General features: G+C 47.2%; 48 protein-coding genes and 4 tRNA genes. 11 read left to right on the forward strand and 41 right to left on the reverse strand.

Features of this window, described 5'->3' with window-relative positions:
- Nucleotides 1-704 precede the first annotated feature (704 nt).
- Genes cysQ through cysG form a run of 6 tightly spaced genes read right to left on the reverse strand, consistent with a single transcriptional unit; the run spans nucleotide 705 to nucleotide 7,627 of the window.
- Entirely contained in the window at nucleotides 705-1,448 is a 744-nt protein-coding gene (gene cysQ, locus C9I89_RS20965; protein ID WP_107285277.1) for a 3'(2'),5'-bisphosphate nucleotidase CysQ, read from the reverse strand.
- Nucleotides 1,449-1,463: 15 nt separating this feature from the next.
- Entirely contained in the window at nucleotides 1,464-2,084 is a 621-nt protein-coding gene (cysC, locus tag C9I89_RS20970; RefSeq protein WP_107285278.1) for an adenylyl-sulfate kinase, read from the reverse strand.
- Nucleotides 2,085-2,124: 40 nt separating this feature from the next.
- Nucleotides 2,125-3,852, reverse strand: coding sequence for an SLC13 family permease (locus C9I89_RS20975; RefSeq protein WP_107285322.1), 1,728 nt, complete (start codon nucleotides 3,850-3,852; stop codon nucleotides 2,125-2,127).
- A 5-nt stretch (nucleotides 3,853-3,857) separates the two neighbouring features.
- The gene (cysN, locus tag C9I89_RS20980) at nucleotides 3,858-5,285 is read right to left on the reverse strand and encodes a sulfate adenylyltransferase subunit CysN (protein WP_107285279.1); all 1,428 of its coding nucleotides are present in this window, start codon (nucleotides 5,283-5,285) and stop codon (nucleotides 3,858-3,860) included.
- 10 nt (nucleotides 5,286-5,295) lie between these two features.
- On the reverse strand, nucleotides 5,296-6,204 hold the full coding sequence (gene cysD / locus C9I89_RS20985) for a sulfate adenylyltransferase subunit CysD (protein ID WP_107285280.1): 909 nt from the start codon (nucleotides 6,202-6,204) through the stop codon (nucleotides 5,296-5,298).
- Between the two features lie 13 nt (nucleotides 6,205-6,217).
- Entirely contained in the window at nucleotides 6,218-7,627 is a 1,410-nt protein-coding gene (cysG, locus tag C9I89_RS20990; RefSeq protein ID WP_107285281.1) for a siroheme synthase CysG, read from the reverse strand.
- Between the two features lie 410 nt (nucleotides 7,628-8,037).
- Here cysG and C9I89_RS20995 point away from each other — a divergent pair, with 410 nt between their 5' ends.
- The 3 genes from C9I89_RS20995 to C9I89_RS21005 all read left to right on the forward strand — a co-directional run bounded on the left by C9I89_RS20995 (nucleotide 8,038) and on the right by C9I89_RS21005 (nucleotide 11,232).
- The gene (locus C9I89_RS20995) at nucleotides 8,038-10,002 is read left to right on the forward strand and encodes a bifunctional 2',3'-cyclic-nucleotide 2'-phosphodiesterase/3'-nucleotidase (RefSeq protein WP_107285282.1); all 1,965 of its coding nucleotides are present in this window, start codon (nucleotides 8,038-8,040) and stop codon (nucleotides 10,000-10,002) included.
- 100 nt (nucleotides 10,003-10,102) lie between these two features.
- Complete coding sequence (locus C9I89_RS21000; protein WP_107285283.1) at nucleotides 10,103-10,669, forward strand: Crp/Fnr family transcriptional regulator; 567 nt, start codon at nucleotides 10,103-10,105, stop codon at nucleotides 10,667-10,669.
- Nucleotides 10,670-10,773: 104 nt separating this feature from the next.
- Nucleotides 10,774-11,232, forward strand: coding sequence for a GNAT family N-acetyltransferase (locus tag C9I89_RS21005; protein WP_107285284.1), 459 nt, complete (start codon nucleotides 10,774-10,776; stop codon nucleotides 11,230-11,232).
- Between the two features lie 151 nt (nucleotides 11,233-11,383).
- Here the strand turns inward: C9I89_RS21005 and C9I89_RS21010 are convergent, their stop codons facing one another.
- A complete protein-coding gene (locus C9I89_RS21010; RefSeq protein WP_107285285.1) occupies nucleotides 11,384-12,040 on the reverse strand; it encodes a LysM-like peptidoglycan-binding domain-containing protein in 657 nt (218 codons plus the stop codon).
- Nucleotides 12,041-12,164: 124 nt separating this feature from the next.
- Here C9I89_RS21010 and bamJ point away from each other — a divergent pair, with 124 nt between their 5' ends.
- Both bamJ and C9I89_RS21020 read left to right on the forward strand, forming a co-directional pair.
- Complete coding sequence (gene bamJ / locus C9I89_RS21015) at nucleotides 12,165-12,785, forward strand: BamJ family beta-barrel-assembly machinery protein (RefSeq protein ID WP_107285286.1); 621 nt, start codon at nucleotides 12,165-12,167, stop codon at nucleotides 12,783-12,785.
- A 164-nt stretch (nucleotides 12,786-12,949) separates the two neighbouring features.
- Nucleotides 12,950-13,447 (forward strand): DUF2780 domain-containing protein, encoded by a 498-nt coding sequence (locus C9I89_RS21020; protein WP_107285287.1) that lies wholly within the window; start codon nucleotides 12,950-12,952, stop codon nucleotides 13,445-13,447.
- Nucleotides 13,448-13,621: 174 nt separating this feature from the next.
- Here C9I89_RS21020 and C9I89_RS21025 read toward each other — a convergent pair whose 3' ends face one another.
- The 7 genes from C9I89_RS21025 to dusA form a co-directional block, all read right to left on the reverse strand.
- The gene (locus C9I89_RS21025) at nucleotides 13,622-14,383 is read right to left on the reverse strand and encodes a phosphoadenylyl-sulfate reductase (protein ID WP_107285288.1); all 762 of its coding nucleotides are present in this window, start codon (nucleotides 14,381-14,383) and stop codon (nucleotides 13,622-13,624) included.
- Nucleotides 14,376-16,067, reverse strand: coding sequence for an assimilatory sulfite reductase (NADPH) hemoprotein subunit (gene cysI, locus C9I89_RS21030; RefSeq protein ID WP_107285289.1), 1,692 nt, complete (start codon nucleotides 16,065-16,067; stop codon nucleotides 14,376-14,378). Before cysI ends, C9I89_RS21025 begins: the two co-directional genes overlap by 8 nt.
- The gene (locus C9I89_RS21035; RefSeq protein WP_107285290.1) at nucleotides 16,067-17,878 is read right to left on the reverse strand and encodes an assimilatory sulfite reductase (NADPH) flavoprotein subunit; all 1,812 of its coding nucleotides are present in this window, start codon (nucleotides 17,876-17,878) and stop codon (nucleotides 16,067-16,069) included. The genes cysI and C9I89_RS21035 overlap by 1 nt, the downstream gene beginning before the upstream one ends.
- A 168-nt stretch (nucleotides 17,879-18,046) precedes the next feature.
- Nucleotides 18,047-18,280, reverse strand: a complete 234-nt coding sequence (locus C9I89_RS21040; protein ID WP_107285291.1) for a thymidylate kinase — start codon at nucleotides 18,278-18,280, stop codon at nucleotides 18,047-18,049.
- 117 nt (nucleotides 18,281-18,397) lie between these two features.
- Complete coding sequence (locus C9I89_RS21045) at nucleotides 18,398-19,027, reverse strand: TIGR04219 family outer membrane beta-barrel protein (RefSeq protein ID WP_107285292.1); 630 nt, start codon at nucleotides 19,025-19,027, stop codon at nucleotides 18,398-18,400.
- Between the two features lie 146 nt (nucleotides 19,028-19,173).
- Nucleotides 19,174-19,416: an envelope stress response protein PspG gene (gene pspG / locus C9I89_RS21050; protein WP_107285293.1), complete on the reverse strand. Its 243-nt coding sequence runs from the start codon at nucleotides 19,414-19,416 to the stop codon at nucleotides 19,174-19,176.
- Nucleotides 19,417-19,615: 199 nt separating this feature from the next.
- Nucleotides 19,616-20,656 carry a tRNA dihydrouridine(20/20a) synthase DusA gene (gene dusA, locus C9I89_RS21055; protein WP_107285294.1) on the reverse strand — a complete coding sequence of 347 codons (1,041 nt, stop codon included), beginning with the start codon at nucleotides 20,654-20,656 and terminating at the stop codon, nucleotides 19,616-19,618.
- Between the two features lie 871 nt (nucleotides 20,657-21,527).
- Between dusA and zur the strand changes: the two genes are divergently transcribed.
- From zur to C9I89_RS21070, 3 genes are all read left to right on the forward strand, one after another.
- Entirely contained in the window at nucleotides 21,528-21,974 is a 447-nt protein-coding gene (zur, locus tag C9I89_RS21060; RefSeq protein ID WP_107285295.1) for a zinc uptake transcriptional repressor Zur, read from the forward strand.
- A gap of 38 nt (nucleotides 21,975-22,012) precedes the next feature.
- Complete coding sequence (locus C9I89_RS21065; RefSeq protein ID WP_107285296.1) at nucleotides 22,013-22,474, forward strand: chemotaxis protein CheX; 462 nt, start codon at nucleotides 22,013-22,015, stop codon at nucleotides 22,472-22,474.
- A 310-nt stretch (nucleotides 22,475-22,784) separates the two neighbouring features.
- Nucleotides 22,785-22,994 carry a cold-shock protein gene (locus C9I89_RS21070; protein WP_107285297.1) on the forward strand — a complete coding sequence of 70 codons (210 nt, stop codon included), beginning with the start codon at nucleotides 22,785-22,787 and terminating at the stop codon, nucleotides 22,992-22,994.
- A 78-nt stretch (nucleotides 22,995-23,072) separates the two neighbouring features.
- On the opposite strand, the gene pgi is transcribed toward C9I89_RS21070, so the two are convergent.
- Nucleotides 23,073-24,725: a glucose-6-phosphate isomerase gene (gene pgi / locus C9I89_RS21075; protein ID WP_107285298.1), complete on the reverse strand. Its 1,653-nt coding sequence runs from the start codon at nucleotides 24,723-24,725 to the stop codon at nucleotides 23,073-23,075.
- 283 nt (nucleotides 24,726-25,008) lie between these two features.
- Between pgi and C9I89_RS21080 the strand changes: the two genes are divergently transcribed.
- Complete coding sequence (locus tag C9I89_RS21080; RefSeq protein WP_107285299.1) at nucleotides 25,009-25,428, forward strand: secondary thiamine-phosphate synthase enzyme YjbQ; 420 nt, start codon at nucleotides 25,009-25,011, stop codon at nucleotides 25,426-25,428.
- Between the two features lie 57 nt (nucleotides 25,429-25,485).
- On the opposite strand, the gene C9I89_RS21085 is transcribed toward C9I89_RS21080, so the two are convergent.
- From C9I89_RS21085 to C9I89_RS21095, 3 genes are read right to left on the reverse strand one after another with little or no spacing between them, the layout of a single operon-like run.
- Nucleotides 25,486-26,736 carry a BamA/TamA family outer membrane protein gene (locus C9I89_RS21085; RefSeq protein ID WP_107285300.1) on the reverse strand — a complete coding sequence of 417 codons (1,251 nt, stop codon included), beginning with the start codon at nucleotides 26,734-26,736 and terminating at the stop codon, nucleotides 25,486-25,488.
- A 28-nt stretch (nucleotides 26,737-26,764) separates the two neighbouring features.
- Nucleotides 26,765-27,844 (reverse strand): alanine racemase, encoded by a 1,080-nt coding sequence (alr, locus tag C9I89_RS21090; protein ID WP_107285301.1) that lies wholly within the window; start codon nucleotides 27,842-27,844, stop codon nucleotides 26,765-26,767.
- Nucleotides 27,845-27,871: 27 nt separating this feature from the next.
- Nucleotides 27,872-29,269 (reverse strand): replicative DNA helicase, encoded by a 1,398-nt coding sequence (locus tag C9I89_RS21095; RefSeq protein WP_107285302.1) that lies wholly within the window; start codon nucleotides 29,267-29,269, stop codon nucleotides 27,872-27,874.
- A 241-nt stretch (nucleotides 29,270-29,510) separates the two neighbouring features.
- On the opposite strand from C9I89_RS21095, the gene C9I89_RS21100 reads away from it, so the two are divergent.
- Nucleotides 29,511-30,266 carry a DUF481 domain-containing protein gene (locus C9I89_RS21100; RefSeq protein WP_107285303.1) on the forward strand — a complete coding sequence of 252 codons (756 nt, stop codon included), beginning with the start codon at nucleotides 29,511-29,513 and terminating at the stop codon, nucleotides 30,264-30,266.
- A 74-nt stretch (nucleotides 30,267-30,340) separates the two neighbouring features.
- Here the strand turns inward: C9I89_RS21100 and rplI are convergent, their stop codons facing one another.
- The 19 genes from rplI to C9I89_RS21195 form a co-directional block, all read right to left on the reverse strand.
- Complete coding sequence (gene rplI, locus C9I89_RS21105; RefSeq protein WP_107285304.1) at nucleotides 30,341-30,793, reverse strand: 50S ribosomal protein L9; 453 nt, start codon at nucleotides 30,791-30,793, stop codon at nucleotides 30,341-30,343.
- A 38-nt stretch (nucleotides 30,794-30,831) separates the two neighbouring features.
- Entirely contained in the window at nucleotides 30,832-31,059 is a 228-nt protein-coding gene (rpsR, locus tag C9I89_RS21110; protein ID WP_006233798.1) for a 30S ribosomal protein S18, read from the reverse strand.
- A 3-nt stretch (nucleotides 31,060-31,062) separates the two neighbouring features.
- The gene (gene priB, locus C9I89_RS21115) at nucleotides 31,063-31,377 is read right to left on the reverse strand and encodes a primosomal replication protein N (RefSeq protein WP_107285305.1); all 315 of its coding nucleotides are present in this window, start codon (nucleotides 31,375-31,377) and stop codon (nucleotides 31,063-31,065) included.
- Nucleotides 31,378-31,386: 9 nt separating this feature from the next.
- Entirely contained in the window at nucleotides 31,387-31,806 is a 420-nt protein-coding gene (gene rpsF / locus C9I89_RS21120; RefSeq protein WP_107285306.1) for a 30S ribosomal protein S6, read from the reverse strand.
- Nucleotides 31,807-32,138: 332 nt separating this feature from the next.
- Nucleotides 32,139-32,879: a 23S rRNA (guanosine(2251)-2'-O)-methyltransferase RlmB gene (rlmB, locus tag C9I89_RS21125; protein WP_107285307.1), complete on the reverse strand. Its 741-nt coding sequence runs from the start codon at nucleotides 32,877-32,879 to the stop codon at nucleotides 32,139-32,141.
- Nucleotides 32,879-35,431, reverse strand: a complete 2,553-nt coding sequence (gene rnr / locus C9I89_RS21130; protein ID WP_107285323.1) for a ribonuclease R — start codon at nucleotides 35,429-35,431, stop codon at nucleotides 32,879-32,881. Before rnr ends, rlmB begins: the two co-directional genes overlap by 1 nt.
- A 134-nt stretch (nucleotides 35,432-35,565) precedes the next feature.
- Nucleotides 35,566-36,000: a nitric oxide-sensing transcriptional repressor NsrR gene (gene nsrR / locus C9I89_RS21135; protein WP_107285308.1), complete on the reverse strand. Its 435-nt coding sequence runs from the start codon at nucleotides 35,998-36,000 to the stop codon at nucleotides 35,566-35,568.
- A gap of 403 nt (nucleotides 36,001-36,403) precedes the next feature.
- Nucleotides 36,404-37,030: a flagellar protein MotX gene (gene motX, locus C9I89_RS21140; protein WP_107285309.1), complete on the reverse strand. Its 627-nt coding sequence runs from the start codon at nucleotides 37,028-37,030 to the stop codon at nucleotides 36,404-36,406.
- 283 nt (nucleotides 37,031-37,313) lie between these two features.
- Nucleotides 37,314-38,612, reverse strand: coding sequence for an adenylosuccinate synthase (locus tag C9I89_RS21145; protein WP_107285310.1), 1,299 nt, complete (start codon nucleotides 38,610-38,612; stop codon nucleotides 37,314-37,316).
- A gap of 122 nt (nucleotides 38,613-38,734) precedes the next feature.
- Nucleotides 38,735-38,929, reverse strand: coding sequence for a DUF2065 domain-containing protein (locus C9I89_RS21150; RefSeq protein ID WP_107285311.1), 195 nt, complete (start codon nucleotides 38,927-38,929; stop codon nucleotides 38,735-38,737).
- Between the two features lie 97 nt (nucleotides 38,930-39,026).
- Nucleotides 39,027-40,013: a protease modulator HflC gene (hflC, locus tag C9I89_RS21155; RefSeq protein ID WP_107285312.1), complete on the reverse strand. Its 987-nt coding sequence runs from the start codon at nucleotides 40,011-40,013 to the stop codon at nucleotides 39,027-39,029.
- Between the two features lie 2 nt (nucleotides 40,014-40,015).
- Nucleotides 40,016-41,173 (reverse strand): FtsH protease activity modulator HflK, encoded by a 1,158-nt coding sequence (hflK, locus tag C9I89_RS21160; protein ID WP_107285313.1) that lies wholly within the window; start codon nucleotides 41,171-41,173, stop codon nucleotides 40,016-40,018.
- 54 nt (nucleotides 41,174-41,227) lie between these two features.
- Nucleotides 41,228-42,517 carry a ribosome rescue GTPase HflX gene (gene hflX / locus C9I89_RS21165; protein WP_107285314.1) on the reverse strand — a complete coding sequence of 430 codons (1,290 nt, stop codon included), beginning with the start codon at nucleotides 42,515-42,517 and terminating at the stop codon, nucleotides 41,228-41,230.
- Nucleotides 42,518-42,542: 25 nt separating this feature from the next.
- On the reverse strand, nucleotides 42,543-42,812 hold the full coding sequence (hfq, locus tag C9I89_RS21170; RefSeq protein ID WP_107285315.1) for an RNA chaperone Hfq: 270 nt from the start codon (nucleotides 42,810-42,812) through the stop codon (nucleotides 42,543-42,545).
- Between the two features lie 87 nt (nucleotides 42,813-42,899).
- Nucleotides 42,900-43,835, reverse strand: coding sequence for a tRNA (adenosine(37)-N6)-dimethylallyltransferase MiaA (gene miaA, locus C9I89_RS21175; RefSeq protein WP_107285316.1), 936 nt, complete (start codon nucleotides 43,833-43,835; stop codon nucleotides 42,900-42,902).
- Entirely contained in the window at nucleotides 43,828-46,044 is a 2,217-nt protein-coding gene (mutL, locus tag C9I89_RS21180; protein WP_107285317.1) for a DNA mismatch repair endonuclease MutL, read from the reverse strand. Before mutL ends, miaA begins: the two co-directional genes overlap by 8 nt.
- A gap of 2 nt (nucleotides 46,045-46,046) precedes the next feature.
- Complete coding sequence (locus C9I89_RS21185) at nucleotides 46,047-47,804, reverse strand: N-acetylmuramoyl-L-alanine amidase (RefSeq protein WP_107285318.1); 1,758 nt, start codon at nucleotides 47,802-47,804, stop codon at nucleotides 46,047-46,049.
- 5 nt (nucleotides 47,805-47,809) lie between these two features.
- Nucleotides 47,810-48,274: a tRNA (adenosine(37)-N6)-threonylcarbamoyltransferase complex ATPase subunit type 1 TsaE gene (gene tsaE / locus C9I89_RS21190; protein ID WP_107285319.1), complete on the reverse strand. Its 465-nt coding sequence runs from the start codon at nucleotides 48,272-48,274 to the stop codon at nucleotides 47,810-47,812.
- Between the two features lie 8 nt (nucleotides 48,275-48,282).
- The gene (locus C9I89_RS21195; protein WP_107285320.1) at nucleotides 48,283-49,770 is read right to left on the reverse strand and encodes an NAD(P)H-hydrate dehydratase; all 1,488 of its coding nucleotides are present in this window, start codon (nucleotides 49,768-49,770) and stop codon (nucleotides 48,283-48,285) included.
- 179 nt (nucleotides 49,771-49,949) lie between these two features.
- On the opposite strand from C9I89_RS21195, the gene queG reads away from it, so the two are divergent.
- Entirely contained in the window at nucleotides 49,950-51,083 is a 1,134-nt protein-coding gene (gene queG / locus C9I89_RS21200; protein WP_107285321.1) for a tRNA epoxyqueuosine(34) reductase QueG, read from the forward strand.
- Between the two features lie 845 nt (nucleotides 51,084-51,928).
- Here the strand turns inward: queG and C9I89_RS21205 are convergent.
- The 4 genes from C9I89_RS21205 to C9I89_RS21220 all read right to left on the reverse strand — a co-directional run bounded on the left by C9I89_RS21205 (nucleotide 51,929) and on the right by C9I89_RS21220 (nucleotide 52,377).
- Nucleotides 51,929-52,005 (reverse strand) — tRNA-Met (locus C9I89_RS21205).
- Between the two features lie 62 nt (nucleotides 52,006-52,067).
- A tRNA-Gly gene (locus C9I89_RS21210) sits at nucleotides 52,068-52,143 on the reverse strand.
- A gap of 59 nt (nucleotides 52,144-52,202) precedes the next feature.
- Nucleotides 52,203-52,278: transfer RNA gene (locus tag C9I89_RS21215), tRNA-Gly, on the reverse strand.
- Between the two features lie 22 nt (nucleotides 52,279-52,300).
- Nucleotides 52,301-52,377, reverse strand: a tRNA-Met gene (locus C9I89_RS21220).
- Nucleotides 52,378-52,382 lie beyond the last annotated feature (5 nt).

Here is a 52,382-nt window from a genome sequence, read left to right on the forward strand (position 1 = left end):
ATTGACTGTGCCAATATCATTCCTCTGCAGGAACCATATCGTCCGGTCACTCAGTTCATTGATAAATCTTTCGACGAATCATTTCACGAGTGCCCACACAGATTGCATGGTCAAATTGTTAAAGAACGTTGACTAACACATCGTGTCGGTCAGGCAGCGAATCTTACGCGCCTTTAATTTTAAGTCAAGAAGTTTTTTAATTCAGTCAAAAACCCATCTCAACGCAACTCAGCAACCTTAAAGTTAAAACTTTAACGCTTTCACCTTTAGTACTGAGCAGGACGGTCATTCTAGACGAAAACAGTAGCGTGTCAAACACCCATTTTAGCTATTTTTGTTAACCTATCCATTTACCCACAAGTTACGCACAACTTACAAATAGCTTACTAAGCTGCCCAATCCCTGCTGGTGTGGCGGCATTATAGGGAGCCAGTCTAGCATGGCAACTCTTTTTTGTTATTTATATCCTACTTGATGATATTTACAGCCAAACAGTCCAAAACCAACAAAAAACCATCAAAGTTAGAGTCAGGTCTTCTGGAGCTAAGGACAATTGTCATTAATACCCAATTTAACTACGTGGATTATGGTGCCCAAGCTCAGAACAGCACTTAAGCTTAGTCTATTATCGGCAGGTTGTTTCTTAATAAAGAGACATGCAATAAAAAGTAGTAGTCAGAAAGTTTCTGACTACCTAAAGAAGATCAATCAATGGCAACAATAAAAAAAGGATTCAGTAAATCTTCACGCTGATAATGCAGCGGCTCCCCCGTTAATTGAGTAACAGTCGCTCCCGCACTTTCAGCCACGCATTGGCCCGCAGCGGTATCCCACATCATTGTTGGACCTAAACGAGGGTAGTATTGAGCTCGACCTTCAGCAACAAGACAGAATTTCAATGATGAACCGACTTCTGTCATTTTGTGTTCACCCAGTTGTTCTAGAAAGCTCGCCATATCTGGACTTGGGTGAGAACGGCTACCCACGACCGTTGGTACTGTTGCTGGCCGTACTTTAGTCTGATCTCGACCCGCTTTAGTTTGGAGCCATGCTTTTTCTCCATCAGCCAACCAGCTTTTGTCTAGCGCTGGAGCATGAACAACCGCCAGAACCGGTTTACCTTCTTTTATTAAGGCAATATTAACGGTGAACTCACCATTCTGACGCAAGAACTCTTTTGTGCCATCTAATGGATCCACCAGCCAGAATGACGACCAGTGTTGCCTTTCCGGCCAAGGAGTATGAGCTGACTCTTCTGATAAGATAGGGATATCAGGGGTTAGCGACATGAGTCGCTCTACTATAATAGTATTGGCCGCAATATCAGCTTCAGTCACCGGACTGCTATCCGCTTTTTCTTCAACCTGAACATTTGCATGGTAACGATCCATGATCGCTTTTCCGGCATCTAAAGCAATCCCATAGATAGATTCGAGCAGTGCACTCACCAGCGGCTCCTTTTATTAGCGGATAATTTGACGTTCTTTCAATGAACACAAGGACAATTCAACCAACTCTGTTACCGACTTATCACCCGCCTGCAAATGAATTTCCGGATGTTCTGGTGCCTGATATTCAGAATCAATCCCCGTGAACTGCTTAATTTCACCTGCTCGGGCTTTTTTATACAACCCTTTAGGATCACGCTTCTCACATTCACCTAATGGAGTATCAACAAAGACTTCAAGAAACTCTCCTTCTGGGAGTAATTCACGCACTAACTGACGTTCTTCTCTATGAGGTGAAATGAAAGCTGTCAGTACAATCAATCCCGCATCAGCCATTAATTTAGCGACTTCGCCAATCCGGCGGATATTTTCACGGCGATCTTCTGATGAGAATCCGAGATCACGGCACAAACCATGACGTACATTATCACCGTCTAATAGATAGGTATGATAACCTAGCTCAGCTAAACGGTTCTCTAACGCTCCGGCTACCGTCGACTTACCGGCACCGCTTAAACCGGTAAACCACATCACACAGGGTTTCTGTTTTTTCTGATCAGAACGATATGCTTTATCAATATTATGGCTGTGCCACACCACATTTTCATTGTCTTGAGATTGAATAATGGCGGTCATAACAAACTCCGTTCCATGACGCTGTATTTAATAATTGGATTTAAAAAGGAAATAATAGTGGGATTAACGTGAGAACAACCACGGAGTACACCACTGAAATCGGGAAACCGATACGCAGATAATCTTTCAGTTTGTAATTCCCGACACTGTAAACCAGCAAATTCGTCTGATAGCCATAAGGAGAAATAAAGCTCGCACTAGCACCAAATAAAACGGCCATAATAAAAGGCATAGGATCTGCACCGTACCCCATCGCCAGGCTGTAGCTGATAGGAAATGACAACGCCGCGGCGGCATTGTTCGTAACCAGCTCAGTTAATACCAAGGTCAACAGGTAGACGGCAATTAAAGCACCATACATCCCCCAGCCATTAAATGACGTCATCAACAGGTTACCCATGCGTTCAGATAACCCGCTGGAAATCATTAACTGTGCCAGTGATAACGCAGATCCGACAATAACGACTATATCTAGCGGGAATTGACGCCTTAGCTCAGTAAAAGAGATAACACCGGTTGCTAATAAAAGTAAGATGTAAGCTGTCAGGCCTTTAATGATTGGAAGTACATCCGATAAAGCAGCAAGGATCGCTGCCATAAATCCTGCCAGCACAGCCAGGCTTTTCGTACTATCAAGACGTGCACTGGAATCTAAACCATTAACCAGAACGAACTCACGATTCAGCTTCTGCCTTTTCTCATGAAAGCTCTTGCCCGGCACAATAATTAACGTATCGCCAGCATGTAATTCAATATTTCCCAAACCACCAGCAAGACGCTCATGACCACGCCGAATAGCCACTACGACCGCATCAAACTGCTCCCGAAACTTAACATTTTTTAACGTCTTACCCCGGATACCCGCAGAATGACTGACAATCACTTCCATCATGGTTTGGCCATTGAGGTGATGCTGACCAAATAATTGCAGTCCATTGATTTCTTGCAATGTTGTCACGCTTTCCACATCACCGCAAAACAACAAGGTATCACCAGCCTGAAGCTTGGTATTCGGACATACCGGTGCAATCGTCTTCCCGTCTCGCAGTAATTCAGCGAGAAACAGGCGACGTAGTGCCCGTAAGCCATTTTCTGTGACGGTTTTACCCACTAATGGAGTTCCTCCCTCAACTCTGGCTTCCAGAAAATAGGGTAATTCGTCCTGGCCGCTGTCATCGTAGCTGGGTAAAAAATGGCTTAACGGGATTAAGATAGTCAAACCAATCAGTAACACTGCCAGGCCAATGCCTGTGGGGGCAAAGAAGCCTAGGCTTGGTAAGCCGACATCTTCTACAAAGCTATTTATAATGAGGTTGGTTGATGTACCAATCAGGGTCAGAGTGCCACCTAAAATAGCGGCATAAGAAAGCGGGATCAGCAACTTAGACGGAGCATGACGCTGGTTGCGTTTAACCGCGCCAATTAATGACACAACAACGGCGGTATTATTGGTAAACGACGAAAGAAAAGCCGTTGATAAACCTAATTTTGCCACCACTGATGAGTGCCCGCCCTCAGAAATCTGCCGCCCGACCCAGCTGATCAGGCGCGTTTTTTCAAGAGCAATGGAAGCAAGGATCAGTAATACCAGTGTTAACAGTGACGAATTAGTAAAATTACCTGCCAGCGCCGGCAAATCAATCATTCCTGTCTGGAATCCAACAAACGCCGCCCCCGCAAACAAATAAGCCGGTTTAATCCGTGTAGTTAGTAGACAGGTTACTATCACCATTAACATGGCGAGCACCATCCCTTGCTCCCAGCCCATGCCCATCACCCCAGTAATTTACTGATATCGCTCGCGTCCCAATGAGGGAAGTGCTTACGAATTAAGGCATTAAGTTCTAGCTCGAATGCACTAAAATCAGCTTGTTGAGCCGTTGACTCTGCTAATGCTTCTCGTACCATGCCAGCACCAACCGTCACATTCGTTAAACGGTCAATAATGATAAACCCGCCGGTATCCATGCAGTTCTTATAAGCATCGACAGCAATAGCTTCATTAAGGACAACTTCACACAAGCCGATACCATTCAACGGTAAAGCCTCAACTGCAAAGGTCTCAAGATTATTAATATCCACCTGGTGGCGAATAGTCTGTACCGAGCCGACCGTTTTTTTGCCAGCCACTTTTATATCGTACTGGCGTCCGGCTTCTAATGGCGCTTCAGCCATCCAGACAATATCGGCTAACAGATGATTACTCAGCGGCACATCGTCATTAATCGCGACAATGGTATCGCCACGGCTGATATCAATTTCATCGTTCAGCGTAAGCGTCACCACCTGACCGGGATGTGCTTCAGGCAGATCGCCATCAAAGGTAACGATACGGTTGATAGTGGACGTTTTACCTGACGGTAGCGCTTTGATCTCATCACCTACTTTCACCACGCCAGAGGCAACAGTGCCGGCGAAACCACGGAAATCTAAATGAGGACGATTGACATATTGCACCGGGAAACGAAAATCACCGGATTCGCGTTCCTGACCGAAATCCACGTTTTCTAATAGCGCCAGCAGTGAATCCCCCTCGTACCAAGGGGTTTTATCACTCAGGTTTACCACATTGTCGCCATCGAGTGCCGAAAGCGGCACTAACTGAATATCAAGGTCGGCATTAAGCTTATCGGCAAATGCCAGGTATTCCTCGCGGATCTGCTCATAGCGAACTTGATCAAAATCAACCAGATCCATTTTGTTAATCGCAACAATAAAATGGCGGATCCCCAGCAAACTGGCGATATACGAATGGCGGCGAGTCTGATCCAATACCCCTTTACGCGCATCAATTAAGATCACTGCAACATCACAAGTCGATGCACCCGTGGCCATGTTACGGGTGTACTGCTCATGCCCTGGCGTGTCGGCAATAATGAATTTACGTTTTTTGGTCGAAAAATAACGGTAAGCAACATCAATGGTGATGCCCTGCTCCCGCTCCGCCTGTAGGCCATCGACCAGCAAAGCCAGATCCGGCTTATCGCCCGTTGTACCTACTTTCTGGCTGTCCGTATGAATTGCCGCTAACTGATCTTCATAAATTTGATGAGAATCATGCAGCAGACGACCAATCAGGGTACTTTTACCGTCATCAACTGAACCACAGGTTAAAAATCTAAGTAGAGATTTGTTATGGTGCTGATCAAGATACGCTTCAATGCCTAACTCAGCCACTTGCTGTTCTATCGTACTGTTCATTTGTCTTTCCTTAGAAATAACCCTGACGCTTTTTCAATTCCATCGACCCTGACTGATCATGGTCAATCGCCCGTCCTTGACGCTCACTCGATGTCGCCACCAGCATTTCTTCAATAATGCCCGGTAAGGTATTCGCTTCCGACTCGATAGCGCCGGTTAGCGGATAACATCCCAGCGTTCTGAAACGAACACTTCTATGCTCTATTTTCTCTCCAGGCTGCAGTGTCATGCGATCATCATCAGCCATAATTAACATGCCATCACGATCGACCACCGGACGCACAGCCGACAGATAAAGCGGCACAATTTCAATGCCTTCTAAATAGATGTATTGCCAGATATCCAGCTCGGTCCAGTTCGATAGCGGGAAAACACGAATGCTTTCACCTTTATTGATCTGGCCGTTATAGGTTTTCCATAGCTCCGGACGCTGGTTTTTCGGATCCCAGGTATGATTCTTATCGCGGAATGAATACACCCGCTCTTTGGCACGGGATTTTTCTTCATCACGACGGGCACCACCAAATGCCGCATCAAAACCATATTTGTCCAGAGCTTGCTTCAACCCCTGGGTTTTCATGATATCGGTATGCTTCGAAGAGCCGTGCTCAAAAGGACTGATCCCCATTGCCAACCCTTCCGGGTTTTTGTGAACAAGCAAGTCAAAGCCATACTTCTTGGCGGCGCGATCGCGAAATTCAATCATTTCGCGAAATTTCCAGTCAGTATCAACATGCAGCAAAGGAAATGGGATCTTCCCCGGATAGAATGCCTTTCGCGCTAAGTGCAGCATGACCGATGAGTCTTTCCCGATGGAATACATCATCACAGGGTTATCAAACTCAGCAGCCACTTCACGGATAATATGAATACTTTCCGCTTCAAGTTGCTTGAGGTGAGTTAATCGTTTTGGATTCATTACTCTCTCCATGCTATGCCAACCTTACTACTGCTGATTGCTGTAGTTGCTGTTCCTGCTTTCCGAACCAATGTAATTTTTCGGATAAATTAACTACTTCACCCACAACAATAAGTGCAGGTGATGCAGCATTCTGTGCCAGCTGCTCAAGTTCATTCAGCTGACCTTTGAGGACTTTCTGCGTTTTCTGCGTCCCCCTTTCGATAATCGCAACAGGCGTATCGCCTCCTCGGCCATGTTTCAGTAGCTGTTGCTGGATATGGCCGGATTTCATCAGCCCCATATAAATGACCAAGGTCTGTTTTCCACGAGCTAACGTCGACCAGTCAAGCTGATCGCTATCAGGTTTAAGGTGTCCGGTTATGAACATCGCGCTCTGGGCATGATCACGATGAGTCAGCGGAATACCTGCATATGCTGTCGCTCCGGCGGCAGCAGTAATGCCCGGCACCACCTGGAATGGAATTCCAGCGTCAAACAGCACTTCAAGCTCTTCGCCACCGCGACCAAAAACAAAAGGATCACCGCCTTTCAGCCGCACAACACGTTTGCCTTGCTGGGCATACTGAACAATCAATTGATTGGTTTCTTCTTGCGGCACACTGTGAAAGCCGGCTTTTTTCCCGACACAGACCTGTTCGGCATCACGACGCACTAAGTCCATCACTTCGTCAGAAACTAAGTAGTCGTAAAGCACGACATCCGCCTGCTGCATCAGTTGCAGTGCGCGCAGCGTTAGCAAGCTTGCATCACCGGGGCCGGCACCAATCAGTGCCACCTGACCCTGAGGAGAATCCGACTGCGAAAGATCAATTAGTTCCTGCTCGGCTTCTTGTTCTTGTCCCGCAGCTACTAACTCGGAGAAACGCCCATCAAAGGCTTTTTCCCAGAACTGTCTGCGGGCAGAGAAAGAGGTAACGGTCTTGGCGAGTTGGTTACGAAAACGTCCGGCAATGGTTGCCATCTTGCCGAGGTGCTGCGGCAGTATGGCTTCAAGTTTTTCGCGAATTAAACGCGCAAGCACGGGGGCTTTGCCTGACGACGAGATCGCCACAATAATGGGTGACCGATCAACAATGGACGGGACAATGAAACTGCAGCGCTGTGTATTGTCCACTACGTTTACTAATACTTGGCGCTGATTTGCCGATTGATAGACCAATGCATTGACCGATTTACGTTCAGTCGCCGCAATAGCCAGAAAAATGCCATCAAGGTGTGACGGTTCAAATTCATCGGCGACATGGGTAATTTTGTGTTGCTGAACAGCTTGCTGGAACTGGTGATTCAATACTGGCGCAATTACGCGAACATCGGCTCCCGCTTTCAATAACATTCGGGTTTTACGCCATGCCACATCATTACCCCCAACAACGAGGCAGGGACGACGCTTCAAATCCGCAAAAATTGGCAAGTAATCCATTTCCAGTGCTCTTAATTGATCGACTTAACTGCACTATAGATGGGACGAGATATTACTTGAAATTCTAAAATATCATCTTTTATTCCAAAAAGTTTGGATGTTTGAAAAGTCAGTCAATTGTGAAGGAGGAAACTTAATGGATAGAGAAAATAAGCCTGAATAGCGACTATCACAACAGAATGCGACAGGGGAATAAAAAGGAGTTAGGCTCATCAAGGGGAACAAATACTCTGTTCGTTATAATACCGACAACCTCATTGTGTAAATACCGCTCAATAACAAATCAAATACAGCTTATAAGTCGAAATACGCGATTTAAAGCACAATAAATTAAGAAGTTACCGCCACTCGCTGCATATTTTTGATACCTTTAGCACACTTTCCTGTGTCTATTTCCCCTGGAGAAAATCATGAAATTATCTGCCAAGCCACTGTCTATTGCAGTACTTGGTGGCCTGCTAACACTTGCAGGTCCCGCCACGGCTGAAACCATCAAACTACGCATTTTAGAAACCACTGATATCCATACCAATGTGATGGATTATGACTACTACAAAAACAAGCCAACGCAAAAAACAGGTCTTGTCCGTACCGCAACGTTAGTAAAACAAGCCCGAGCGGAAGTTACTAACAACGTATTAGTTGATAACGGTGATCTGCTCCAGGGTAGTCCGATGGGCGATTACATGGCAGATAAAGGGATCAAGCCAGGTGAGGTTCATCCTGTTTATAAGGCGATGAACTTATTAAACTACGAAGTCGGTAACCTGGGAAACCACGAGTTCAACTATGGTCTGGATTTCTTAAAAGAATCCCTTAATGACGCTGCATTTCCTTACATCAATGCGAACGTGATTGACCTGAAAACAGGCAAAAACATGTTCACGCCTTACATCATCAAACCTCACACCTTTAAAGACACTGATGGGGTGGAACATGAAGTAAAAATCGGTTATATCGGTTTTGTTCCTCCACAAATCCTGATTTGGGATAAGAAAAACCTGGAAGGCAAAGTAGAAGCCAGAGATATCAAACAAACGGCTGAGAAATTTGTTCCGCAAATGAAAGCTGAAGGGGCTGATGTTATCATCGCTATTCCGCATTCCGGGGTGTCGGCAGACCCATACAAAGCCATGGCCGAAAACTCCGTGTATTACCTCACAGAAGTTGAAGGTATTGATGCCATTGCCTTTGGCCACTCCCACGCCGTATTCCCGAGTAAAAGCTTCGCAAAACTACCCAATGCCGACATTGAAAAAGGCACGATTAATGGTGTCGCTGCCGTCATGCCCGGCCGCTGGGGCGATCATCTGGGTGTAATGGATCTGGTACTGGATAAGCAAGGTGACACTTGGACTGTAACCAATGCTCAAACTGAAGCTCGTCCTATCTATGATAAATTTGAGAAAAAGCCTTTAGTTGAAGCGGATGAAGCGCTGGTTAAAGCGGTAAGCGATGAGCACGCTGCAACCCGTACATTCGTTAACCAGCCAATTGGTAAAGCCAGCGATGTTATGTACAGCTTCCTGGCACTGGTTCAAGACGATCCAACGGTTCAGATTGTTAACCTTGCACAAAAAGATTATGTCGAACGCTTTATTCAGGGTGATCCGGATCTGGACGGCACCCCGGTACTTTCTGCTGCTGCACCGTTTAAAGCCGGCGGTCGAGGTAACGATCCAAGCAACTTTACGGAAGTAGAAGCAGGCCAGCTGACTTTCCGTAATGCCGCTGATCTCTATCTTTACCCGAATACCTTAGTGGCAATGAAAGTTACCGGCAAAGAAGTGAAAGAATGGCTGGAATGTTCTGCCGCCCAATTTAATCAAATCGACCTGACCAGCACAGCCCAACAAGGCCTTATTAACTGGGAAGGTTTCCGTACCTACAACTTCGATGTCATGGAGGGGGTTGAGTACGGTATCGATGTCTCCCAACCCGCACGTTATGACGGCAACTGTAAGCTCATTAATGGTCAGGCAGAACGGATCACAAGCTTAACCTTTAACGGTAAGCCAGTTGATCCTAAGCAACCCTTTATCATTGCAACCAACAACTACCGAGCTTATAGCGGTAAGTTTGCCGGTACTGGTGAGCAGTTCGTCGCTTTTGCTTCACCTGATGAAAACCGCACGGTCGTTGCTGATTACATTAGCCGTATCAGTAAAGAGAAAGGCCAGGTTGTACCCAATGCTGATAACAACTGGCACTTCACTCCACTGAAGAGTGATCAGAAGCTGAACATCACTTTTGAAACCTCGCCAAGTGAAAAAGCGGCTAAGTTCATCAAAGAGAAAAGCCTGTATCCAATGGTACAAACCGGTACCGATAAAGTTGGCTTTGCTGTTTATCAACTCGATCTGCAAGCAAAATAACGTTTATTAAGCCTGATAATGAAACGGATAAAATACCGCAGCCTAGACTGCGGTATTTTTTGCTATGATGCCAGTAAGGCTAATTAACCTCATATCCAAGATGAAAGATGTACTGAATCATTTTCTGCAGCAATTAGGAGCCACCAGCGATGCCGCCCAGAGGATCGTGGATCAAGCCAAATTACTCGAACTGCCGACTCGTCACATACTACTCAATCAAGGCGAACGCCCCAGCGACTGTTATTTTTTATTAGAGGGTGTTTGTCATGCCTGCTATCTCACTGAGGATGGACGTCAGTACAGCAAGGAATTCTATTGGGATCAGGATGTACTGCTTGGCTTTGAAAGTCTGATAACCGCTCAGCCTTCCCCCTATCTATTGGAAACACTTTCTGCCTGCCAGCTCCTGGCACTCCCTATTGAGTTGCTGCAGCAATGGCGCGAGCAGGGCGATCCTCTCTATATCAAATTACTGGAACGTCAGCTGGTACACAAAGAACAAAAAGAACGTTTCATGTTAATGCATTCACCCGAAGAACGTTTTCAGCTATTTAGCGAAAGCTTTCCCAATTTACTCAACCGCGTGGCTGATTACCAAGTGGCTTCTTATCTTGGCATTACCCCCATAAGCTTAAGCAGGATCAAAAAACGACTCGGTGAAGAATAAGATCAGCCCGTCTTAACAATGGTTAAGGCATCCTTCTCTTCGAGCCGTTATGTTAGGCCTAATTATAGGAATTGGTTTACATCAAACCCAAGGAGCGATACATCATGCAGTGGCTATGCCTTCCTTTCAGTCAGTTATCAACAGACCAGCTCTACGACCTCATAAAATTGCGTGTCGATATTTTTGTGGTCGAGCAAAACTGCCCGTATCACGAATTGGATAACCATGATCGAAAAGACGGGGTTCATCACCTCTTAGGTTATAAAGACGATAAGCTGACGGCCTATTTACGCCTGTTACCTGCCGGTACGACTTACGATAATGTGAGTCTTGGCCGCGTGGCGATCGCGCCATCGTCCAGAAGCCTTGGTCTTGGCCACAGCCTGTTACAACAAGCTTTACAGCAAGCTGAGTTGTTCTGGCCAGGAAAAACGATTGATATTGGCGCGCAAGAACACTTACAGGATTATTACAGGCAATATGGCTTTACAGCGATCTCAGAGACCTACCTCGAAGATGACATTCCTCATGTTGATATGCGCTTAACCAAAAGCGTACAGTGAAAAAGCTTACACCACAGCTCATCAGCGTTATGTTATACCAATCGGGATAATCGTCCCGATTGGTACCGCTCAGCGAAAACAGCATATCGAAAAGCAATAAGGCCGCATCATGCGGCCCTATACAAGCTTTGACTTCAGGCATGAACGCCCGTTACTGGCCACGCGCAAAGCTGCCATCTGAGCGGCGGAAGAACATCACCGGATCACCAGCACTGCTCTCGATCTGCAGCGCATCCAGCTGACCATTCGCAGTTTGCTTATAACGTAACCACTGGCCGGATTTTATCTGGCTCAACGGTTTCCCTTTTCCTTCAATCGCCGCAACTGCATACAGATCTGACAATGGCAGCGCTTTCTCACGGAAAATCTGTGCTAGCGTTTCCCCCTTCTGCACCTGGTACTTATACCATTGTTCAGCCGCAACCGCTTTGACCTCCGTCGTCGCTGCCGGCTCTGCAAACTCTGTTACGGGCTGACTCGGACGCTTCGGAGACACCGGCTCAGCACGCTTCTCTACCGGTTCCGGCGTATTATCAAGATTCAGCTCAATATCACGGCGTACCGTCTGTTCCGGTATAGAGCTATCCGTTTTATCGCTGGCAGGAAGTAACACTAAAACCAGCATCAAAGGGAGCAGTACCGCCAGAGCACGACGATGTAATTTCGGCAGGCGTTGCCACTTGACTTTCAATGGCGCCAATTTTTCCAACCATACTTCCTTACTGACAGTCAAGCGGATTTTATTAAAGGAAAAACCCGGCAGTTTAAATCCATTATTTTTATTTGAACGGCGTTTGGCCTGTCCCATATACAACACTCCAGAGCTTTTTAAGTCACGCAATCAAGGAATACTATTTACAAAAGTTTACCCCTTGGGGTCGAAACTGTTATCCTGCCTGCTTTAATTCACTCTACATTAAGAGATGACAAAAATGTCTGACGTTAAACTAGATACAGTTGAAACTAAAGCAAGCTACGGTATTGGTCTACAAATGGGCCAACAACTAGCTCAAAGCGGTCTTGAAGGCCTAAACGTTGCTGCTATTGCTAAAGGTATCGCAACTTCTCTAACTGGTGATATGCCAGAAATCGAAGTTGATGACATCAACAATGCACTTCGTGAACTTCACACAACTGCTGAAACTGCTCGTCAAGAGCAGGCTAAAGTTGCGGCTGCTGACGGTGAAGCTTTCCTAAAAGATAACGCACTACGTTCAGAAGTTACAGTAACTGAATCAGGTCTTCAGTACGAAGTACTTGTTGAAGGTAACGGCGAAATCCCTACATCTGACAAGCAAGTACGTGTTCACTACCACGGTGAGCTAACTGACGGTACGGTATTCGACAGCTCTGTATCTCGCGGTCAGCCAGCTGAATTCCCAGTAACTGGCGTAATCGCTGGTTGGGTTGAAGCTCTGCAGATGATGCCTGTTGGTTCTAAGTGGAAACTGTACATCCCTCAGGATCTTGCTTATGGTGAGCGTGGGGCAGGTGCTGCTATCCCTCCATTTGCAGCACTAGTCTTCGAAGTAGAACTTCTAGACATCCTGTAAGTTACCTTTAGGTTACGTAAGAAGGCGAAACGGTGCAATCGCGCTGTTTTGCCTTCCTGAAATAACGCACACACACCGCGCAGTTAATCACATTTCTTCAATTTTATTTGCTACTTACACCACATTCTCCACTACGCTTAATAAACGCATAAAAGGAGAATGACATGGATAAAGTTCAACTACCCCGCCGTTTTTTCAGCCTGTTCACCCTTATCTGTATCCTTGCAGCCAGCCCTTCGAGTTTCGCCTTCAGTTTTTCAGACCTTTTTGGTGGCGATGATGAGCAAGCGGCAACGACAACCTCAACTACAGCCAATCCGCTCACTGATTTACTCAGTGGCCAGCTAGGCGTCTCCCCGGAACAAGCTGCTGGCGGAGCAGGGGCTTTACTATCTATGGCAACCAGCCAGCTCTCGGGCGATCAAGCCAGCGAGTTAACCCAAATGATCCCGGGCGTTGATGCGTTAACGAATGCAATCCCACCCGGACTCAGCGGCATGCTTAGCACCATGAATGGACTCAATCAGGTCTTCGCCGCGCTGGGAATGGATGCCAGCATGGTCAGCCAGTTTATTCCGGTTGTGATGCAATATTTAGGCGATCAGGGAGCCAGTGCCGGATTAATGGAAACATTAGGCCAGGTGTGGGGCTCGACAAGTTAAGCCAATCTAATCGGCAACCTCTATTTTGCGGCAAAAGAATACAGGGTAGCCCGTGCTGCCCTGTCAGCGTAAGGTGAATTAATGAAAATAATGAAAAAGCCTTATCTTCATCACCCTTACAGGCCAGATAAGGCTTTCATCTTTTTACACAACATTGGAAACGTTATTTAAGTATTAGATACCGGAGCCATCAGATTCGGCATCATCTTCATGCAAGCCACATTCTCGTTTAAGACCAAAGAAACGGGTTTCTTCTTCCTTCATTCCAGGTTCCCACTTACGTGTGGTATGGGTATCGCCAACGGATAAATAACCTTCTTCCCGTAATGGGTGATAAGGCAATTCATGCTGGGTCAGGTAGTCGTGAATATCCTTATCACTCCAGTCAATCAGAGGCAAAAATTTGAACACACCATTTTGAATCGCCAGTACCGGCAGCGATGCCCGCGAACTCGACTGCTCGCGACGCAAACCCGAGAACCAGGCACTCACATTCAGCTCATCCAGCGCCCGCCGCATCGGTTCGACTTTATTAAGCCGGTTATATTGCTTAATACCGTCGACGCCCTGCTCCCATAACTGACCATAGCGGGCTTCCTGCCATGCCGCACTGGTCTCAGCACGGTAGACATGCAGATTCAGCGACAACCGATCTGTCAGCTGATCGATGAACTGATAGGTTTCCTTAAACAGATAACCGGTATCCGTCAGGATCACCGGAACATCGGGCGCTTCCTGAGTCACCAGGTGCAGCATCACAGCAGATTGAATACCAAAACTTGATGCAAGAGCAAATTCGCCATCAAGGTTTTCCAGTGCCCAGCGCACCCGATCCGGTGCAGAAAGCACCTCTAGCTCAGCATTAATCTCGGCTAATTGAAGGATCTGCTCAACCTTCGTTTTTTGCAGCAAATCCGCTAATGCATATTTAGGCATGAAAATCCCTCTTTGAGACGAGCACAGGTTCAATAATACCGGCTCGGATGGTGAAATCACCAAAGTCTTCACCGTCTTCACGCTCAGTGGCCCAGCGGCCGACCAGCTGATCGATCTCATCCATAATTTGTGGCACCGTGATATTTTCCCGGTACATTTTCGGTACCCGGGTACCATTGCGGTTACCGCCTAAATGGACGTTATAGCGACCCGACGCTTTACCGACTAGTCCGATTTCGGCCAACATTGCGCGTCCGCAACCATTAGGGCACCCCGTTACCCGCAGAATGATATTCTCATCTTTCGCTAAACCGTGTTTTTCCAGTACCGCCTCTACATCCGTCACAAACTGAGGCAGAAAACGTTCCGCTTCGGCCATTGCTAGAGGACAGGTCGGGAAAGAGACACAGGCCATCGAATTTTTACGCTGCTCGCTGACACCATCGTCGATCAAGCCATGATCGCGCGCGATCTGCTCGATCCGATCTTTGTCCTCTGCCGGTACCCCCGCCACAATCAGGTTCTGATTGGCGGTCATACGGAAATCGCCTTGATGGACTTTGGCAATTTCCGCTACACCAGTTTTGAGCGGTTTACCCGGATGATCCAGCAAACGACCATTTTCAATAAACAACGCTAAGTGGTGCTTGCCATCAATGCCTGCAACCCAACCGATACGATCGCCCCTTTCGGTAAATTCGTAGGGTCGGCTTGCTTCAAATTGCACTCCGGCACGGTTTTCGACTTCCGCCTTAAAGACATCAACACCGACACGATCCAGGGTATATTTCGTTTTCGCGTTCTTGCGATTAGAGCGGTTACCCCAGTCACGCTGGGTAGTAACCACCGCAGTCACCACATCCAGGGTTTTGTCTAACGGGATAAAACCAAAATCATCAGCCTTGCGCGGATAGGTCGATGTATCACCATGGGTCATCGCCAAGCCACCGCCTACCAGCACATTAAAACCAACTAATTTTCCGTTGTCAGCAATGGCGACAAAGTTGAGATCATTGGCATGAACATCGATATCGTTCTGCGGCGGAATAACCACCGTGGTCTTAAATTTTCGTGGCAGATAAGTACTGCCCAGAATGGGCTCTTCATCGCCACCTTCAATCTTTTCACCATCAAGCCAAATTTCAGCATAGGCGCGGGTTTTCGGCAGCAGATGTTCACTGATCTTTTTCGCCCACTCATAGGCTTCCAGATGCAGCTCCGACTCTACCGGATTGGAGGTACACAGCACGTTACGGTTCACATCACCCGCGGTGGCAATGGAATCGATACCGATCTTATTTAACGTCTGGTGCATCAATTTAATATCAGGCTTCAACACCCCATGAAACTGAAAAGTCTGACGGGTGGTCAGGCGAATACTCCCGTACAGAGTGTGCTCTTCGGCAAACTTGTCAATCGCCAGCCACTGCTTAGGGGTAATAATGCCCCCTGGCATACGGGCGCGCAGCATCACATTGTATAAGGGTTCCAGCTTTTGCTTGGCACGCTCGGCGCGGATATCACGATCATCCTGCTGGTACATTCCATGGAAGCGAATTAACTGGAAATTATCGGCCGTAAATCCACCGGTGGTACGATCTTGCAAGTCTTCAGCAATCGTACCCCGCAGAAAATTACTTTCTCGCTTCAGGCGTTCGTTATCTGATAGTTTTTGCTCAGTCATTAGTACACATCCCTCTGATAACGCTTATTCTTTCGCAGATCATTAAGATACTGCTCCGCCTGTTCCCGGCCTTGATTGCCTTGTTGTTCGATTACCGTGATCAAGGCTTCATGGACATCTTTCGCCATATGGTTCGCATCACCACACACATAGACATGCGCTCCGTCCTGCAACCACTCCCAGACTTGCTCGGCCTGCTCCAGCACCCGGTGCTGAACATACACTTTTTCTTTCTGATCGCGACTAAACGCCACATCGAGATGATTAACCACCCCCGATTTCAGATACTTCTGCCATTCCACCTGATAGAGAAAATCTTCAGTAAAGGTGCGATCACCAAAAAACAGCCAGTTTTTCCCTTCTGCGTCGCGGTTTTCACGCTCCTGAATAAAGGCACGGAATGGGGCAATACCGGTACCCGGGCCAATCATTATCACCGGAGTATTATCATCGGCAGGCAATTTGAAGTTATTGTTGGGTTCAACAAACACCTTGACGCTATCACCTTCTGCAAGGCGATGAGACAAGAAGCTGGATGCGCCACCCAAGCGGCTTTCGCCCTCCTTTTCATACTCAACCACGCCTACGGTCAGGTGAACTTCCTCCCCCACCTCTTCCTGGCTGGAAGCGATAGAATACAAACGGGGGGTCAGGCGGCGGAGTAAACCGGTAAGTTGCTCTGCACTGAGCTGGGTTTTCTTTTCCGCCAGCACATCAACAAGCTGGGTATTACCCGCGTATTCACGTAGCTTGTCTTTGTCTGAGACCAGCTTTTCCAGCTTTTTACTGCCAGACAATTGAGCGAACTTGGTGACCAGCTGCGGGTTGGCCGCCGTAATTTCATACTCACTGATCAGGGCTTGTTTTAAGCTCAGCTTATCGCCATCGACTTCTACCGTTTCCTCTCCGCTCAAGCCGGCTTTAGCCAGAATGGCTGCCGCCAAAGTGGCATCATTTTCATACCAAACACCCAGCGCATCGCCTGGTTGGTAGGTTAACCCGGACTCTTCCAGATCAATTTCAATATGGCGTACATCTTTGCCCGAACGACGACCCGTAATTTTCTGGCTGGTCAGTAAGGTAGCCGAATACGGTTTTTGCTTGGAATACGGTGATGGCGCCTGCTGCGTCTGGCCAACAGGCAGCTGCACCACTTCAGCCTCACCGCTCGCTAGCGTTTCCCGGACTTTATCCAACGCCTTCGCACGCCATTCAGCAACAGACGCATCATAGTCAACGTCACAGTCAAGGCGCTCTAGCATTGGCTGAGCGCCAAGCTTACTCAGGAAACCATCAAAGTCTTTTGCTGTCTGACAGAAGAACTCGTAGCTCGAATCACCCAGGCCAATGATGGCATATTTCAGGTTCGGTAATTTCGGGGCTTTCTTCGACTGTAAGAACTCGTGCAATTCAATGGCATCATCCGGGGCTTCCCCCTCGCCGTGCGTTGAAGCAACAATGATGACATGGGTGGCTTTCGCCAAATTCTTCCCTTTGTAATCACCTGCCGAGAACAGCTCAACAGACATACCCGCAGCGCTCGCTTCCGCTTTCAGCGTTTCTGCGACGCCTTTGGCATTCCCCGTTTGTGAAGCATAGATAATGGTTAACTTACCAGCCGGGGGCGCGGCAGCTGCTGGTTGTGTGACCGACTGCAGATGGCCTGGGGCCTGAATTTGGCTTAGCCCCCAGAAATAACCACTGATCCACGCGAGTTGCTGCGGTGATGATTCAGCGGCGGCTTGCTGTAGCTGATCGATTTGTTGATCATTGAGGGGGCTGGCTATAGCCGAGAGTTCCTTAAGTAACATGACACGACGATCCCTATATATTGCGTCATGTTAGATTAGCCACTCAAAGCCATAACAAGAAAGAATAGATAAGAATGTTTTATAACTTTTAGTATGGAAGAAGCGTAAAGATGATTACTTCGCCGACTGTTAAGTCAGAAAACGACCTTATCAACAGCAAAATTAGCACTAGAAAGTATCGGCGATACGCACCTGATGAAAGCCGACTTCAAATGCCTTTTCAGTGGCCGTATCAATATCGTGATAGCACTTTTCACTGCCGGCACCATCCGTTAAAGGTACCAGTCCACCACGGCGATGGCGAAATTCAACAATCCATCCATTCGCCTGGATCGAAGGCTCAATGACAGCTTCAACTAAATCGCTGGCGGCATATAAGCGTTGTAATTCAGTTAATGTCATGAGTCCGATTCCTGATAAATACCTTACTTATTAAAAATGGTACAAAAGCAGGAGAACAGGCAACAAAAAAGCCACGAAAAATCGTGGCTTGATTGAATCAATCGCTCGCGCAGAGGCCTAGATATCGATTTCGACACCCGCAAACCAACCGTCTAGCTTAACTTTGCCATCACTGTTTTTAATGAAGTCAAAGTCATAATCCATCACACGATAGCCTGCACGCAGGTTAAGATCGGCGGCAATTAAAGGCAGTGTCCACTTAACACCAGCCTGACCATCAACAGTGCTTGTACTGTCATAGCTGCCAAAGTTCAGATCACCAAATACAGACACTGGCGTCATCGGAATGCCCACCTCAACGTTTCCGTACAGACTTGGCTGCCATTCGCTGAAGCTCTCGCCTTCAAATTTACCCGCATTGAATTTTGACACTGTCAAACCGATATCAAAAGCAACGGCGTCATTGTCCAAAATTTCATAGTATGCGGTGTAGTCTGTCTGGCCGAACGCGACAGAACCTGTATCAATATCGTTATAACGAATACGCAGATTCGGCACTAGAGGGATAAAATGCTCAACAGCAACATACAGCGAAGTCGCGGTATCATCACTATTACGTGTGTCGTTCACTTTTGCATCTGCAAACCATGCATCCGCCCCGATCTTAGCCCCTATCAGGGTTGCTGCTTGTGCAGGAACAGCAAAAGCTACAGCAACCGCTGCAGCGGAAAGAATGAGTTTTTTCATGCCGAGTCTCCGCTCTCATTAATATTTTAAAAATTGGCGAAGACTATACCAGATGCGGTATAAGAAAACCGCACTTCATTCGCATCGCTGAAATATTAAGCACAAAAAAATCAATACTGTATGTCAACAACGCAACATTGGCACCATTAGTAACGACGTCGATAACGCGGCGGCGTGCGGTGACACGATTCTGCTTTTCGTTTCCGGTAAAACCAGACCACAACGGCAATCAGAATGATCCAGGGCAACAACTTGAGCACCATGCCGATCATGCCTGCCACCGCCATAATGGCAAAACCGGCCATTACCGCCAATACGACACCCAGCATACTGATACCGGTAAAGACCAGTACCACCGCAAAAACGATTAGAAATAGAAACTCAATCATACCCTTTCCTTTATATTATCGGCTCCATGAAATATTTGCACAAAGCAGGCCAGAAATATGAAATGGGACAATGCCATATAGATCATTCAGATACGAAAAAAGCGTGACCTCTGATTAAGATCACGCTTCACTTTATTCGTCAAATTCACCATATCGAATGGTGTGGCTGACCACTATCAATAACGGTTAGTGATCTCTGTCAGACATCTAAATGCGCGGGGATTTTATCCAGGGCCTGCTGCAGCACTTCTAACCCTGCGCCAGGCTTGTGGGCATTTTCGCTAATATGGCGACGCCATTGACGGGCACCCGGCATATTCTGGAACAAGCCCAGCATATGGCGAGTAATGTGGCCCAGGTATGATCCATCAGCCAGCTGACGTTCAATATACGGATACATGGCTTCCACCACTTCACGACGTTTTTTCACTGGCTTATTACTGCCAAACAGACGCTGATCCAATTCAGCCATCATATAAGGATTTTGGTACGCTTCACGGCCAACCATCGCCCCATCAAGGTGCATCAGGTGAGCTTCAATTTCTGCCAGCGTTTTTACACCACCATTAACGGCCATGGTCAGGTGAGGGAAGTCTTGCTTTAGCTGATAAACGCGGGGGTAATCCAACGGTGGGATTTCACGGTTTTCTTTCGGGCTCAACCCTTTTAACCAGGCTTTACGGGCATGGATGGTAAAGTTATCACAGCCGCCTTTTTCGCTTACCGTACCGATAAAATCGGTCAGGAACTGATAAGAATCTTGTTCGTCGATACCAATCCGGGTTTTTACCGTCACAGGAATATCAACCACTTCACGCATTGCTGACACGCATTGTACCACCAGCTCTGCTTCTCCCATCAGACAAGCACCAAAACGTCCGTTCTGTACACGATCAGACGGGCAACCGACATTCAGGTTAACTTCATCATAGCCACGTTCCTGCGCCAGCTTGGCACAATGTGCAAGATCCGCCGGATTAGAGCCACCCAACTGCAGTGCCAACGGATGCTCTTCGTCGTTATACGCCAGATAATCCCCTTTTCCGTGAATGATCGCGCCGGTTGTCACCATCTCGGTATAAAGCAGCGCGTGCTCACTCAGTAGACGATGAAAATAACGGCAATGGCGATCCGTCCAATCGAGCATGGGTGCAACGGAAAAACGACATGAGGGAAACTCACCCTTAAGTGTTTGTTCTGAATGTAAATCGTCGCAATTTGCAACAGCACTATTTGGCATCGAAAACCTCATTTTAACCCGTTCTTGCCTATTTTTGACCCTTGGGACCCCAAAGCACCCCAATAAATCTTCCGTCAGCACTCTATTAAGCGTCGATAATCGCCGCTTAAATTCGCCGAATGACCACCCACTGGTGGTTAACTTTTATCAAAGAGAGCGGATTCTACCCCATTACGGACACAAGCCCAAATAAGGAGAGAAACATAGAGGCAATGACTATGGCACATATAAGCACTGAAAATACGTATGAGAAAAACAACCGGAAAACGAAATTTCACTTGTTGAACGTTCACAAAACGAATGGCAGCAAAGGCTTGGGGGAAAATGAAGCCGCGACCCTAGCTGCAAGTAAAAAGTTAAAAGTTAAAAGTTAAAAGTTAAAAGTTAAAAGTTAAAAGTTAAAAGTTAAAAGTTAAAAGTTAAAAGTTAAAAGTAACATCGCCTTACTTTTACCTTTCATTTTAATTCATTGTTATTTAATCCCTTTTTTAAAAGACTTACCATTCGTACAGTATTTATAGCTTTTGGACACCAATAGGCAAAAAGCTGATCATCGATTTAAAATGCAAATATTCAATCAGTTAGAGATATGACAATAATGAGGCCACCAATAAGGGATGGCTTTTAGGTGCGCATGGAGCCAAAAGGTGTACAGCACGGCTTGTTGGTATACCTAGCCAGTATCACGCACTAACCGTACCATTATCATCCAGAAATCAAATTCCACAGTTCTTCAACGGCTCATATTAAACTAATTGCGTGATCTAACACCCGAAATGCCCGTCATATCTTCGTAGAATTTATCGAACCGAGATACGTTTACCGAATGCTATGGTAAACTACTGGACTTACCACCGTTTTTTGAGGTTTTATGGCAAGTCAAACGCAACTGCTGGATAAAGCGCGACAGCTTTGCGAGCAACGAGGAGTAAGGCTTACCCCTCAGAGGCTAAAAGTACTTGAGCTAATTATTGACCACCACAGCTCTATCACTGCTTACGAATTGTTAGATTTGCTCAGGGCCACAGAACCACAAGCAAAGCCGCCAACGATATATCGCGCACTGGATTTTCTCTTAACCCAAGGGTTTATTCATAAAGTAGAATCAACTAACAGTTATATTGCCTGTTGTGTTTTAGGCCATGCGGATCATTGTTCACAGCTGCTTATCTGCGATCAATGCAGTACGGTAGAAGAGTGCCATGACGATGATCTGGCAAAATTGCTTCGCCAGAGGGCGGAAAAATACGGCTTCAGCATTGATCATCATGTCGTAGAAAGTCACGGTATTTGCCACAAGTGTCAAAACAGCAAATAACCATTTTTTAAATATTCAGATACAGTCATAAAGTAACTATGCGAGCAGAATTCGTAAACCCTTTCTTAGCTTCACTCCTGAATGTATTAAAGACCATGGCGTCTATGGAGTTAGCACCACAAAAACCACGCATCAAGAAAGATGAAGTGGCACGCGGCGACGTATCGGGGTTAATCGGCCTGATAGGGCCTCAAACCAAAGGTTCTATGTCAATCACCTTTGAAGAGAGCTTAGCGCTGGAAATTATGCAGCGTATGCTGGGTGAGCGCCCTAATGGTATCAATGAAGAAGTCACCGATATGGTGGGTGAAATTACCAATATGGTCACAGGCGGAGCGAAACGCATCCTGGCCGATAAAGGCTACGATTTTGAAATGGCTACACCCGCTGTCGTCTCTGGCCGGAGCCACACCATCACTCATAAATGCGACGGAGCCATCATCATCATGCCTTTCGATTCTGCTTACGGTAAAGCATTTATCGAAATCTGTTTCGATTAAGTATTTTCTTCATTTATCTTTGTTATCGCCCCAGTCAGATTTTTTTCTGACTGGCGATTAATCCTCTGTATATTAAACAATCTTCTGAATTACTGCCGCAATTTATCACGCCAATCATACCGATCGGGATAAGGTCTACCTACATCAAAAAACGACAATAAAACACTTCTAACTGTCATATTTTCGATCTAGACTCGATATACGAAATAAGCATCAACACACTTATGGTTGATTCTTTTTCCGCGCCTAATTTTGCTTTTCCACCGAGTAAAGCAAGGATATCTCCCTCATTCAAAGGAAAGAACGTAACATGAGCAAACTGACTGGAACCGTAAAATGGTTTAACGACGACAAAGGCTTTGGTTTTATCTCTGCGGCTAATGGCAAAGATGTTTTTGTTCACTTCAGTGCAATTCAGGCTCAGGGCCGTCGCACTTTACGTGAAGGCCAAAGTGTCGAGTTTATCGTTACTGATGGTCAGAAAGGCCCACAAGCCACTGAAGTGGTCGCCCTGTCTTAATTCGCTATTAAGAGACGAAAATGGTGATGAAAAAAACGCCGCATAATGCGGCGTTTTTATGGTCTCAGTCACGAAGACTTAGCTGCGCCACTGTTTAAACGCATTGATCAGGCCATTGGTAGAACTGTCATGGCTTGAAATACCTTCCGCATTATTAAGCTCAGGTAAAATCTGGTTCGCCAGCTGTTTGCCTAGCTCAACACCCCACTGATCAAAACTGAAGATATTCCAGATAACGCCTTGAGTGAAAATCTTCTGCTCGTACAGTGCAATCAATGAACCCAGTACGCTTGGCGTCACTTGCTTGACCAGAATTGAGTTGGTTGGACGGTTTCCGTCAAAGACCTTGAATGGTACAAGATCTTTCACTTCATCCAGTGACTTACCAGCCGCAACAAACTCCGCTTCCACTTGCTCTTTGGTTTTACCAAATGCCAGCGCTTCAGTCTGTGCAAAGAAGTTCGCCATCAGTTTTGGATGGTGATCGCTCAGTGGATTGTGGCTAACAGCCGGTGCAATAAAATCGCAAGGGATCAGCTTAGTACCCTGATGGATAAGCTGATAGAAAGCGTGCTGACCATTAGTACCGGGCTCACCCCAGATAATCGGCCCCGTCTGATAATCAATTGGGTTACCGCCACGGTCAACACACTTGCCGTTTGATTCCATATTGCCCTGCTGGAAGTAAGCAGCAAAACGGTGCAGATACTGATCGTAAGGCAAAATCGCTTCTGACTCGGCGCCATGGAAGTTGTTGTACCAAATACCGATCAGCGCAAGGATGACCGGCAGGTTCTCTTCAAGCGGTGCTTGTGCAAAGTGCTGATCCATTGCATGTGCACCATCCAGTAGTTCAACAAAGTTATCGAAACCAACTGAGAGGCAAATAGACAGACCGATTGCTGAACATAGCGAATAACGGCCACCGACCCAGTCCCAGAACTCGAACATGTTGTCAGTATCGATACCAAACTCTGACACGGAACCCGCGTTAGTTGAAAGCGCGGCGAAGTGCTTAGCGACGTGTGCCTGATCTACGGCTGTTGCCAGGAACCAGTCACGCGCAGAATGTGCATTGGTCATTGTTTCCTGAGTCGTAAACGTCTTCGATGCGATCAGGAACAAGGTTGTTTCCGGGTTCAGATCTTTTAGCGTTTCAGCAATGTGCGTACCATCAACGTTCGACACAAAGTGCATGTTAAGGCGTGTTTTATACGCCGCCAGTGCTTCAGAGACCATGTAAGGACCGAGATCAGAACCCCCGATACCAATGTTCACAACATCCGTAATTTCTTTACCGGTGTAGCCTTTCCAGTCGCCATCCACAATGCGTGCGGTGAAGTCTTTCATCTTCTCCAGTACTGCATTGACTTTAGGCATGACATCTTCACCATCAACCATGACGGGAGCGTTGCTGCGATTACGCAGTGCCGAATGCAAAACTGCGCGGCCTTCAGTCTGGTTGATTTTCTCACCACTGAAGAGATCAGCAATCGCCGCTTTAAGCTCAGTTTGCTCAGCAAGCGCGAATAACTTGGTTAAGGTTTCTTCTGTGATAAGGTTTTTTGAATAATCAAGCAGGATGTCAGAGCCGAATTTGGCAGAAAACTTAGCAAAACGGTCGCTGTCATTGGCAAACAGATCACTCAGTTGCAGATCTTGTGCTTCTTCATAGTGTGCAGTCAGTGCTTTCCACGCTTGAGTATGCGTTGGGTTGATGTTTTTCAACATGGTGAAGTTCCTGATTTTTTAGTTTTTCAATCCATTAAGCGTAGCTTGAGCGACAGCCAAATGGATCCCCGATATTCGAATGTTGTTAATTCGTGTGCTGTCTGTTTTGCCAGACCTTTTTTTTTGTAATTTTACGACTTATGACAGATTATGACTTGAAGCCACCTCTACCTTCATTGCGTCAGGTCACGAAAACCAAGAGTAAATAATAGACGCTATTATCACTAATGATTACAGTAACTCCCTCTGATTGCAGCAGAGCTTTAACCAAGAGGCAAGCACTATGTGGTATCAAAAGACAATTCAGCTGAAATCCAGGTCACGAGGATTTCATCTTATAACCGATGAAATTGAACAACAAATTCCTGAAGTTTGCTCGCTCTCGGTAGGCCTGGTTCATCTTTTTATCCAACACACTTCAGCCAGTCTGACCATCAATGAGAATGCCGATCCGACGGTTCGCTGCGATATGGAGGCGCACTTTAATCAATATGTCCCAGAGTGTGCGCCATATTATCAGCATACCTATGAAGGTGATGATGATATGCCAGCTCATATTAAAGCATCAACACTTGGCAACAGTATCAGCATTCCTATATCAAAGGGCACGCTGGCATTAGGTACCTGGCAAGGCATTTACTTAGGGGAACACAGGGATGCCGGCGGAAGCCGCCGAGTCGTGGTAACGATACAGGGGGAATAAAAATAGGTTTGTAGGGACGAGTATCGAGTCACTAGACTCTCGACACTCGCCTCTAATTTAGAACGGCTGGTTTATCATCACCCGGAACAGGCTATCTTCGCTGCCCCAGGCCATTTCTGCACGGACCACGATGCCTTCAACCTGGAAACGTATCGCCCCACCCGCACTCCATTTCATGTCTTGGTGCAGCTCGGCCAGGTTATATTCATCAGCAACCCGGCCAACATCAGCAAAAGCCACCCACTGCCACCAAGGCACGTCATACCAATTGAATACCGGCCACTCACTCAGCGGCTGCCAGTCAGGCAGGATCCGGTATTCCATGCTGTAGCTCAGTGCGGCCCGATCGACATAACGGCCACTCTGGAAGCTACGCAGACGATACAGCCCCCCTAATCGGGTACCGGCATAGTCCGGCGGACGACGGAACATCTCATTACCATTCACACTTTCCGTGCTGTTCCAGCTTGGGATATCACCAGTATAGAAGTTAAAAGCAAGCACCTGTTGATCGATCAGCTCCCCCATGGCTCCGAGATCCCAGAACCAACTCTGGCTGAGATCCCACTTCCACCAGCTGGCATGATCGGAACTGCCCGGATCATAGGTGACACTGAACTGGCTCCGGCTACCCTCTGTCGGATTTCGACTATTGTTACGGTTATCCCAGTCAAATCGGGTTTCCAGCCCCCATATACTGTCAGCTTCGCTGAACGCCTTCTGTTGCAGCTGCCGTGCATCATCGAATTCACGGCTTTGATAAAAAGGGCGAAATTCCAACGATGATATTCCGCTGGTCCATGGAAAATGTCCGGTCACCGTTCTATTCGGTTTTAAAGCGGCTGGCAGCCCCTGTGATTCAGCGGCACCCAACGGTAAAATATAACGGGCTGACACCCGGTATTGGGCTTCCCGGGCATCAGCCACGATCGCATCTTCTGCGCTGGAATCATTACTGGTTGCCTCCCCGAGATAATAATCGAACTGTTTAAACTCTGCCGAATACAGCTCTGCACCAAATAGCCAGCGACTGTCTGTGGCAAGGGTATAATTACTCGCGCCCAGGTAAGTCAACCATGTACCCTTATCGCTCAATAAACCCGCCCCCAGTACCGAAGCTTGCGGCTGTCCGGCCCCTTTAAGCAGCCCGGCGGCACCCACGGCAAACCCCATCGAATCGGAAGAAAAGGCAAATGGCACAGCGGCCGTTTCTGGTTCCCAGCTCGGCCAGCCATCAGCATACAGCGAGGCTGAATATGATAAAGCCGCAGCAATTGCTACGGCTTTCAAACTATGATGCTTGCTCAAAATAAATCGTTTCTTCGTTATATTTAGCTTACAAGTAAGCCATGGCAACACGTGAGGTCAGCTTCGTCACCAACTCATAAGCGATCGTACCGATATGTTCAGCCACCACTTCTGCTGGCAGCCCCTTACCCCACAAAATCACTTCATCACCGACTTTATCCGCAGCATCCGGGCCAAGATCGACAGTCAGCATATCCATCGACACGCGACCAGCCATCGGCACAATACGTCCGTTCAGCAATACCGGTGTCCCATTGGGTGCGGTACGGGGATAACCATCACCATAGCCAATGGCTATCACTCCCACCTTGGTATCGCGCTCGCTGGTCCAGATCCCGCCATAGCCGACCGTTTCCCCTTTTTTTACATCACGTACAGCAATGAGGCTGGAGGTTAACGTCATTACCGGTTGCAGGTTAAAGGCTTCGGCTGATCGCTCAGCACCGGTAAACGGTGATACGCCATACATAATAATGCCGGGGCGAATCCACTCGAGCTGGCTCTCTGGCCAGGCCAAAATACCGGCAGAGGCCGCCAATGAACGCTCGCCGCGACGGCCTTCCGTCAGCGCCAGAAACGTATTAATTTGTTGACGGGTCACATCACTGTCTAGCTCATCAGCACAGCCGAAGTGACTCATATAACGCAGTGGCTTGGCAACATTGGCACAGGCATGAAGGCGCTGTACAAAATCAGAGAACTGCTCAGGACGTACCCCTAAGCGGTGCATGCCAGTATCAATCTTTAACCAGACAACCGCCTGATTATCTAACTGAGCCTGCTCTAATGCTTCCAACTGCTCGACGGAATGCACGACGGTATGGATATTATTGGTTACCAGAACAGGCAGATCCGACGCGCCATAGAAGCCTTCTAACAACAAGATAGGTTTGACCACCCCGCCGGCACGTAACGTCAGGGCTTCTTCAATGCGGGCCACACCAAAGGCATCGGCATCAGGTAAACTTTTTGCTACATATAACAGACCATGGCCGTAGCCATTTGCCTTTACCACTGCCAGAAGTTTACTGTTTGGTGCCTGTAAACGGAGCTGACGAATGTTGTGTGTAAGAGCTTCAGTATTGATATAAGCTGTCGCCGCTTTCATCAGAAATCCCTAGTTATTATGCGTAAATCACTCTTCGTCGAATGCAGGGCCTGCGTAGTTATCAAAACGCGAGAACTGGCCTTGGAAAGTCAGGCGAACCGAACCGATTGGACCATTTCGCTGCTTACCGATAATTATTTCTGCAATCCCTTTCAGCGCACTTTCTTCGTTATACACTTCGTCCCGGTAAATGAACATGATCAAGTCGGCATCCTGCTCGATCGCTCCCGATTCACGCAAATCTGAGTTGATAGGGCGTTTATCAGCACGTTGCTCCAAGGAACGGTTAAGCTGAGAAAGTGCCACTACCGGCACATTCAGTTCTTTGGCCAGTGCTTTAAGCGAGCGGGAGATCTCCGAAATTTCCAGAGTACGATTATCCTGCAGTCCTGGTACTCGCATCAGCTGAAGGTAGTCGATCATGATCATACTCAGGCCACCGTTATCACGAGCGATACGGCGGGCACGAGAACGGACATCGGTCGGCGTCAGGCCAGAGCTGTCATCGATGAACATATTCTTCTTCTGCATCAGAATACCCATCGTTGACGAAATACGTGCCCAGTCTTCATCGTCCAGCTGGCCGGTACGGATTTTAGTCTGATCGACCCGCGATAGTGACGCCAGCATACGCATCATGATTTGTTCCGCGGGCATCTCCAGCGAGAAGATCAGTACCGGTTTTTCCTGATCCATCGCAGCGTTTTCGCATAAGTTCATCGCAAAGGTGGTTTTACCCATCGAAGGACGGGCCGCGACGATGATCAAATCAGAGCCTTGCAGACCGGCAGTTTTCTTATTCAGATCACTGAAGCCGGTTGAAACCCCGGTCACACCGTCTTGCGGCGATTGATACAGGAGCTCGATTCTTTCTAAGGTTTTTTCCAGAATAGTATCTACATTCTGCGGGCCTTCATTTTCATCAGAACGCTGCTCAGCAATCGCGAAAACTTTACTCTCTGCCATATCGAGCAGATCTTCACTGGTTCGCCCTTGCGGATCATACCCCGCATCAGCAATTTCATTGGCAACACCAATCATATCGCGGATCAGGGCACGCTCACGCACAATCTCTGCATAAGCGGAAATATTCGCCGCTGATGGTGTATTTTTCGCAAGCTCTGCCAGATAAGCAAATCCCCCGACACCTTCAAGCTTATCGGCACGTTCCAGATGCTCAGATAAAGTGATCAGATCGAGCGGCTGGCCACCATCGAGTAAAAACGACGTTGCTTCAAAAATAATACGGTGGGGACGGCTGTAAAAGTCTTTCGCGACCACTTTGCCTGCTACGGTATCCCACTTTTCATTATCCAGCATCAAGCCACCCAGCACGGACTGCTCGGCTTCCAATGAATGCGGAGGCATTTTGATGGCTTCCATCTGGGTATCTCTGGATTTACTCGGTTTGCTGTTATCTGCCATAGGAATTGCGTGATTGCCGGAAACTAAGCCGACTAGTATACCTTATTCATGCCACATCTACTTATCGATAAATAAAAAGATGGGGCTTTCACTCATGTGGTTATTATGACGCTTTTTCTGGCAGCAAGACGTACGTCTCAGCGATTCCTGACCAAACGCTGACATTATTAAGGTAAACTGCGAGGCCAGAAATATGTCGAACTATTAACCACCAGCAATGACACGAACAAAAGGAAAACTCTTGGCAAGATATTTACTCGCCCTGCTACTGCTTGCCAATACTGCAGCCTATGCCGATGAAGAGGACGATGCACCGAACCTCCCTCCCTCCCCTTTATCAACTGAAGTCGAACTGGGTTATCAGTCGCTATCAGGCAACTCTGACTCGCAATCACTGAACAGCCGTTTAGGGCTGACTTATGTCAAGAATCAATATCGTTACCAGGGCGAGGCGAAATACCTGTTGGTTGATAAGGATGGCGAGGAAGATAAACGTAAAGGGGAGTTAGAGCTGCAAAGCGATATGAAGCTTAATGAGCGGGCCTACATCTTAGGCAACGCCAATTATGTTGATGATAAATATGGCCCATACTTTACCGATTTTACCCTTTCAACCGGTTTGGGTTACCAGTTATTGCGACTTGAGACTTTTTTACTCGAAGTAGAAGCTGGCCCGGGTTACCGCCATCAGGAACCGAACATTGATGAAATTGACGATGACGATATCGTCGTACCGGAAACGGTCGATGAACCAATCATCAGGAGCAGTACGAAATTCACCTGGAAGCCCGCCAAAAACATCGAATTGAATGCTCGCTTCACCGGAATTGCCGGCAATAGTAACAGCACACTGGAAAGTGAAATAAACCTGACCAGTTCGATCACTGAACATATCGCGATCAAATTCAGTAATACTCAAAAATTAAATAGCTGGGTGCCTGAGGGACTGGAAAAACGCGACTCCACCATGACTATCAATTTGCTGTTTAAGATTTAATACCGAAAAGGCTAAATTACAGACATAAAAAAACCAGCCCGAAGGCTGGCTTTTTCTATTAACGCAAAACGCTATTACTCTGCAGCAACAACAGTTAGGTTAACAGTTGCGAATACTTCAGAGTGTAGCTGAATGCTAACTTCGAATTCGCCAGTAGTACGTAGTGCGCCTTCAGGTAAACGAACTTCGCTCTTCACTACTTCAACACCTGCCGCTGTAATAGCGTCAGCGATGTCGCGAGTACCGATAGAACCGAATAGTTTACCTTCGTCACCAGCTTTAGAAGCGATAACTACCGCTTCTAGAGCGCTTAATTTCTCAGCGCGTGCTTGTGCAGCAGTAAGTTGCTCAGCAACTTTAGCTTCTAGCTCTGCACGACGAACTTCGAACATTTCTACGTTAGATTTAGTTGCCATAACAGCCTTACCCTGTGGGATAAGGAAGTTACGAGCGTAACCAGACTTAACGTTTACCTGATCGCCTAGGCCACCAAGGTTACCGATTTTATCAAGTAGAATAACTTGCATTATCTTGTCCTCTATATAAGTCTAAAAACTAATACTGCTTACAGATGCTTATCTGTGTACGGTAGAAGTGCTAGGTAACGAGAACGCTTGATAGCGCGAGCTAGCTGACGCTGGTATTTAGCGCGAGTACCAGTGATACGGCTAGGTACAATTTTACCAGCTTCAGTAATGTAGTTTTTTAGAGTAACTACGTCTTTGTAGTCAATCTCTTGTACGTCTTCTGCAGTGAAACGGCAGAATTTACGACGACGGAAGAAACGTGCCATGGGCTAATCTCCTGAACAAAATATTTCAATGTGGTCGGCATGTAACACTAATTTACCGATACCATTTCGGCCGGTTTGGTATGAGATAAATCCCGCTACCTTAATGTGACTGCCAACAGCTAAATCTTGAGTGAGCATTTGTTGACCTTTACCACTGACGACTACGTTGATGTAACAATACACCTGTCGAGGTAAGTCAGCTTCCCGTTGGTAAGAACGATGCTCAAGCACAAAGTGACAATGAGGAACGCCTGCCGGGGATTGGCTCCGTTTGGGGTCTTTGGCAATAATGCCAGATAACTCCAGACGATTGGTCATGATTACAAATTACTCAGCTGCAGCTTCACCTTCAGCTTCCGCTGGAGCTTCTGAACGCTCTGAACGATCTGAACGCTCTTCGCGGTCGTCACGTTTAGTGAAACGCTCTTCTTTAGCCTTCATCATTGGAGATGGCTCAGTAACAGCGTTTTTCGTGCGCATGATCATGTTACGGATCACGGCGTCGTTGAAACGGAAAGTAGACTCAAGCTCGTCAATTACAGCCTGCTCAGCTTCAACGTTCATAAGAACATAGTGTGCTTTGTGCAGTTTGTTGATTGGGTAAGCCATTTGACGGCGGCCCCAATCTTCTAGACGGTGAATCTGACCACCAGAATCTTTGATTGAACCAGTGTAACGTTCGATCATGCCTGCAACCTGTTCGCTTTGATCAGGGTGCACCATGAATACGATTTCGTAATGACGCATTGGTTGCTCCTTACGGATTAATCAGCTTCCTGAGTTGGCTCGGTTATCCAGAGGAAGCAAGGAACTAAAAAAAGAACCGAGAATTTGGACGCTGAATAGTACAGAGAATGGCCAATCGACGCAAGGGGTTTTTATGGTTCGGCGGGAAGTTATGAGGTTCGAGTAGCGAGGCTGGTAAGAAGGAGACTTTTTCCGGCCGGTTCCAGCAGGCAGGATAGACTTGGATAATTAAGAGCCAGACAAAAATAAAAAAACAGAAGCGTCATGAAAACTCCGCTTCTGCTCATTCTAAGGCCTAGGACCTGCTTTTCCGCGTCTCCGCGTCTCCGCGGTTAAGCGCCCTGACGCTGGCGTACCGCCTCAAACAGACAAATGCCCGTTGCGACCGATACGTTCAGACTCGATACTGAACCTGCCATCGGAATTTTGATCAGATCATCACAGGTTTCGCGAGTCAGGCGACGCATACCTTCGCCTTCAGCCCCCATCACAATCGCCAGCGGACCAGTCAACTTGCTGTGATAAACGTCATGGATCGCTTCACCTGCGGTACCTACCACCCAAATACCCTGCTCTTGCAGTGCACGTAAAGTTCGGGCCAAGTTAGTCACGCGTACCAATGGCACCACTTCTGCGGCGCCACAAGCCACTTTACTGGCTGTTGCATTCAACTGTGCAGAGCGGTCTTTCGGTACAATCACGGCCACCGCACCAGCGGCATCAGCATTACGCAGGCAGGCCCCCAAATTATGCGGATCGGTTACCCCGTCCAGCACCAGCAGAAGTGGATTTTCCTTACCCGCTAAAAGGGAATCCAGATCATTTTCATTATACTGCTTGCCCGGCTTAACCCGTGCAATGATACCTTGATGAGAAGCCCCACGGGATTTATCATCCAACGCTTTCCGGCCTGCCTCCTGGATAGTAATACCCAATGTTTGCAATTCCGTCAGCAAAGGCATTAAGCGATCGTCCTGACGTCCTTTCAGCACGAAAACTTCAATAAAGCGCGCAGGATCTGACGCTAACACGGCTTTCACGGCGTGAATGCCGAAAATCATTTCATTACTCATTACTTAGTCTTCTTTTCTGCCCGTTCTTTTTTGCCAGCACGCTGTTTAGCCTTGCGTGCCTTAGACGATTTCTTTCTCGTTTTCTTAGCCTTGCCATCGGCACCATCAGCCGCTGACGCTTTATCGCCCTCAAGCTTCGGTACCGCTCCTGCTTTCAGCTTCTGACGAACAGACGACCGTACTTTCTTCGACTTAGCACGGTGTTCGGCCTTGGCTTCACCTTCTTCAACGCGGAAGACTTTCTTATTATGGCTCGATGAGCGCATACCTTCCGCCTTACGCATCCGTTGCTGCTTCTCACGCTGCTTGTCGGTTTTACCCGCACCACGCGGTTTACGATCACTGCCGACAATATCAAAATCGATTTGGCGATCATTGAGGTTAATCGATGCCACTTTCACATGCACCGTATCGCCTAAACGATAAATCTGACCCGAGCTGTCACCGATCAAACGCTGGCCAATCGCATCGAACTGATAGTAATCATTGGCTAAGTTGGAAATATGCACCAAGCCATCAATATTCAGTTCTTTCAGACGAACGAAGAAACCAAAGCCAGTAACATTGGCAATCACCCCTTCAAATTCATCACCGACATGATCTTGCATGTATTCGCATTTTAGCCAGTCTGCCACATCCCGGGTGGCATCATCGGCACGGCGTTCCGTCATTGAGCATTGATCGCCGATGGCATCAATATCGTCATGCGAGTAGTGATAGCCGCCAGTTGGTGTCCAGCGATCGGTGTTTTGACCTTCCCGCTTGGCGATTAAATACTTCAGCGCACGGTGCAACGTCAGATCAGGATAACGACGAATTGGCGAAGTAAAGTGCGCATACTGCTTCAGCGCCAAGCCAAAGTGACCACCGTTGTCTGCCTGATAGAGAGCTTGCTTCATCGAACGCAAGAGCATTGTCTGGATCAGCTCTTTATCCGGACGATTATGGATAGCGTGTGCTAAATCAGCATAGTCACGTGGCGACGGTTCAAGACCGCCACTCAAATTCAGCCCCAGCTCGCCCAAGAAATCGCGAAACCCCGTTAAGCGTTCTTCACCCGGGACATCATGGACACGGTATAACGCGGGTTCTTTCATCTTCTCGACAAAACGGGCAGAAGCAACATTGGCCATAATCATACATTCTTCAATGATCTTATGGGCATCGTTACGCTCTGCAGGCTCAATACGATCGATTTTACGGTCGGCATTAAAGATAAACTTGGTTTCGATGGTTTCAAACTCAATCGCACCGCGCTGATCGCGTGACTTTTTAAGCACCTTGTACATCGCATACAGTTCTTGCAGATGCGGTACCAGAGGCTGATATCGTTCACGCAGCTCTTCATCGCCATCGAGCATCTTGCTGACTTTGGTATAAGTCAAACGAGCATGGGAATTCATGACCGCTTCATAGTGTGTGTAGCCCGAAAGGTCACCCGAATCAGAAATGGTCATTTCACACACCATACACAGGCGATCAACCTGGGGGTTCAGTGAACATAAGCCGTTCGACAGAACCTCCGGCAACATCGGGATCACCTGAGAAGGGAAATATACCGAGTTACCACGCTTGACTGCCTCTTTATCTAGTGCTGAATCAGGGCGTACATAGTGGCTTACATCCGCGATTGCGACCCATAAACGCCAGCCACCGGATGTGTTGCGTTCACAATAGACGGCATCATCAAAGTCACGCGCATCTTCACCATCGATAGTCACCAATGGCAGGTCACGCAAATCGACACGTCCCTGCTTCGCGTCTTCCGGCACTTCTTCAGCTAAGCCTTGGATCTGGTCTTCGACTTCAACGGGCCACTCATTCGGAATGTTATGAGTACGCAGCGCAATTTCGATTTCCATGCCCGGTGCCATACTTTCACCCAGCACTTCGACCACTTTCCCCACAGCATTGTACTGGCGGGTTGCGCGCTGGTTAATTTCAACCACCACCACATTGCCCATCCGTGCGCCCATGCGCTGATCGTTTGGAATGACAATATCCTGGGCGATACGAGAGTCATCCGGGACGACAAATCCCATGCTATCTTCAATAAAGAAACGACCGACAATCGGTGCGGTATTCTCTTGTAAAACACGTACCACACGGCCTTCACGACGGCCGCGCTTATCGACTCCAGCAACTTGGGCAAGAATATAGTCACCATGGATCACACCACGCATCTGGTGGTGCGGTAACATTAAATCTTCTTTCGTTCCGACGCCTTCGGGGCGGACAAAACCAAAGCCATCACGATGACCAATAACATGGCCTTTGATCAAATCAAGACGTTCCGGCAGGGCATAACACTGGCGGCGAGTAAAAACGAGCTGGCCGTCACGCTCCATCGCACGCAGGCGACGACGCAAGCCTTCATATTGATCGTCCCCTTCTAGCTGTAACTCAGCAAATAACTGATCACGGCTAACCGGGGCCGTAAAGCCTCGAATGACTTCCAGCAGAAGTTCGCGGCTTGGAATTGGGTTTTCGTAGTTTGATGCTTCGCGATCGCGGAAAGGATCGACCGGTAAATCGGTTGTACCTTTGGACATAAGCAGATCCATGTTGGCAGGAACATACCTTAATTATATCAACTAAGTAGATTCCGGCCATTGGTGAATAGATGGGAGCAGAGAATCACGTCCTCGACTCCGCTAATTAGGTTGGAGGTTATTGGCTTTGCGGACTATTCCGTTACCGGACTGTCAAGCAACACACGTAATGGCTGATTATCGTCAATCAAGCTCGTTAATGTATGCTGGTCTAACTCAGCTAAGAACGCACTTCTTGCCGCGCTTAAAATACCTTTCAAACGACAAGCTGGCGTAATATGACAAAAGCTTTCGCTACAATCAATAATCTGAAGCGGCTCTATCGCTCGCACAACATCGCCTAAAATTATTTTATCGGCAGGCATACCTAAACGAATACCACCGTTTTTACCCCGTACCGTTTCAACGTAACCCAGCTGACCTAATTTATTGATGATCTTAACCATATGGTTACGCGACACACTATACACATCAGTGACTTTACTGATGCTGGCTAATTCGCCTTCAGGTAAGGTGGCAAGGTATATCAAGGCACGCAGGCCATAATCGGTAAAACTAGTTAACTGCACAATAACTCCTCCTGCCGCTATTTTAATCTTGTTATTGACTAAAAGATATAGATCAGATAAAGGTTATAAGTTGCATTGCACATATAACTTACAAAAGGGAGCCATAAACCGTCAACCAACAATTAATATTATCACCAAGGGCAACTCTTACCGCTCCTCCACTGACAGCGCTCGCATATGTGCGCATTTTAACCTAGCCATCTGAACTAAAAGGTATTTTCATTTTGGCTCCCGATTAATATCATTGAACCGGGTATGAAAGAAAATCATCTTCACGGTAAGTGCGTGCCAGATGTTGTGAGTCGAAACAGCGATTATCAATCAAAGAAAAGAATTTGGGCAATTTAGAAGCATAACAAACACGCTGAGCTGTTTTGCGGAAAAAAAGCAGACGAAGCCCTCTCTACCAGAATGTATCCCGGCGCTTCGCGCGCGCTATCACATTGGCTGGCATCCGCCGTTCAAGCCCTACTCTTAAGCGAGTAATTTTACTATGGGTATTTTTACTGGCTGTCACGGTGTTGTATAACCAGCGATAGGCGTCTTCAAAATCAAGCGGGCTACCGTAGTTGCTCAGTAGCAGTTCCGCTAACTGAATTCGTGCATCGACATTTCCCATCGATGCCGCTTCACGCAAGTAGGGAACCGCACGTTCCTGATCTTGCTGTACCAGCGTACCTTTGGCGTAATAGCGGCCAAGCTGCTCTAACGCAGCAGGCGAGCCCTGATGAGCTGCCGATTGCATGTAATAAACGCCAAGCTCGACATCACGCTCAACACAGACCCCCCATGCCAGCATGTCACCATAGAGGAATTGATAAGAGGGTGACTCTACTCGCCGTGCACGCGCTTCAATATCCTGAACTAACTGACAATCATCAGCTTTCACTTGTTGCAAGTGGGTATTGGTTTCAAATAGCTTGATCAGCTCTGAATCGGAATATACCGGAACGGCCTCACCTACACTTTCCAAAGCATAGGCAGGAGTTACAACCAGCAATGTCGAAAGCAGTAAGGTACGCAGATCCATCAACTAATCTCTATTAAACCGTAGATAGCATATCGGCTAAGACGTTCCAGACTTTAGGGGATTTAAGAAAAAACGGCAATTATTTGCCGCAGAGATCCATCACGAGAAAGGGAATTTGACACCATATTTTTGCCTCGGTTTGAAGCCGGTCACATTTAATAACTTAAAAAGCAATTAGATAAGAAACACACAAACAGCAGCAATAAAAAAGCCAACCGAACGGTTGGCTTTTTTTCTATCAATAACTCACTGTAGAGGGCAATGACTCACCATACAGGGGCAATTATTCACCGTATGGGTGAACCTTAATGATAGTTTCTTTACGGTCAGGACCCGTCGAAACGATGTCGATTGGCACACCCGTAAGCTCTTCGATACGAGCAATATAGTCTAATGCCGTTTGTGGAAGCGCATCCAGTGACTTAGCACCAAATGTGTTCTCAGACCAACCAGGCATTGTTTCGTAAATCAGCTCAATGTTCTCGTAAGCATCAGCCGCCATTGGTGATACTTCAAGTACTGTGCCGTCAGCCATTTTATAGCCAGTACAGATTTTAATCTCTTCTAAGCCATCCATAACGTCTAGCTTAGTCAGGCAGAAACCAGAGATTGAGTTGATCTGTACCGCACGGCGCATAGCAACCGCATCGAACCAGCCACAACGGCGCTTACGGCCAGTCGTTGCACCAAACTCGTTACCTTTAACGCCAAGGTGTTCACCGACAGCATCATCAAGTTCAGTCGGGAATGGACCCGCACCAACGCGAGTACAGTAGGCTTTCGCGATACCCAGGATATAACCCAGATGACGAGGACCAAAGCCAGAACCCGAAGCAACACCGCCAGCTGTTGTATTTGAAGACGTTACATACGGATATGTACCGTGGTCGATATCCAGCAGCGTACCTTGCGCACCTTCGAACATGATCTTATCGCCACGCTTACGCGCGTCATCAAGTTCTTGAGTTACATCGATAACCATAGAAGTCAGAACATCAGACTGAGCCATGATGTTTTCCAGAACTTCTTCATAGCTTACTGGTTCAGCATTGTAGTAATGCTCAAGCTGGAAGTTATGGTAAGCCATAACTTCTTTCAGCTTCTCAGCAAATGTTGCTTTATCGAATAGATCGCCAACACGCAGACCGCGACGAGCAACTTTATCTTCGTAGGCAGGACCGATACCACGACCCGTCGTACCAATGGCTTTTTTACCACGAGCGATTTCACGCGCTTGGTCAAGAGCGATATGATACGGAAGAATTAGCGGACAAGCTTCTGACAGGAACAGACGTTCACGAACAGGGATACCACGCTCTTCTAGCGGGCCCATTTCTTTCATCAGTGCATCTGGAGAAAGTACAACACCGTTACCGATGATGCATTTAACGTTGTCACGCAGGATACCTGATGGGATCAGGTGAAGGACAGTTTTTTCACCGTCAATGACAAGAGTGTGACCTGCATTGTGGCCACCCTGGTAGCGCACTACGTATTTTGCATCTTCGGTCAGCAGATCAACGATCTTACCCTTGCCTTCGTCACCCCATTGGGTGCCAAGAACGACTACATTATTTGCCATCTTTCTTCGTCTATCAGTAGTTAAAAAAGGATTCTAGCACCTTACAGAACCGCTTGCAGTCATTTTTTGACCATACGAAATTATTCTGCAAGAAGAGTGTCACGATACTCAACTAGCGCGATTTACATACTATTGTACATCATGTAGGCAATAATGCTGCCTGCCACCACCAGACATCCGCCGATTCGACGCAAAGCGTTGTCATTCTGCTGACTTAGCTGACTCACCATTTCACGCCAGCCCCGAGGTGCCAATAACGGGCCCAACCCTTCAACCACCAGCACAAGGCCGATAGCCATCCAAACTGCTTTATTCATACTTATTCCCGTATACCAAATTCATTCATTATTTCCCACCGACAAAAAAAAAGACAAGGCCTTCTGGCCTTGTCTTTCGATTTTCAATTTAGCGGGCTTATTTTACGCCACTGGCTTCTTTCATGTACTTGAAGAAGTCACTGCTAGGGTCGACAACGAGAATATCGTTTTTCGAGTTAAAGCTATTTTCATACGCTTTTAATGAACGTAGGAAGCTATAGAACTCCGGATTCTGGTTGAACGCATCAGCGTAAATTTTAGCGACTTGCGCATCTGCAGTACCGCGAACAACACGCGCTTCACGATCGGCTTCAGCCAGAATTTTCGCCACTTCCAGTTCAGACTGGGCGCGAATAACTTCGGCTTTCTCTCGACCTTGCGAGCGGTGCTTACGAGCAACCGATTCACGCTCGGCACGCATACGGCGGTAGATAGACTCACTAATTTCGTCCGGAAGATTGATTTTCTTCATCCGAAAATCAACAACTTCAACACCCAAATCTTTCATTGCACTGACTTTAATTTCAGCAAGTACATCAGCCATGATTTGATCTCGCTGACCTTCCACTTCTTTACGAGGTGCAACTTCAGCAACAATCTCATTCACAACCGTTTCTGCCGGGTCTTCTATAACCTCCGCAGCTTTACGCTCTGGGCCTGAAACGATTTGCTTGATTTCTTTCGAACCAATTTCAGCACGAAGATTATCAACAACTTTACGTTTTAGAAGCGCTTCAGCAGTCGACTTATCACCACCACCCGTCGTTAGGTAGTACTGACCATAATCAGCAATACGCCACTTAACGTAAGTATCGATGATTACATCTTTTTTCTCTGCCGTTACAAAACGGTCTGCCTGATCATCCATAGTCTGGATACGTGCATCCAGCGTTCTTACACGGTCAAACAACGGTACTTTAAAGTGCAAGCCCGGCTGATAGATATGGACAACTTCAGTATTGGCATCTTTCAGAATACGACCGAAACGCACCACAATACCGCGCTCACCTTCACGCACCACAAAGACTGACATCAGCAGCAAAGCGATAAAGATGACAACCACTGGGATCATTAATTTACGCATGATTAATATCTCCCTTGACGACCGGTATCAGTACGCGCTGGCGCCGATACAGGATTTTGGGTTTCAGCTTTTTCAAGTTCAATACCATAAGAGCTGCTTGATGTACCCGTTTTCGGTTTTGCCTGCGTTGATTGATTAATCAGCTTATCAAGCGGTAAATAAAGCAGATTGCCACTTGATTTAGAATCAACCATCACCTTGCTGGTGTTGCTGTAAACACGTTCCATCGTTTCAAGGTACAGACGGTTACGCGTGACTTCTTGTGCAGCAAGATACTGAGGAAGCAACTTCTCAAACTGAGAGACTTCACCCAATGCACCGTTGACGGTTTTCTCTGAATAACCTTGAGCTTCTTTCTTCAAACGCTCTGCGCGACCGGTTGCCTTAGGCAAAATATCATTGCTGTAAGCTTCTGATTCACGAACAAAACGCTCTTCATCTTCTCGCGCAGCAATGGCGTCATCAAAGGCATCTTTAACTGCCTCTGGCGGACGCGCCGACTGGAAGTTGACGTCGACGACCAAGATACCCATATCGTAATTCTGGATGATCTTGTCGATCGCTTGCTGGGTATTGGCACGAATCGTCTGACGACCTGTGGTTAAGGCTTCATCCATCTTCGAATCACCAATAACCGCACGCAGGGCAGAATCCGTTGCCTGACGCAAACTGTCATCTGCATTCGTTACGCTAAACAGATAGTTTTTTGCATCAGAAACACGGTACTGAACATCCATCTCAACTTTCAATACGTTTTCATCTTTGGTCAGCATTAGACCAGAGCTACGTAGTGAACGAATCGCCTGAACGTTTACAGGTTCAACCTCATCGATAAAAGTCGGTTTCCAGTTCAGACCCGGATCTACCATCTCGTAAAACTTACCGAACCGTAATACCACGCCTCGTTCAGCTTCGCCGATTGTATAGAAACCAGAAAAACCCCAAACTGCAGCAGCCAGCACTGCAATCACCCCTAAACCGACAGCACTGCCACCAGTTGACGGGCCTTTTTTATTCCCAAAAATACCACCAAATTTACGACTCAGCTTTGAAAAAACCTCATCGAGATCTGGCGGCCCTTGTTCACGTCCACCGCGATTATTATTACCCCAAGGGTCTTTATCACGGCCGCCGTTGTTTCCAGGCTCATTCCACGCCATTATAGAACTCCATCAACATGATATGACGACAGTTTTTATTACTCTAGCAGTCCATTAAGCCACGATAAAGTCACCTAACGAAGTACTTTCTCTTTTTTGTAACCGTGACCAGTCTGCCAACGGTAACCGAATATCAATAACCAAACTGCCATCTGATTCATATTCTTCACACAAAATACAGCCAAGCTGATAAAACTTACTGCGATACCGGCCGATCAATTGCGGCGGTAAACGCAAAGTATGCTTAACCATGGTGCCAGACAAACGTTCAGTTAAGGCTTCGAACAGCAGGTCAATGCCTAATCCTTCGATTGCCGATACCCAAACTCGTACCGGCATCCCCTCATCGTCACGTTCGATTCGAGGCTCACACCCGTCCAGATTGTCGATTTTATTCATCACAATCAGAGTCGGTACCTCATTGGCCTCGATCTCTTCCAGCACCGTATCAACCGCATCGATATTTTCACGGTAGCGCTCATCACTGGCATCGACCACATGAAGCAATAAGCTCGCTTCCTGGGTTTCTTTCAGTGTTGCTTTAAATGCCGCGACCAGATCATGAGGCAGATGACGAATAAATCCGACCGTATCGGCCAGAATAGATGTTCCCACATCGGCCACCTCAATCTTACGCAATGTAGGATCCAAGGTCGCAAACAACTGATCAGCGGCATACACTCCAGCATTGGTAATACGGTTAAACAGAGTCGACTTGCCGGCATTGGTATAACCGACCAGTGAAATTGTAGGGATATCTGCGCGATTTCTCGCCCGGCGTCCCTGATCCCGCTGTTTCGAAACTTTCTCTAACCTTCGCAAAATGCTTTTTATGCGATCACGCAATAAACGCCGATCCGTTTCTAGCTGAGTTTCACCCGGCCCACGCAGGCCGATACCACCTTTTTGACGTTCAAGGTGAGTCCAGCCACGGATCAATCGAGTGGAAAGATGACGTAACTGAGCTAACTCAACCTGTAGCTTCCCTTCGTGGGTGCGCGCACGCTGAGCAAAGATATCGAGAATTAATCCTGTTCGGTCTACTACCCGACACTTGCACAAATGCTCCAGGTTACGCTCTTGCGCTGGAGAGAGGGAGTGGTTAAATATTACGATCTCGGCCCCTTCGGCCCGAACCGCATCGGCAATTTCCTGTGCTTTACCTTCACCCACGTAATACTTAGGGTGGGGAGTCTTACGGCTACCTGTCACGACACGTAGCGTATTGACTCCCGCTGAGGAGACCAGCATTTCACATTCGCTGAGATCTTCCCATTCCCCTTCTTGCGTGAAATTGATATGAACAAGAATCGCCTGCTCTCCGGCTTCATAACGGTCAAACAAGCAATCAACTCCTTATTGAAGAATTTTATTCTTCGGTTTGTTCTTGGGTACGCTCAGTTCCAGCCGGACGATCACTCGCATGATGATGATTCACCGGGCGAGCAGGAACAACTGTAGAAATAGCATGCTTATAAACCATCTGGTTGACGGTGTTTTTAAGTAAGATCACGAACTGATCAAAGGATTCAATCTGACCTTGAAGTTTAATGCCGTTCACCAGGTAAATAGAGACCGGAATTCTTTCACGACGCAGCGCATTCAAAAACGGGTCTTGCAGAGATTGCCCCTTAGCCATTATTTCTTTTCCTTATTTGTTTGTAGTTGTATTTAGCAACGAACAAAAACTAAAAATACGCAAAACAGTTCAGAGTATACACTTTATTCAAACATCACAACTAACTGAGTTTGTGACTGTTTGTAACGCTGTATCTCCGTTACTGCTATCTAACCACGTCAAATCTTTCCAGCTACGTAACCAGGTAATTTGACGCTTCGCCAATTGACGGGTTGCACAGATACCACGGAAGACCGCTTCATCTAAATCACACTTCCCGTCCAAGTAGTCCCACATCTGTCGATAACCGACACAACGGATTGATGGAAGATCGGGATGTAAATCACCCCGTTCGTATAAAGTACGCACTTCCTGTTCAAAACCGGCATCGATCATTTTCTCGAAACGTTGCTCAATTCTTTGATGTAGAACAGCCCTATCCTTGGGCGCTATTGCAAATTGGTGGACCTTATACGGCAATGATTCACCCTGAATTTTCGTCAACTCGGTTAAAGTTTTACCCGAAATACGAAAAACTTCCAACGCTCGAGATAAACGCTGTGGATCATTAGGATGGATACGAGCCCCGGAAACAGGATCGATCCGCACTAATTCCTCATGTAAAACTTGCCAACCTTTCTCTTGTGCTTCTTGCTCTATCTCAGCACGGATTTCAGGATCCGCGGCTGGTAATGGCGACAAACCTTCAAGTAAAGCTTTGTAGTACAGCATAGTACCACCAACTAACAGGGGGATGCGCCCAGCTGCAACTATATCAGCCATTTCTTTCAGTGCATCAGCACGAAAGTCTGCAGCCGAATAACTTTGCGCTGGATCACGAATATCAATAAGACGATGGGGAGCTAATGCTAGTTCCCGAGCATCTGGTTTTGCCGTACCGATATCCATCCCTTTATAAATAAGGGCGGAATCGACACTAATCAACTCTACAGGTAACTGTTCACGCAAACGGATAGCAAGATCTGTTTTTCCCGATGCTGTTGGCCCCATTAAAAAAATGGCCTGAGGTAATGGCTTACTCATATTCAAATGCTTCTATTGCTGCACAAACATCTACGGGGCGCAACAAATATTGATGATATTGTTCAAGATCGCCGGCCCATAGTTGCTCGACTTCTGTCACTAATTGGATCGCCTGAGACAAACTAAAGGCATCCGCTGGCACCGTACATTGCGATGACAGCCAATCCAGTAACTTGCTCCAGCCCTGAGCTTCAGGATCATCGGCGACTGATGCCAGATAGGTTAACAAATTTGGGATAAGCTGTTGTAAGTTTTGCTGCCTTAACGGCATACAAACCGACAAAATGATCAATCCAGCCTTCCCTTTGGCCTTTAAATTGATCCCAAGCTGCTTTAATAGCTGAGCATGCACCTCAGCACACGCTATCAATTCAGGATCTACCGGAACGGAATGCGGGATCAGTAATGGCTGCGGCTTTAAGCCTTCAGTGGCTGCCAGACGTAATTGCCCTTTGTGGCGTAAACCCTGAGCATAATCGAGTGACAACACATAAATACCGTCATTTCGGCTCAGTAACAAAAAGCGCTCGCTAACCAAACAAAGTGCTTTACCTAATCCAACACCAGGCTTGGTATCAATCGCATTTTGTCGTGTTGGTTGAACCGACTTGTTGTCTCGCCAAGATGGTACGGCATGGTTGCTATCTGTCTTAATGGCATTGCTAGAATCATCATACCGATAAGACGGATTCACGACGGAACCATCCGTTGAACGAGAAGATTCTGACGGCGTTTGCATTAAACGCTGATAAGCGGCGACTTCCTGTCTGGATGGACTTTCACTACCGAACTGCCGCTGAGCGCGATTCGCCCCATCGGATGAGGAATGGCGACTTGAATCACTTGGCGTGTAACCGGTATCTCTGCCGCTCTTCAGATTGTGAGTACTTGCTCCGCTTGGACCCGCTTGACGATAATCATCACGACCATGCGATTCATTCTCTTGGCAAGCATGGTCATAACCCTGCCTCTCACAATCATGGCTAGGTGCTGGTATTTCTTCATCGGCACGCTGTGTTTGTGCGTGTAGCCACTCCGCAGGCTGTGCTTTGTTTGGATAATCAGGCGTACGTGCTATCGCATTCATCACAGGTAGCGGTTCTGCAACATAATGTTCCGTGCTTTCTGCTGATGTTGTTGCCGAACCTGCATAAGGAGCAGCTATCGCACTGGCTCGCTGCGGGGCGCTATACATCTGTTCGTCTTCAATGGCGCTTTGCTGCAATGCACTCTGAATGCCCTGATAAATGAAATCGTGAACCAGACGTGCCTGATGAAAACGCACCTCATGTTTAGCCGGATGTACATTCACATCGACCTGATGCGGGTCGACTTCAATAAACAGGACATAAGCCGCATATTGGGCGGCGGCAAGACTGGACTCATAAGCCTGACGGATCGCATGATTGATCAGTTTATCTTTCATCATACGGCCGTTGACATAACAATATTGAATGTCATTTTGCGCCCGAGCACCTTGTGGGCTACAAATCCAGCCCGACAATTTCAAATCACCATGTTCAAGCTCAACCGCCAATGCATGTTGCAAAAAGCCCTGCCCACAAGCTGACGCAAGACGCCGCTCTTTCTGGATCTGAGTTTGTGAGCTGCGATACTGGCGAATGATTTTGCTGTTATGACGCAGGGTAATTGAGACATCGAACCGGCTAAGTGCAATTCGCTTTAGCAGTTCATCAATGTGGCTAAATTCCGTTTTTTCAGTACGAAGGAATTTACGGCGAGCCGGGGTATTAAAGAATAAATCGAGCACTTCAACCGTCGTACCGACAGGGTGTGCTGCAGGCTTAAGCTGCACGTCCATATCCCGCCCTTCAGCATAAGCAGACCAAGCTTCCTCCTGCCCTTCAGTACGCGATGTCAGGGTCAGACGGGAGACTGAACTGACACTTGCCAGCGCTTCGCCGCGAAATCCCAGACTGACAATCGCTTCTAAATCATCCAACGAAGAGATTTTAGACGTGGCATGACGGCTAAGCGCCAGACCAAGCTCTTCTTTTACGATGCCTTTGCCGTTATCACGAATACGGATCGTGCGGCTGCCCCCTTTATCGATATCAATATCAATTCGGGTAGCTCCGGCATCAAGGCTATTTTCGACCAGCTCTTTGACAACAGAGGCAGGGCGTTCAACTACTTCACCGGCAGCAATCTGGTTAGCCAGCCGAGCGGGTAAAATCTGAATCGGCATAATTAACTTCTGGGTATGGTTAAAGTCTGGCCAACGGCCAGTTTATCTGAGCTTAGCTTATTCGTAGTGCGGATGCTATCAACACTCACCCCATAATGCGCGGCGATCTTACCAAGAAACTCACCACGCTTAACGGTATGTTTCTTGGGTGCCGGCACTTTCATCTCTATTTTCAGCTTTTGCCCGACGGCCAGATTATCTGAACGTAACTTATTCACTTTTCGGATACTATCAATCGTCACACCATAGCGTGCGGCAATTTTACCCAGAAACTCACTGCGCTGTACCTTATGCACAACGGTTTGAGTAACGGTTGCATTTGAGGCTGATGCTTTAGGTTTTGACGTCGATATGATCTTGTTTGCTGCAGCCTTGTTTGTAACCGCCCGATTCGTAACAGCAACAGGCGCAGAGCCAGGAACAACCAGAACCTGACCAATTTTCAGCGAACTCGATGTTAAATTGTTGGCTGATTTAATGGCTGATATCGAAGTACCGTATTTCTTGGCAATGATACTCAGCGACTGGCCAGATGTGACTTTGTGCTTAATGCCATTTTTTCTGGCGGCAAATAGCGTTCCTTCCGGCGGGTTACCGTCAAAATAGGCCAGGACGCCTTTATAGATCGCATCGGCTAACTTGTTTTGATGGGACCGTGAATTCAGCAACTGCTCTTCTTTAGGGTTAGTGATAAACCCGGTTTCCACCAGTAATGACGGAATATCCGGTGATTTTAAAACGGCTAAGCTGGCATGTTCGGGTTTGCTTTTGTGCAGCGTGGTGACTTTGCTGATCTCTTTCAGCACTTTCGAGGCCACTTCATAGCCTTCTTTCTGGGAATGGCTGAATTGCAGATCTAACACTGCCATACTGAGGTATTGATCGTCGTTGTCACCAGACAAGACATCTCCGCCGCCCAACAATTCAGATTGCTTTTCGTGTTGCTCCAGCCAGCGACCAATTTCGCTATTGGCGCGGCGGGTATTCAGCACCCAGACTGACGCCCCTCGCGGCTGCGGTTTATGGAAACCATCCGCATGAATAGAAACAAGCAGATGTGCTTTATTCCGACGGGCAATTTCAGAACGTTTATTAAGATTTACAAAGTAGTCACTATGCCGGGTCATCACCGCTTTCAGACCTGGTGTCGCATCAATTTTTGCCGCCACTTTTTTCGCTACTGCCAACGTGACATTCTTTTCGTACTTTTTAGCAGGCCCGATAGAGCCGGGGTCTTCCCCACCATGTCCGGCATCTATTGCGATAATGATATCGTCACGCCCTGACGGCAACTGCGCTTGTTGGTTAGTGGTTACTTCCCCTTTAAGCTGCGTTTTTTTGCCCCCCCCAGTATTGTTACTATGCGGTAAATCTAACACCAAACGGTGGCTGTGATGCCCGTCAGGTGTCGGCGCTAAGGTAAATATCTTAGGGCTGGTTCTCACTTGCGTTTCAAACACCAACCGAAAAGAGCCTTTTTCAGGCGCACTGCTACTGCGGATTTTCGTCAATACGGCACTGCGACTTACCTCAATCGGAAGTTGGGTCGTAAGTGTCGTTTGTTTTAAGTCCACAACTAAACGATCGGGTTTGGTAAGCGTAAAATAACTGTAAGTTACCTTATCTTTTAGATCTAAGACGACTCGGGTTTCGTCTGGCGCCGGCCAGACCCGAACCCCTTTTAGCTCATTGGCAATTACCACAGAACTAAATAACCCTACCCCTAAAACAAGAATATTTAAAAAAGCCCGTAAAGACATTCTGATCAACACAACTCCAAACTTTTGATCAACGCCGTACCATAATCATTATTGGCGGTAATCGTAACCTTGCGCTGTTCACCGTGATAGCGCATTTCTAATACCAGATCCGGAGCAGGCAGCAAACCTTCCCCCCTTTCCGGCCATTCCACCAAACAAATCGCATCGTCAGTGAAATAATCACGGATCCCCATAAATTCTAATTCTTCTGGATCAGCCAAACGGTATAAATCAAAGTGATAAACATGCCAGGGTGGCAATTCATATGGTTCAACCAGTGTGTAGGTTGGGCTTTTTACATTCCCCTGATGACCTAATGCACGGATAAAACCACGGCTAAACGTCGTTTTTCCCGCACCGAGATCACCATGAAGATAAATTGTAGTCTGGTGCTTACAGGCTGTCGCAAGTCGAAGGCCTAAATCTACTGTTGCTTGCTCGTCGGCAAGTAAGGTTTCAAATGTTTGCATTATTATCTTTATCTTGGGTTTACTAATTGTCGAATATACGGAAACAAATCACCCGCCAGCATACCACGCTCTCCATCCCTGGCGCACAAATCAGCCGCTTTACTGTGAATCCAAACACCCGCGCAGGCTGCATCAGGTAAGGATAAGCCTTGCCCTAACAGGGCGCCAATAATGCCAGACAGCACATCGCCCATCCCACCGGTTGCCATTCCAGGATTTCCTTCAGAGCAGATCCAAAGCTGTTGTCCGTCATAAATCAGGGTTCCCGCCCCTTTCAATACCGCAACTCCGCCATATTTTTGCTGCAGTGACCGCACGGCACGGAACCGATCCGCTTCTACCTCTTTCACGGTCGTCTTTAGCAAGCGGGCCGCTTCGCCTGGGTGCGGGGTAATTATACGATTATTTTTATAGTCTGGTGAAAATGATAATAAGTTCAATCCATCGGCATCAATAACCGTCTTTTTTTCACAACCGTGAAGATAAAAGAACAGCGCCTGACTCCAGTCACTCTGTCCAAGTCCCGGACCGATCACCACCACATCAGCCCAATCCTGCCGCTGACTGATCTCATGGGCTTTTTCCTGCCAGCCTTGCACCATTATCTCCGGCCGGGCTGTCACAATTGACAAGACATTGTCAGGCTGTGTGATAACAGCCGTTAACCCAGCCCCCGTGCGCGCACTCGCTTCCGCCGCTAAACGAATAGCACCAGCCATACCTAAGTCACCACCCACACATAATACCCGGCCATGATCACCTTTATGTGCCGCTCGATCACGTACCGGCAGGTGACGTAAGATCTGACGTTCATCGATTCTGACACTGGCAGGTTCGGCGATCTGCTGAAAGATTTCAGCCACCTCTAAGCCTGCAAACTGAATGTCGCCACAATAACGAGCCGCCAGGCCGGTGCATAACCCTTGTTTAACCCCAATAAAAGTGACGGTAATATCGGCCTGTACAGCCACGCCTGAATGAGTACCCGTATCGGCACATAAACCCGAAGGTACATCAACGGCAATAACAGGGCTGATTGCTCGATTGATTGCCTCAATCAAGGTTGCACAATCAGAACGTACTGAGCCCTTAAGCCCGGTACCCAACAGCGCGTCAATGATCACCTCAACCGATTCTGGGACGTCGGCATGCGGTACTCCGATTTCACCACCGGCAGCTACCCAGGCATCACGCGCTGTTGCAGCATCACCGGTTAATTGAAAGGCATCCCCCAAATGCCATAACTGAACGTTCAGGCCATGTTCTCTGGCAAGACGTGCCACCACATATCCGTCGCCCCCATTATTCCCACCGCCACAACAGACAAGCACAGAAGCCGCATCAGGGTACTTACCGATCAGAGCCGAAAATACGGCCTGACCGGCCCTTTCCATCAGCTGATACATTTCCAGTTGCATCGCTTGTGCGACAGCCTTTTCCCCCACTCTAACCTGCTCTGCCCGATATAAAGAAGTTGGCAACGGTGGCATAACCATACTGATTCCTTACTGTGTTATTCTGGCTAATAGAGAGCGATCACTCCCAAACAAAACATAACACATTGAAAAAACCTTCCGGTGCTTTTTTCCTTCTTACCCACAACGACGGCAACTATTGTCCCTCAGGTTATGTGGTACACTTCGCCCCCCATAATTTAACGGCCCCCATTGACACCATGAGCATTGATTACACAGCACTCACCCAGAAAATTAAACAATGGGGAAAAGAGCTAGGATTCCAACAGGTTGGGATCTGCGATATCGATCTCAAGCAGCATGAAGCGCAATTACAGCGCTGGTTAGAGGCGGAGTATCATGGTGATATGGATTGGATGGCTCGCCATGGCATGATGCGTGCGCGACCCGCCGAGCTGCAACCTGGTACAGTAAGGGTGATCAGTGTCAGAATGAATTATCTGCCACCAGATGCTGGTTTTGCCCAAACCCTTAAGCAACCGCTGAAAGCCTACATTAGCCGCTATGCATTGGGCCGTGATTACCACAAGCTCATTCGCAACCGCTTAAAACGTTTAGGCCAGCTGATTGAAGCTGAAGTGGGTCAATTCGGCCATCGCCCTTTTGTCGATTCTGCACCAATCCTGGAACGCCCGTTAGCCGAAAAAGCCGGACTGGGCTGGACCGGGAAACATTCACTGAACCTCAACGATAATAGCGGTTCGTGGTTTTTCCTTGGCGAATTACTTATCGACCTGCCGCTCCCCGTTGATACGCCGGTAGAGAATCAATGCGGTAAATGTGTCGCTTGCATAACCAGCTGCCCGACAGGCGCGATTGTCAAAGAAGGTGTTATTGACGCCAGGCGTTGTATTTCATACCTGACAATTGAGTTTTCCGGGGTTATTCCCGAAGATTTTCGAGAAAAAATTGGTAACCGTATCTACGGTTGTGATGACTGCCAACTGGTTTGCCCGTTCAATCGTTTCTCTGAACTGACAGAAGAAACTGATTACCACTGCCGTGATACGTTATATCAGCAAGATCTGCTGACACTTTTCCAATGGGATGAAAAATCTTTCCTTAAATACACTGAAGGTTCGGCGATTCGACGTATCGGCCATATCCAATGGTTACGCAATCTGGCGATTGCCATCGGCAATGCACCTTATGATGCGGATCTTCTCGATGCCTTATCTAAACGTTCAGGGTTCAATGAACTACTAGACATCCACATCCGCTGGGCAATGACAAAACAACAAGAAAAACGTGCCGAACTTGTTATTGATGTACTACCATCTAAAACAAAAAGGCTTATTCGCATTGTTGAAAGAGGCCTTCCTCGCGACGCCTGATCTTCCTGAATACGGCAGCGTTCAAGCATTCAAAATGAGAGCTAAGTCCGTATTCTATATGAATGTGGAAAACATTTTCAGTGCTTCGATTTCATACCTCAACATAAAACATTAAACACAGGTGGTGGATAACAGAGTTAAGATGTTTATCCAGCCACACCACATATTGATCAAGCTGTATATAAGCTCTGCATAAGTCAATAAAACAAATTAAAAGCAATAACTTAAGATTAACGAGGAGTTATGTGGATAAAGTGAGATTAGCTGATTATTTTATGAAGTATAAAGTTATTCACACCGTACTGGCACATGTAATCAACTGACTTACCCACAACGAACCGTATGTGGATAACTCTGTGAACTAAGAGCATGTTTTTGATTGACAACATGGCTACAAAGCCTGAAAACACAAGCTTTCATGCTGTTTCAAGATCTGGATAAAAGAGAGCAGATACGGATCATAAGCATTCAGTCACTGGCAGGAAGAAATATCGCTACCGACTGACTATTACAACGAACTTAACAACGCTTACGTCGTAGTATGACGCCAATACTTCACAGCATTGGTATTCAGGCCACCAGGCCGTTACAGAGCATCTTTTTTTCATAAGACAAGAATCCCACCCTAAGGAAGGTTGTCTGAGTAAACATTAAGATGATGTATCGAAGCTGATTGCTTCAAATGACCCTTTAAAACCAACGTTATAAAGGTGCTTTGAGGCAACACACTAGATTGTCGTTAATCGATAAACCCAGGAATGCTGCATTGAGACTATTACTTCACAGTAGTAGGTTTGCTTCACTAGCAGAGCCAGTATCGCATGCTTGTATTTCAACAAGTAAATTGGTTGCGGGAGCTGGATTTGAACCAACGACCTTCGGGTTATGAGCCCGACGAGCTACCAAACTGCTCCATCCCGCGTCCGATTTATACTCACCGTTCAAAGTACGATGACGACTTATCTCTTCCGAAGAAAAAGAATTTGGAGCGACACACGAGGTTCGAACTCGTGACCTCAACCTTGGCAAGGTTGCGCTCTACCAGCTGAGCTAGTGTCGCATCACATGGAAGTTTTTCACCTTCCGATCATCACTGCAAGAGCAATAACCTATTTAATCTGGAGCGACACACGAGGTTCGAACTCGTGACCTCAACCTTGGCAAGGTTGCGCTCTACCAGCTGAGCTAGTGTCGCATACTTGACTTAACAAGTAAGTTGGTTGCGGGAGCTGGATTTGAACCAACGACCTTCGGGTTATGAGCCCGACGAGCTACCAAACTGCTCCATCCCGCGTCCGA

This window comes from Photobacterium lipolyticum, from assembly GCF_003026475.1.
Classification (GTDB): Bacteria; Pseudomonadota; Gammaproteobacteria; order Enterobacterales; family Vibrionaceae; genus Photobacterium; species Photobacterium lipolyticum.

Excerpts from the sequence above, each read along its gene's own strand:
- rnr (WP_107285323.1), bottom strand. The coding sequence starts at position 35,431 with ATGTCCAAAGGTACAACCGATTTACCGGTCGATCCTTTCCGCGATCGC.
- cysG (WP_107285281.1), bottom strand. The coding sequence starts at position 7,627 with ATGGATTACTTGCCAATTTTTGCGGATTTGAAGCGTCGTCCCTGCCTC.
- C9I89_RS21095 (WP_107285302.1), bottom strand. The coding sequence starts at position 29,269 with ATGGCAGATAACAGCAAACCGAGTAAATCCAGAGATACCCAGATGGAA.
- C9I89_RS21005 (WP_107285284.1), top strand. The coding sequence starts at position 10,774 with ATGCAGTGGCTATGCCTTCCTTTCAGTCAGTTATCAACAGACCAGCTC.
- C9I89_RS21045 (WP_107285292.1), bottom strand. The coding sequence starts at position 19,027 with ATGAAAAAACTCATTCTTTCCGCTGCAGCGGTTGCTGTAGCTTTTGCT.
- C9I89_RS21185 (WP_107285318.1), bottom strand. The coding sequence starts at position 47,804 with ATGTCTTTACGGGCTTTTTTAAATATTCTTGTTTTAGGGGTAGGGTTA.
- C9I89_RS21065 (WP_107285296.1), top strand. The coding sequence starts at position 22,013 with ATGCGAGCAGAATTCGTAAACCCTTTCTTAGCTTCACTCCTGAATGTA.
- alr (WP_107285301.1), bottom strand. The coding sequence starts at position 27,844 with ATGAAAGCGGCGACAGCTTATATCAATACTGAAGCTCTTACACACAAC.
- bamJ (WP_107285286.1), top strand. The coding sequence starts at position 12,165 with ATGTCTGACGTTAAACTAGATACAGTTGAAACTAAAGCAAGCTACGGT.
- C9I89_RS20975 (WP_107285322.1), bottom strand. The coding sequence starts at position 3,852 with ATGGGCTGGGAGCAAGGGATGGTGCTCGCCATGTTAATGGTGATAGTA.
- C9I89_RS21195 (WP_107285320.1), bottom strand. The coding sequence starts at position 49,770 with ATGGTTATGCCACCGTTGCCAACTTCTTTATATCGGGCAGAGCAGGTT.
- C9I89_RS21000 (WP_107285283.1), top strand. The coding sequence starts at position 10,103 with ATGAAAGATGTACTGAATCATTTTCTGCAGCAATTAGGAGCCACCAGC.
- miaA (WP_107285316.1), bottom strand. The coding sequence starts at position 43,835 with ATGAGTAAGCCATTACCTCAGGCCATTTTTTTAATGGGGCCAACAGCA.
- C9I89_RS21025 (WP_107285288.1), bottom strand. The coding sequence starts at position 14,383 with ATGCCTAAATATGCATTAGCGGATTTGCTGCAAAAAACGAAGGTTGAG.
- rlmB (WP_107285307.1), bottom strand. The coding sequence starts at position 32,879 with ATGAGTAATGAAATGATTTTCGGCATTCACGCCGTGAAAGCCGTGTTA.
- rpsF (WP_107285306.1), bottom strand. The coding sequence starts at position 31,806 with ATGCGTCATTACGAAATCGTATTCATGGTGCACCCTGATCAAAGCGAA.
- C9I89_RS21040 (WP_107285291.1), bottom strand. The coding sequence starts at position 18,280 with ATGACATTAACTGAATTACAACGCTTATATGCCGCCAGCGATTTAGTT.
- cysC (WP_107285278.1), bottom strand. The coding sequence starts at position 2,084 with ATGACCGCCATTATTCAATCTCAAGACAATGAAAATGTGGTGTGGCAC.
- priB (WP_107285305.1), bottom strand. The coding sequence starts at position 31,377 with ATGACCAATCGTCTGGAGTTATCTGGCATTATTGCCAAAGACCCCAAA.
- zur (WP_107285295.1), top strand. The coding sequence starts at position 21,528 with ATGGCAAGTCAAACGCAACTGCTGGATAAAGCGCGACAGCTTTGCGAG.
- pspG (WP_107285293.1), bottom strand. The coding sequence starts at position 19,416 with ATGATTGAGTTTCTATTTCTAATCGTTTTTGCGGTGGTACTGGTCTTT.
- C9I89_RS21080 (WP_107285299.1), top strand. The coding sequence starts at position 25,009 with ATGTGGTATCAAAAGACAATTCAGCTGAAATCCAGGTCACGAGGATTT.
- hflC (WP_107285312.1), bottom strand. The coding sequence starts at position 40,013 with ATGCGTAAATTAATGATCCCAGTGGTTGTCATCTTTATCGCTTTGCTG.
- C9I89_RS21070 (WP_107285297.1), top strand. The coding sequence starts at position 22,785 with ATGAGCAAACTGACTGGAACCGTAAAATGGTTTAACGACGACAAAGGC.
- C9I89_RS21145 (WP_107285310.1), bottom strand. The coding sequence starts at position 38,612 with ATGGCAAATAATGTAGTCGTTCTTGGCACCCAATGGGGTGACGAAGGC.
- hfq (WP_107285315.1), bottom strand. The coding sequence starts at position 42,812 with ATGGCTAAGGGGCAATCTCTGCAAGACCCGTTTTTGAATGCGCTGCGT.
- rpsR (WP_006233798.1), bottom strand. The coding sequence starts at position 31,059 with ATGGCACGTTTCTTCCGTCGTCGTAAATTCTGCCGTTTCACTGCAGAA.
- dusA (WP_107285294.1), bottom strand. The coding sequence starts at position 20,656 with ATGCCAAATAGTGCTGTTGCAAATTGCGACGATTTACATTCAGAACAA.
- pgi (WP_107285298.1), bottom strand. The coding sequence starts at position 24,725 with ATGTTGAAAAACATCAACCCAACGCATACTCAAGCGTGGAAAGCACTG.
- C9I89_RS21020 (WP_107285287.1), top strand. The coding sequence starts at position 12,950 with ATGGATAAAGTTCAACTACCCCGCCGTTTTTTCAGCCTGTTCACCCTT.
- C9I89_RS21035 (WP_107285290.1), bottom strand. The coding sequence starts at position 17,878 with ATGTTACTTAAGGAACTCTCGGCTATAGCCAGCCCCCTCAATGATCAA.
- rplI (WP_107285304.1), bottom strand. The coding sequence starts at position 30,793 with ATGCAAGTTATTCTACTTGATAAAATCGGTAACCTTGGTGGCCTAGGC.
- queG (WP_107285321.1), top strand. The coding sequence starts at position 49,950 with ATGAGCATTGATTACACAGCACTCACCCAGAAAATTAAACAATGGGGA.
- mutL (WP_107285317.1), bottom strand. The coding sequence starts at position 46,044 with ATGCCGATTCAGATTTTACCCGCTCGGCTGGCTAACCAGATTGCTGCC.
- C9I89_RS21010 (WP_107285285.1), bottom strand. The coding sequence starts at position 12,040 with ATGGGACAGGCCAAACGCCGTTCAAATAAAAATAATGGATTTAAACTG.
- hflK (WP_107285313.1), bottom strand. The coding sequence starts at position 41,173 with ATGGCGTGGAATGAGCCTGGAAACAACGGCGGCCGTGATAAAGACCCT.
- C9I89_RS21150 (WP_107285311.1), bottom strand. The coding sequence starts at position 38,929 with ATGAATAAAGCAGTTTGGATGGCTATCGGCCTTGTGCTGGTGGTTGAA.
- cysD (WP_107285280.1), bottom strand. The coding sequence starts at position 6,204 with ATGAATCCAAAACGATTAACTCACCTCAAGCAACTTGAAGCGGAAAGT.
- C9I89_RS20995 (WP_107285282.1), top strand. The coding sequence starts at position 8,038 with ATGAAATTATCTGCCAAGCCACTGTCTATTGCAGTACTTGGTGGCCTG.
- cysN (WP_107285279.1), bottom strand. The coding sequence starts at position 5,285 with ATGAACAGTACGATAGAACAGCAAGTGGCTGAGTTAGGCATTGAAGCG.
- cysI (WP_107285289.1), bottom strand. The coding sequence starts at position 16,067 with ATGACTGAGCAAAAACTATCAGATAACGAACGCCTGAAGCGAGAAAGT.
- tsaE (WP_107285319.1), bottom strand. The coding sequence starts at position 48,274 with ATGCAAACATTTGAAACCTTACTTGCCGACGAGCAAGCAACAGTAGAT.
- motX (WP_107285309.1), bottom strand. The coding sequence starts at position 37,030 with ATGGATCTGCGTACCTTACTGCTTTCGACATTGCTGGTTGTAACTCCT.